The organism is Qipengyuania sp. SS22 (genome assembly GCF_025736935.1).
GTDB lineage: Bacteria > Pseudomonadota > Alphaproteobacteria > Sphingomonadales > Sphingomonadaceae > Qipengyuania.
Genome location: NZ_CP107048.1, coordinates 168,334 through 226,004 on the forward strand (window position 1 = coordinate 168,334; position 57,671 = coordinate 226,004).

At 64.3% G+C, this 57,671-nt stretch carries 48 protein-coding genes (2 of these 48 only partly in view); 29 read left to right on the forward strand and 19 right to left on the reverse strand.

From position 1 onward, the window contains the following. Positions 1-363: the 3' portion of a hypothetical protein gene (locus N6L26_RS00805; protein ID WP_263606168.1), read on the forward strand. 81 nt of this gene lie to the left of the window's left edge; the window shows 363 of its 444 coding nt (coding positions 82-444); the start codon falls outside the window, past its left edge; its stop codon occupies positions 361-363. On the opposite strand, the gene N6L26_RS00810 is transcribed toward N6L26_RS00805, so the two are convergent. Continuing rightward, positions 360-1,157 carry a metallophosphoesterase gene (locus tag N6L26_RS00810; RefSeq protein ID WP_263606169.1) on the reverse strand — a complete coding sequence of 266 codons (798 nt, stop codon included), beginning with the start codon at positions 1,155-1,157 and terminating at the stop codon, positions 360-362. The two genes, N6L26_RS00805 and N6L26_RS00810, sit on opposite strands and share 4 nt — an antisense overlap. A 272-nt stretch (positions 1,158-1,429) precedes the next feature. On the opposite strand from N6L26_RS00810, the gene N6L26_RS00815 reads away from it, so the two are divergent. Then, positions 1,430-2,176: a TorF family putative porin gene (locus tag N6L26_RS00815; RefSeq protein ID WP_263606170.1), complete on the forward strand. Its 747-nt coding sequence runs from the start codon at positions 1,430-1,432 to the stop codon at positions 2,174-2,176. Between the two features lie 62 nt (positions 2,177-2,238). Here the strand turns inward: N6L26_RS00815 and N6L26_RS00820 are convergent, their stop codons facing one another. After that, positions 2,239-2,991 carry an SIMPL domain-containing protein gene (locus tag N6L26_RS00820; protein ID WP_263606171.1) on the reverse strand — a complete coding sequence of 251 codons (753 nt, stop codon included), beginning with the start codon at positions 2,989-2,991 and terminating at the stop codon, positions 2,239-2,241. Between the two features lie 92 nt (positions 2,992-3,083). Between N6L26_RS00820 and N6L26_RS00825 the strand changes: the two genes are divergently transcribed. Further along, positions 3,084-3,521 carry a VOC family protein gene (locus tag N6L26_RS00825; RefSeq protein WP_263606172.1) on the forward strand — a complete coding sequence of 146 codons (438 nt, stop codon included), beginning with the start codon at positions 3,084-3,086 and terminating at the stop codon, positions 3,519-3,521. A 6-nt stretch (positions 3,522-3,527) separates the two neighbouring features. On the opposite strand, the gene nhaA is transcribed toward N6L26_RS00825, so the two are convergent. Then, the gene (gene nhaA / locus N6L26_RS00830) at positions 3,528-4,739 is read right to left on the reverse strand and encodes a Na+/H+ antiporter NhaA (RefSeq protein ID WP_253518619.1); all 1,212 of its coding nucleotides are present in this window, start codon (positions 4,737-4,739) and stop codon (positions 3,528-3,530) included. Positions 4,740-4,880: 141 nt separating this feature from the next. On the opposite strand from nhaA, the gene N6L26_RS00835 reads away from it, so the two are divergent. From N6L26_RS00835 to N6L26_RS00855, 5 genes are all read left to right on the forward strand, one after another. Then, positions 4,881-6,224 carry a glycosyl transferase family protein gene (locus tag N6L26_RS00835; RefSeq protein ID WP_412071334.1) on the forward strand — a complete coding sequence of 448 codons (1,344 nt, stop codon included), beginning with the start codon at positions 4,881-4,883 and terminating at the stop codon, positions 6,222-6,224. Next, positions 6,221-7,357 (forward strand): hypothetical protein, encoded by a 1,137-nt coding sequence (locus N6L26_RS00840; protein ID WP_263606174.1) that lies wholly within the window; start codon positions 6,221-6,223, stop codon positions 7,355-7,357. The genes N6L26_RS00835 and N6L26_RS00840 overlap by 4 nt, the downstream gene beginning before the upstream one ends. Positions 7,358-7,403: 46 nt before the next feature. Beyond that, positions 7,404-8,309, forward strand: coding sequence for a sulfite exporter TauE/SafE family protein (locus N6L26_RS00845; RefSeq protein ID WP_263606175.1), 906 nt, complete (start codon positions 7,404-7,406; stop codon positions 8,307-8,309). Next, positions 8,306-9,058 (forward strand): TIGR02186 family protein, encoded by a 753-nt coding sequence (locus tag N6L26_RS00850; protein WP_263606176.1) that lies wholly within the window; start codon positions 8,306-8,308, stop codon positions 9,056-9,058. The genes N6L26_RS00845 and N6L26_RS00850 overlap by 4 nt, the downstream gene beginning before the upstream one ends. Before the next feature lie 99 nt (positions 9,059-9,157). Further along, positions 9,158-11,134, forward strand: a complete 1,977-nt coding sequence (locus N6L26_RS00855) for an ATP-binding protein (RefSeq protein WP_263606177.1) — start codon at positions 9,158-9,160, stop codon at positions 11,132-11,134. Between the two features lie 116 nt (positions 11,135-11,250). Here the strand turns inward: N6L26_RS00855 and N6L26_RS00860 are convergent, their stop codons facing one another. Both N6L26_RS00860 and N6L26_RS00865 read right to left on the reverse strand, forming a co-directional pair. Then, positions 11,251-11,985 (reverse strand): 7-carboxy-7-deazaguanine synthase QueE, encoded by a 735-nt coding sequence (locus tag N6L26_RS00860; RefSeq protein ID WP_263606178.1) that lies wholly within the window; start codon positions 11,983-11,985, stop codon positions 11,251-11,253. 331 nt (positions 11,986-12,316) lie between these two features. Beyond that, positions 12,317-15,148 (reverse strand): valine--tRNA ligase, encoded by a 2,832-nt coding sequence (locus tag N6L26_RS00865; RefSeq protein ID WP_263606179.1) that lies wholly within the window; start codon positions 15,146-15,148, stop codon positions 12,317-12,319. Positions 15,149-15,251: 103 nt separating this feature from the next. Here N6L26_RS00865 and N6L26_RS00870 point away from each other — a divergent pair, with 103 nt between their 5' ends. The 4 genes from N6L26_RS00870 to N6L26_RS00885 are packed head-to-tail and all read left to right on the forward strand — an operon-like array spanning position 15,252 to position 18,823. Further along, complete coding sequence (locus N6L26_RS00870) at positions 15,252-16,364, forward strand: MlaE family ABC transporter permease (protein WP_263606180.1); 1,113 nt, start codon at positions 15,252-15,254, stop codon at positions 16,362-16,364. Then, on the forward strand, positions 16,364-17,266 hold the full coding sequence (locus N6L26_RS00875) for an ABC transporter ATP-binding protein (protein ID WP_263606181.1): 903 nt from the start codon (positions 16,364-16,366) through the stop codon (positions 17,264-17,266). Before N6L26_RS00870 ends, N6L26_RS00875 begins: the two co-directional genes overlap by 1 nt. 10 nt (positions 17,267-17,276) lie before the next feature. Next, positions 17,277-18,227, forward strand: a complete 951-nt coding sequence (locus N6L26_RS00880; protein WP_263606182.1) for an MlaD family protein — start codon at positions 17,277-17,279, stop codon at positions 18,225-18,227. Positions 18,228-18,238: 11 nt separating this feature from the next. Beyond that, positions 18,239-18,823: an ABC-type transport auxiliary lipoprotein family protein gene (locus N6L26_RS00885; protein WP_263606183.1), complete on the forward strand. Its 585-nt coding sequence runs from the start codon at positions 18,239-18,241 to the stop codon at positions 18,821-18,823. A 6-nt stretch (positions 18,824-18,829) separates the two neighbouring features. Here N6L26_RS00885 and N6L26_RS00890 read toward each other — a convergent pair whose 3' ends face one another. From N6L26_RS00890 to crcB, 6 genes are read right to left on the reverse strand one after another with little or no spacing between them, the layout of a single operon-like run. Then, positions 18,830-19,525 carry an ATP12 family protein gene (locus N6L26_RS00890; protein ID WP_263606184.1) on the reverse strand — a complete coding sequence of 232 codons (696 nt, stop codon included), beginning with the start codon at positions 19,523-19,525 and terminating at the stop codon, positions 18,830-18,832. Then, positions 19,522-19,731, reverse strand: coding sequence for a hypothetical protein (locus N6L26_RS00895; RefSeq protein ID WP_263606185.1), 210 nt, complete (start codon positions 19,729-19,731; stop codon positions 19,522-19,524). The genes N6L26_RS00890 and N6L26_RS00895 overlap by 4 nt, the downstream gene beginning before the upstream one ends. After that, a complete protein-coding gene (locus N6L26_RS00900; RefSeq protein WP_263606186.1) occupies positions 19,718-20,377 on the reverse strand; it encodes an HAD-IA family hydrolase in 660 nt (219 codons plus the stop codon). Before N6L26_RS00900 ends, N6L26_RS00895 begins: the two co-directional genes overlap by 14 nt. Then, positions 20,374-20,973, reverse strand: coding sequence for an FMN-binding negative transcriptional regulator (locus N6L26_RS00905; protein WP_263606187.1), 600 nt, complete (start codon positions 20,971-20,973; stop codon positions 20,374-20,376). The genes N6L26_RS00900 and N6L26_RS00905 overlap by 4 nt, the downstream gene beginning before the upstream one ends. Continuing rightward, a complete protein-coding gene (locus N6L26_RS00910) occupies positions 20,973-22,097 on the reverse strand; it encodes an RluA family pseudouridine synthase (protein ID WP_263606188.1) in 1,125 nt (374 codons plus the stop codon). The genes N6L26_RS00905 and N6L26_RS00910 overlap by 1 nt, the downstream gene beginning before the upstream one ends. Beyond that, complete coding sequence (gene crcB / locus N6L26_RS00915; protein ID WP_263606189.1) at positions 22,094-22,504, reverse strand: fluoride efflux transporter CrcB; 411 nt, start codon at positions 22,502-22,504, stop codon at positions 22,094-22,096. The genes N6L26_RS00910 and crcB overlap by 4 nt, the downstream gene beginning before the upstream one ends. Before the next feature lie 220 nt (positions 22,505-22,724). Between crcB and rpsU the strand changes: the two genes are divergently transcribed. The 8 genes from rpsU (at position 22,725) to N6L26_RS00955 (ending at position 31,279) form a co-directional block, all read left to right on the forward strand. After that, positions 22,725-22,931: a 30S ribosomal protein S21 gene (gene rpsU, locus N6L26_RS00920; protein WP_007011585.1), complete on the forward strand. Its 207-nt coding sequence runs from the start codon at positions 22,725-22,727 to the stop codon at positions 22,929-22,931. Between the two features lie 78 nt (positions 22,932-23,009). Then, positions 23,010-23,570 carry an FKBP-type peptidyl-prolyl cis-trans isomerase gene (locus N6L26_RS00925; RefSeq protein WP_263606190.1) on the forward strand — a complete coding sequence of 187 codons (561 nt, stop codon included), beginning with the start codon at positions 23,010-23,012 and terminating at the stop codon, positions 23,568-23,570. A 24-nt stretch (positions 23,571-23,594) separates the two neighbouring features. Next, positions 23,595-25,310 carry a DUF4153 domain-containing protein gene (locus N6L26_RS00930; RefSeq protein ID WP_263606191.1) on the forward strand — a complete coding sequence of 572 codons (1,716 nt, stop codon included), beginning with the start codon at positions 23,595-23,597 and terminating at the stop codon, positions 25,308-25,310. A gap of 56 nt (positions 25,311-25,366) precedes the next feature. Next, positions 25,367-25,669 (forward strand): Asp-tRNA(Asn)/Glu-tRNA(Gln) amidotransferase subunit GatC, encoded by a 303-nt coding sequence (gene gatC / locus N6L26_RS00935; protein ID WP_263606192.1) that lies wholly within the window; start codon positions 25,367-25,369, stop codon positions 25,667-25,669. A 118-nt stretch (positions 25,670-25,787) separates the two neighbouring features. After that, positions 25,788-27,269 carry an Asp-tRNA(Asn)/Glu-tRNA(Gln) amidotransferase subunit GatA gene (gene gatA, locus N6L26_RS00940; RefSeq protein ID WP_263606193.1) on the forward strand — a complete coding sequence of 494 codons (1,482 nt, stop codon included), beginning with the start codon at positions 25,788-25,790 and terminating at the stop codon, positions 27,267-27,269. Then, positions 27,269-27,469 (forward strand): hypothetical protein, encoded by a 201-nt coding sequence (locus N6L26_RS00945; protein ID WP_263606194.1) that lies wholly within the window; start codon positions 27,269-27,271, stop codon positions 27,467-27,469. Before gatA ends, N6L26_RS00945 begins: the two co-directional genes overlap by 1 nt. Beyond that, complete coding sequence (gene gatB / locus N6L26_RS00950; protein ID WP_263606195.1) at positions 27,462-28,961, forward strand: Asp-tRNA(Asn)/Glu-tRNA(Gln) amidotransferase subunit GatB; 1,500 nt, start codon at positions 27,462-27,464, stop codon at positions 28,959-28,961. Before N6L26_RS00945 ends, gatB begins: the two co-directional genes overlap by 8 nt. 155 nt (positions 28,962-29,116) lie before the next feature. After that, positions 29,117-31,279, forward strand: a complete 2,163-nt coding sequence (locus tag N6L26_RS00955) for a S46 family peptidase (RefSeq protein ID WP_263606196.1) — start codon at positions 29,117-29,119, stop codon at positions 31,277-31,279. Positions 31,280-31,356: 77 nt separating this feature from the next. Here the strand turns inward: N6L26_RS00955 and N6L26_RS00960 are convergent, their stop codons facing one another. The 3 genes from N6L26_RS00960 to N6L26_RS00970 all read right to left on the reverse strand — a co-directional run bounded on the left by N6L26_RS00960 (position 31,357) and on the right by N6L26_RS00970 (position 36,873). After that, complete coding sequence (locus tag N6L26_RS00960) at positions 31,357-31,662, reverse strand: hypothetical protein (RefSeq protein WP_263606197.1); 306 nt, start codon at positions 31,660-31,662, stop codon at positions 31,357-31,359. 68 nt (positions 31,663-31,730) lie between these two features. Then, positions 31,731-34,595: a M16 family metallopeptidase gene (locus N6L26_RS00965; protein ID WP_263606198.1), complete on the reverse strand. Its 2,865-nt coding sequence runs from the start codon at positions 34,593-34,595 to the stop codon at positions 31,731-31,733. A gap of 49 nt (positions 34,596-34,644) precedes the next feature. After that, positions 34,645-36,873, reverse strand: a complete 2,229-nt coding sequence (locus tag N6L26_RS00970) for a penicillin acylase family protein (protein ID WP_263606199.1) — start codon at positions 36,871-36,873, stop codon at positions 34,645-34,647. A gap of 119 nt (positions 36,874-36,992) precedes the next feature. Here N6L26_RS00970 and N6L26_RS00975 point away from each other — a divergent pair, with 119 nt between their 5' ends. The 3 genes from N6L26_RS00975 (at position 36,993) to clpB (ending at position 41,528) form a co-directional block, all read left to right on the forward strand. Next, positions 36,993-38,441, forward strand: a complete 1,449-nt coding sequence (locus N6L26_RS00975; RefSeq protein ID WP_263607222.1) for an ATP-binding protein — start codon at positions 36,993-36,995, stop codon at positions 38,439-38,441. Positions 38,442-38,472: 31 nt separating this feature from the next. Further along, the gene (locus N6L26_RS00980; protein ID WP_263606200.1) at positions 38,473-38,811 is read left to right on the forward strand and encodes a tRNA-binding protein; all 339 of its coding nucleotides are present in this window, start codon (positions 38,473-38,475) and stop codon (positions 38,809-38,811) included. 140 nt (positions 38,812-38,951) lie between these two features. Further along, positions 38,952-41,528, forward strand: a complete 2,577-nt coding sequence (gene clpB, locus N6L26_RS00985) for an ATP-dependent chaperone ClpB (RefSeq protein ID WP_263606201.1) — start codon at positions 38,952-38,954, stop codon at positions 41,526-41,528. An 83-nt stretch (positions 41,529-41,611) separates the two neighbouring features. Here clpB and N6L26_RS00990 read toward each other — a convergent pair whose 3' ends face one another. Further along, complete coding sequence (locus tag N6L26_RS00990) at positions 41,612-44,614, reverse strand: TonB-dependent receptor plug domain-containing protein (protein ID WP_263606202.1); 3,003 nt, start codon at positions 44,612-44,614, stop codon at positions 41,612-41,614. Between the two features lie 247 nt (positions 44,615-44,861). On the opposite strand from N6L26_RS00990, the gene N6L26_RS00995 reads away from it, so the two are divergent. After that, a complete protein-coding gene (locus N6L26_RS00995) occupies positions 44,862-45,335 on the forward strand; it encodes a hypothetical protein (RefSeq protein WP_263606203.1) in 474 nt (157 codons plus the stop codon). After that, complete coding sequence (locus tag N6L26_RS01000) at positions 45,335-47,119, forward strand: putative 2OG-Fe(II) oxygenase (RefSeq protein WP_263606204.1); 1,785 nt, start codon at positions 45,335-45,337, stop codon at positions 47,117-47,119. The genes N6L26_RS00995 and N6L26_RS01000 overlap by 1 nt, the downstream gene beginning before the upstream one ends. 137 nt (positions 47,120-47,256) lie before the next feature. Here N6L26_RS01000 and N6L26_RS01005 read toward each other — a convergent pair whose 3' ends face one another. Beyond that, positions 47,257-50,298, reverse strand: a complete 3,042-nt coding sequence (locus N6L26_RS01005; RefSeq protein ID WP_263606205.1) for a TonB-dependent receptor domain-containing protein — start codon at positions 50,296-50,298, stop codon at positions 47,257-47,259. 360 nt (positions 50,299-50,658) lie between these two features. Between N6L26_RS01005 and N6L26_RS01010 the strand changes: the two genes are divergently transcribed. Together N6L26_RS01010 and N6L26_RS01015 are read left to right on the forward strand one after the other, a co-directional pair. Beyond that, entirely contained in the window at positions 50,659-51,831 is a 1,173-nt protein-coding gene (locus tag N6L26_RS01010; RefSeq protein ID WP_263606206.1) for an acetyl-CoA C-acetyltransferase, read from the forward strand. Positions 51,832-51,858: 27 nt separating this feature from the next. Then, positions 51,859-52,644 (forward strand): SDR family NAD(P)-dependent oxidoreductase, encoded by a 786-nt coding sequence (locus N6L26_RS01015; RefSeq protein ID WP_263606207.1) that lies wholly within the window; start codon positions 51,859-51,861, stop codon positions 52,642-52,644. Between the two features lie 104 nt (positions 52,645-52,748). Here N6L26_RS01015 and N6L26_RS01020 read toward each other — a convergent pair whose 3' ends face one another. Both N6L26_RS01020 and N6L26_RS01025 read right to left on the reverse strand, forming a co-directional pair. Then, positions 52,749-54,440, reverse strand: a complete 1,692-nt coding sequence (locus N6L26_RS01020; protein WP_263606208.1) for a serine hydrolase domain-containing protein — start codon at positions 54,438-54,440, stop codon at positions 52,749-52,751. Positions 54,441-54,522: 82 nt separating this feature from the next. Continuing rightward, positions 54,523-55,548 carry a helix-turn-helix domain-containing protein gene (locus tag N6L26_RS01025; RefSeq protein WP_263606209.1) on the reverse strand — a complete coding sequence of 342 codons (1,026 nt, stop codon included), beginning with the start codon at positions 55,546-55,548 and terminating at the stop codon, positions 54,523-54,525. A 249-nt stretch (positions 55,549-55,797) separates the two neighbouring features. On the opposite strand from N6L26_RS01025, the gene N6L26_RS01030 reads away from it, so the two are divergent. Together N6L26_RS01030 and N6L26_RS01035 are read left to right on the forward strand one after the other, a co-directional pair. Then, complete coding sequence (locus N6L26_RS01030) at positions 55,798-56,667, forward strand: crotonase/enoyl-CoA hydratase family protein (protein ID WP_263606210.1); 870 nt, start codon at positions 55,798-55,800, stop codon at positions 56,665-56,667. Positions 56,668-56,733: 66 nt separating this feature from the next. Continuing rightward, positions 56,734-57,204, forward strand: coding sequence for a MarR family winged helix-turn-helix transcriptional regulator (locus N6L26_RS01035; protein ID WP_263606211.1), 471 nt, complete (start codon positions 56,734-56,736; stop codon positions 57,202-57,204). Between the two features lie 48 nt (positions 57,205-57,252). Here the strand turns inward: N6L26_RS01035 and N6L26_RS01040 are convergent, their stop codons facing one another. Beyond that, positions 57,253-57,671, reverse strand: partial view of a type II secretion system F family protein gene (locus N6L26_RS01040; protein WP_263606212.1) — the final stretch only. 580 nt of this gene lie beyond the right edge of the window; only the last 419 of its 999 coding nucleotides appear in the window; its start codon lies beyond the right edge, outside the window; it ends in the stop codon at positions 57,253-57,255.

Consider the following 57,671-nt stretch of genomic DNA (forward strand, 5'->3'; position numbering starts at 1 on the left):
CGGCAGCTCCTGCAATTGTTCGATGGTGGGCAATCCTTCGATCAGCACATCGCGTCCGGCATAGCGGGCCGTCGCATAGCCGACGAACTTGGTTTCCGTGCCGCGGATATGGATGCGGTTGGTGCCCTCGTCGATCCGGGCAAAGGTATCGAGCCGGATCGAGAACGCCGCCCAGATCGAAATTCCGATCAGCAGGACCAGCGCGACCATCGTGGCGACGATGGTCCACTTGGCGACGGGATTTTCCAGACCTTCGGGATGATCGATCGGCACGCGTGGAACTCCTTCAAGGCAGGATGCCGTCTTTCGGAACGGGAACGGCGCGCGCATGAAGCCGCGCCAATGGTTGAAACCTGTCGCTAAGCGAATTCGTTGTGCGTGACAGCGATCGTACCATCGATGTCCTGTGTCTGGATCAGCCGGCGCTGGTCGCCTTCGAGGACCAGGGCGGTCAGCTTGCCGGTTCGAAAGGCGCCGGTATCGATCCCGATCCGGTAATCGGTGTGCTTGATGTCCTCGAAGATCGTGTGCCCATGCACCACGACGTGGCTGAACGGCTCGCGATGTTTGAGGAATTGCTCGCGAATCCAGCGCAGGTCCGACTGCTTCTGCTTATCGAGGCTGTGCTTGGGATTGATCCCAGCATGGACGAACACATAGTCGCCCGCCACGATGATATCCTCCATCTCCGCGAGGAACTTGCGGTGCTTCTTAGGCACTAGGTCGTGAAGCTCGACCTGCAGATCCTTCATCGTCAGTTCGTTGAAGCGCTTTTTCTTGATGCCGTAGCTCAGCACGGTTTCGCGCCCGCCATGCTTGAGGAAATGCCGGAGCATTTCCTTGTCTTCGAAGCTCTCGAGGAACATTTCCTCGTGATTTCCGGCGATATAACGAACCTCGCGGTGGTCGCCCCATTGGCGGGCGGTTTCGATCACGCGCGCGCTTTCGGGACCGCGATCGATGAGATCACCCAGCATGACCACCGTACTGCGCGCATCGGCGGCCTTTATATCGTCGTTTTCTATCGCGAGGATCAGTTCGTCGAAGAGGTCGCAGCGGCCGTGGATATCGCCGATGACGTAGAAGCGCTCGCCCTCCGGAACTCTCGGGAGGGGCTTGGCCGACACGCCCTTGAACAGTTTTGCGAGTTTCAGCATGTCAGAATGGTGCGACTTCGAGCCTGGTTCTGGTTGGAAGCCGACCAGATAGGCGCAAGCTGCGGCGGGAGCAACAAATGCGCTTGCGCCGATATTGTTGCAGTTGCGAGAAAAGCACAGCTTTTGCTGCGTAAGCGAAAAACACACGGCGGTATCTTGCGTCGGTACGGCAAAGTGTGCAGGTTTATGACCGTATCCGGACGAGGAGCCTAACAAAATGGCCCCGACGGATTCGCAGGTGGGACGAAGCGACACTCGTACAGGAGTTTGTAATGCTCACGTCCTTTCGCGGCCTCATGGCCGTTTCGCTCGCTGCCGCGGGCCTTTCTCTCGCAACTCCCGCCATGGCTCAGTCGGAAGACGACAGCGGGTTCACCACCTCTGCCAATGTGGCACTGACCACCGACTACCGCTTCCGCGGCGTCTCGCTTTCGGACGGCGATCCCGCGATCCAGGGCGGATTCGACGTCGGGCATGAAAGCGGGTTCTACGTCGGCACCTGGGCGTCATCGATCAAGGGTGGCCCGGCGTATGGCGATCTCGAATTCGATGTCTATGCCGGCTGGGGCGGCAATCTGAGCGATGCGGTGAGCGTCGATATCGGCGTGCTGTATTATATCTATCCAACCGAGGATCTGGGGCTCGATACCGATTATATCGAACCCTATGCATCTATCAGCACCAGTTTCGGGCCGGCCGAAGCCACCTTCGGGGTCGCTTATGCGCCCGAGCAGGATTCGCTTGGCGGTGACGACAACCTCTATCTCTATACCGATGTCGGTTTCGGCATCGCCAACAGCCCGTTCAGCATCTCGGGTCACATCGGCTACACCGACGGTGCTCTGGCCCCGCCGCTGCTCGCCGGAGCCACCGACGATACCGGCCTCGACTGGTCGATCGGCGCGAGCGTTGCGCAGGGCAATTTCGAAGTGGGCGTCGCCTATATCGGTGTCGAGGGCCCCTCGATCGACGACTTCACCGACGATGCCATCGTGGGTACGATTTCCGCCAGCTTCTGAGAATTCATTGGCGGAAATTCTCCGGAGGGGGGGGCGCATGCCAGCGCGCCCCCCTTTTCGCGTCAGTCGAGCGCAAAATCGACCGTGGTTACCACGCGAACCTTCTTGAACGGCGTATCGCCGATACCCCATCCGCCCGCTTCGCCATCTCGGGCGTTGATCGAGAAATAGCCCTGCGTCGCCTTGTGGATGCCGCCGACTGCGGCGCCGCTGTCCTGTGCGAATTGCTCGGCCGCCGCGCGCGCATCTTTCGTCGCCTCGGCCACCATCTCGGGCTTGATTTCATTGAGCCCGGTGAAGGTGTAGCTGATCCCCGATCCGTCCTCGAGCACTACGCCATCGCGCACAAGTTCGGCCTGTCGGCGAACGGCGCGCTGCGCGCGGTCGATGTCGCGGGTACGCAGCACACTGCGTTGGCGCACGGTGTAGAACACGGTTCCGTCATTGGTGTAGCTGGAGACATTGATCCCTGCCGGGGTCAGCTCGCCTTCGGGAAAGCCTAGCTCGTCGAAGAATGCCCGCACCGCCTCGGCGTCGCGATCGGTATTGGCCTGCGCGGTTTGGAGGTTGGTTGCGGTGGAAGCGAACGACACCGTCCATGTGGCCAGATCCGCAGTCACCTCGCGCTCGGCCAGACCACGCACGGTTACGCTGCGCTCGGCCGCCTTCATGCGCACGAGCCCGTCGCCAAGGACAAAGCCGCCGACGATCAGGCCCAGCGCGACAATGCCCGCGCTCCCCAGCCAGCGCTTCAGCGTTGCATCGCTATGTCGCGGTGTGGCACCATTGTGCACGTTTTCGGTTTCTTCGGGCATGTTCGCTTTCCTCTCTGACCTGTGTCTCCCAAGAACGGGCTTAGATTTCGAGCGATGAACCGTGTTTGAATAGCGATGAATGGAGTTTTCGTTTGACCAAATATCTGCACACGATGATCCGCGTGAGCGACCCCGACGCGACGGTGGCGTTCTTCAAGTTGATCGGTCTTGAGGAAGTGCGCCGCTTCGATGTGGAGGCCGGGCGCTTCACGCTCATCTTTCTCGCCGCGCCGGGGCAGGAAGATGTGGCCGAGGTCGAGCTGACCTATAACTGGCCTGCCGAAGATGGCAGCGCGCCCGAGGAATATGACGGCGGGCGCAATTTCGGCCACCTCGCCTACCGGGTCGAGAATATCTACGAGACTTGCCAGGCGATCCTCGATGCGGGGCATACGGTCCATCGCCCGCCGCGCGACGGGCACATGGCCTTCGTCAAGACGCCCGACGGGATCTCGGTCGAACTGCTGCAGGACGGCAATCTCGAGCCGCAGGAACCCTGGGCCAGCATGCCGAACAGCGGCAGTTGGTAAGCCGCGTCAGTCGATATAGGGCGAGCGCGCATCATCCGGATGCGTCGCCGACAGTCGCAGGATGACATAGCCAGCGATGGCGGAGATCAGCGATCCGAGCAGGATGCCGATCTTCGCCTCGTTGATCAGCAATTGCTGCCCGGCAAAGGCCAGCCCGCTGATGAACAGCGACATGGTGAAGCCGATCCCGCACAGGATCGAGACGCCCCAGATCTCGGGCCAGGTGGCCTGGTCCGGGCGGGGCGCGAAACCGAGCTTGTCGGCAGCCACGATAGCGGCGAAAATGCCCACCTGCTTGCCGATGACAAGGCCCGCGGCAATCGCCAGCGGCAGCGGAGCGAGCAGGTGCTCGAGCCCCATCCCGGCCAGCGGCACACCGGCATTGGCAAAGCCGAAGACGGGCACCACTAGATAGGCGCTCCACGGGGCTAGCCCATGCTCCATGCGTTCGACCATCGTCTGGTCGTCGGGGCCGACCATCGGGATGCACAGCGCGGCAACCACGCCTGCGATCGTCGCGTGGATGCCCGAATTGAGCACGAAGTACCACAGCGCCAGCGCCAGCAGGATGTAGGGCCAGTAACGCGCCACGCGCATCCGGTTGAGCACCATCATCGCGACCACCACGCCCGCCGAGGCGGCGAGCCAGCCGAGCTTGATATTCGCCGTGTAAAACAGCGCAATCACCATGACCGCGCCGATATCGTCGACGATCGCCACGGTCAGCAGGAACAGCCGCAGCGATGCGGGGCAGCGATTGCCGAGCAGACCGAGCACGCCCATCGCGAAGGCAATGTCGGTCGCCGCCGGGATCGCCCAGCCGCGCAGCAGTTCGGCATCGCCGCCGACTACACCGACATAGACCAGCGCGGGGATCGCCATGCCCGCCGCCGCCGCCAAGATCGGCAGGCGGCGCGATTGCGCGGTGGATAGCTGCCCTTCGATCCATTCGCGCTTCACCTCGAGCCCGACGACGAAGAAGAACACCGCCATCAACCCGTCGTTGATCCACAGGTGCAGATCGTCAAGCTTGGGGATCGGGGTCCAGGGCAATTCGCCGTAGAACAATTGTTCGTATTCGCCCGCCAGTGGCGAATTGGCGGCCAGCATCGCCGCCGCCGCGACCAGGATGAGCAGAATGCCTGCCGAGGCGTCGCTGACGAAGAGCGCGCGGACGGGGGCAAACACGAGGCGAAATGCTGAAGGGCGTTCGGTCATCTTGGACACGCTCTCTTTCGCAAAGCGGTCCGCGTTGCAAGTCTTGAAACACGCGGTTATCCAGAAAGGCAGGGGGTACGCTTGGTATCTGGGGCATTCACGGTCGCTGAATGGTTTTTGGTCGTACAGCACGAGTTGCTGTTGTTCGCGGCAGTCTTCTTCACGCTCGGCATAATCGACGAATTCGCGCTCGACTGCACCTATCTCTGGTGTCGGCTGACCGGGCGCATTCGCACCGCGTGTGTCGATGAGACCAAATTCGCCGAAATCGATGGCTTGGCGGGGCGCGCCGCAGTGTTCATTCCCGCGTGGGAGGAAGCCGATGTCATCGGACCCACGCTGGTGCATATGCTCGATGCCTGGCCTCAGGACGAACTCACGGTCTATGTTGGCTGTTATCGCAACGATGTTTCGACCATGGCCTCGGTGGTCGCTGCAGTGCGCGGCGATCCGCGCGTCCGACTGGTGGTGCATGGCAAGAACGGTCCGACCTCCAAGGCCGATTGCCTCAACCGCCTCTATGTCGCTCTGGCCGAGGACGAGCAGCGTTCTAGCGTGGGAACACGGATGGTCGTGCTGCATGATGCGGAAGACATGGTCGATCCCGCCGCGCTCGACCTGCTCGACCAGGCACTGTGGCATGCGCATTTCGTCCAGCTTCCGGTGCTCGCGCTGCCGCAGCGCCATTCGCCGTGGATCGGGTCGCATTATTCGGACGAATTTGCCGAAGCGCATGGCAAGACGCTGGTGGTGCGCGATGCGCTGGGTGCGGCGATCCCGGGGGCAGGTGTGGGTTGTGCGATCGCGCGCGGATCGCTCGGCCAGCTCGCGCATCGGCAGGGGGGCAAACCCTTTGCCGAGGAATCGCTGACCGAGGATTACGAGCTTGGCCTGAAGATCGCGCAGGCGGGCGGGCAGGGGCGTTTCCTGCGCGTGCGAGGTGCGGACGGGCGGCTGATCGCGACGCGCGCCTTCTTCCCCTCACGGCTAGACCAGGCGATCCGGCAGAAGACCCGCTGGATGCATGGCATCGCCTTGCAGGGATGGGATCGGCTGGGTTGGGATAGCGAACCGGTCGAGCTGTGGATGCAATTGCGCGACCGGCGCGGCCCGCTGGCGGCGATCCTGCTGGTCGCGGCCTATCTGCTCGTGTGCCTCGTCGCCGTGGGGCTGGTCCTCGAGCAATTGGGGCTTGTCGAACCGCCCCCGACCACGCCGCTGCTAAGCGTGCTGTTCTGGATCAATTTCGTCGGACTGGCGGGACGGTTTGCGGCGCGGGCCTGTTTCACCGCGCGCGAATATGGCTGGCGACAGGGCCTGCTCGCGATCCCGCGGACCCTGGTGTCGAACATCGTCTCGATCATGGCCGGGCGGCGTGCTCTCGCCGCCTATGTCGGCACCTTGCGCGGCGCGCCGATAGTCTGGGACAAGACGGAACACCGCGATCACCCTGCGCTTCTCCAGCCGGACAGGGGCGCAGCGTGACCCACGCGGTTACCCGGCGGCAGGGTCAGCCTGTGCTGTTCCTGGGCCTTCTTCTGGCGGGCTGGTGCCTCCTGCGGGTGCTCACCTGGGAAAGCCCGTGGCCGCAGGCGCTGGGCCTGCCCGAGCCGCTCCACTTCGCCAGCGCCGATCTGCGCCAGCCCGACACCACAATCGAGCTGAATGATGGTATCATCGCTCTCCTTGCGAGCAATGATCGTCTAGCGAATAAAGCCGCAGGGCGTTCCGCAACGGTGCCCGTCTTCCGCAGCCCGATGGCAAGTATTGCCGAGCGGCCGCCTTTCGAGCGACCCGATCCCATCGAGCATTTCGACACGCACCGGCGCGCCGCAGGCCACAATCTGTTGTTCGCTGCCGGGATGGCTCGCCTGCCGCTACCGCGCAGTGTTGCCGCCGTGCTCGACCGCGAGCAGAACATCCTGCAGCCTGTAACCCGGGCGATCCCACGCCGGGCATCATCCCCGTGGCGCATGGATGGCTGGGTTGTGATGCGCGGGGACGGTCTTCAACCTTCCGAGAGCGGTTCGCGTCCAGCCAGCTATGGCGCAAGCCAGCTTGGCGCGGTCCTTTCTTATCGCCTCGCGCCCAGTACGCCGCATGTCCCCGCTGCCTATATCCGCGCCAGCCGCGCGCTCGTCGATGGCGGCGAAACCGAAGGCGCGCTGGGTCTCCGCGCGCGGCCGTTTGCCGGCATCCCGCTCACCATCCATGCCGAGGGCAGACTGACCGCCCGTCCGGGACACAGCCCTGAAATACGCCCCGCAGCCTTCGTTGCGGGAGGTTTCGATCGGCTCGACCTGCCCGCACAGGTGGTGGCGCGGGGATACGGCCAGGCCGGCTATGTCGGCGGCGAATTCGCCACCCCGTTTGCCGATGGCGCTTTCGTGGCCGAGCGTGAGGTTGCGCGGTTCGATCTTGGCCGTGTCGCGCTAGGCGGCGGTATCTGGGGCGGCGTGCAGCAGGGCGCGGCGCGGCTCGACATCGGACCGAGCCTCACCGTCGACCTGCGCCTCGGCGACGCGCCCGCGCGGATCGAAGCCGACTATCGCTGGCGTGTGGCGGGCAATGCCGAGCCTGGCAATGGCGGGGTCGTGACGCTTTCGACCGGCTTCTGACACAGTTCAGCTTTTATCCGTCCCCCGGCTGCGATAGGGCGCAGGCATGGACGTCTATCTCCCCATCGCGAACCTGTCCGTCAACGGACTATGGATCGTCGCGCTGGGAGGGCTGACCGGGATCCTTTCGGGCCTGTTCGGCGTCGGTGGCGGCTTCCTGACTACGCCGCTGTTGATCTTCTACGGCATCCCGCCGACCGTGGCTGCGGCCTCGGCCTCGACCCAGGTTACCGGCGCCAGCGTTACCGGCGTGCTGGCGCATGGCGGACGCGGCGGGGTCGATTATCGCATGGGTGCGGTAATGGTGGCAGGCGGGGTCATCGGTTCGGGTTTCGGCGCGCTGTTGTTCCGGTTCTTCCGCGCGATCGGCCAGATCGACGTGGTGATCAGCGCGCTTTACGTCGTCCTGCTCGGCACCATCGGCCTCCTGATGGCGCGCGAAGCGGTCCAGACGATCTGGGGAACCGGCAGTTCGCAAGCCGCGCGGCGGCGGCACCACCCGCTCGTCGCCAGCCTGCCGATGCGCTGGAGGTTCTACCGCTCGGGTCTCTATATCTCCCCGATCGCCCCGCTGCTGGTGGGCGTTGTGGTGGGTGTGCTGACCATGCTCATGGGCGTGGGCGGCGGGTTCATTCTCGTGCCCGCGATGCTCTATATCCTCGGGATGAGCGCCAATGTCGTTGTCGGTACCTCGCTCTACAACATCCTGTTCGTGACCATGGCGACCACGATCATGCACTCGCTGACCACCAAGGCGGTCGATATCGTGCTGGTCTTCCTGCTGCTGGTCGGCTCGGTCACCGGCGCGCAGATCGGCTCGCAGATCGCGGTCAAGGCGAAGCCCGAAGTGCTCCGTCTGATCCTGGCCGCGACCGTTCTGGCGGTCGCCTTCCGCATGTTCCTCGGCCTGTTCTACCAGCCCGAGGAAATTTACACGTTGTATCCGCTATGAGGGCGCTGCTGCTCTTGGTGTTCGCCTTTGCGCTGATGGGCCAGCGCGATCCGATTCTCGTGCCCGAAGTCAGTCAGCACGAGGTGCAAGTGCGGCAGGGGTTTACCGGCACCGAATTGCTGCTGTTCGGCGCGGTGCTCGATCCGCAGGGCCGCGCGGCTGGCAGCGATTACGATATCGTGGTCGTGCTGAAGGGGCCGTCCGAACCCGTGCGGCTGCGCGAGAAGGAACGCTTTGTCGGCGTATGGGTCAATGCCGCGACCAGCGACTTCCGCTCGGTCCCGTCCTATTTTGCGGTCGCGTCCTCGCAGCCGATCGACGCGATCGTCGACGAGAAAACTGCTGCGATCTACGAATTCGGGACCGATTACATCCAGCTGTCACCCAGCGGGGTGATCGACCCCGAGGAACAGGCACGGTTCAAATCCGGGCTGGTCGATCTCAAGACCCGCCAGCAGCTCTACAAGCAGGACTTCGGCGGGGTCCAGATCAGCGAACAGGTGCTCTACCAGTCGCGCATCTCGTTGCCGTCCAATGTCTCTACCGGCACCTATACGGCAGAGACTTTCGCGGTGCGCGATGGCCGGGTGATCGCTTCGGCGCTGGCAGAGGTCGAGGTCAAGAAAGTCGGCTTCGAACGGATCGTCGCGGTCTACTCGCAGGAATGGGCGCTGGTTTACGGTCTTCTGGCGGTTGCGCTGTCGGTCGGGATGGGCTGGGCGGCAGGGCGATTATTCGCGCTGATCTGACCTTTCCCGGGCACTATCGTTGACCACATCTTAAGCAGTTTCGGTCAGGCAGGCTGCCAGCGCAATGGGCGCGTTTGACGTTGGGGCACAGCCAGATCGATGAACGACACAGGCAATCCGGATTACCGTAGTTTCGACCCCGCGCAGGAAGACGGGGCGGAGCCGCCCCAGCCGCGCAGCAATTCGCTGCGCGACCGCATCCGCCGCAGCGCCGAACAGTCCTCCGCTCCGGCGGTGTCGCCTTCGGGCTATGTCCACCAGCCGCAGCAGCCTGTTGCCGAGATGAGCCAGCCGGAACCGGAGGCACAGTCGCGGCCCGCGCCGATCGAGGTACCCCGCAGCGAAGACCCTGCGGAACGTCCCGCGCCGCCCGCTGCCGCGACGCAGGGTGAAGCACCGCCGCGCCCGCCCGAACCTGCCGCCGCGCCCGAACCCGAAGAAACGCCCGCGCCAGCCCAAGAACCCGAGGCAGTGGGCGAGAACGCCGGCAAGCCGATCGGCGTCGTGCTCGAAATCGCCGGGTCCAGCTCGCAAATCGCGATCGACCTTCAGCGCCTCAACGAATGCGCGGAGGACAGCGATCCGTCGGTCGCCATGGCGGGCCAGGTCGGCTCGCAGATCAAGATCCGCGTGGGCAACAGCTGGCTGCTCGCCAGCGTGCGCAACCAGCGCCAGGACCGCAAGGCGGGGTCGATCCTCGCCAATATCGACTTCCTCGGCGAAGGCACCGAAGAGAAACTGACCGGCAAGCTCCACCGCTTCCGCCGCGGCGTGACGCGCTATCCGGTGCCCGGCGCGATGGTCTATCCCGCGACGACGGCGGATTTGAAACAGGTCTATGCCAGCGATGGGCGCAGTGCGATCACCATCGGCAAGGTCTATCCGACCAAGGACATTCGCGCGGGCATCTATGTCGATGCCATGCTGGGCAAGCACTTCGCGCTGCTCGGGTCGACGGGTACGGGTAAATCGACCAGCGCCGCACTGATCCTGCACCGCATTTGCGAGGCCGCGCCCGAAGGTCATATCGTGATGATCGATCCGCATGGCGAATATGCCTCGGCGTTTCGCAACACGGGCGTGATCCTCGACGTCTCGAACCTGCAGATGCCCTATTGGATCATGAACTTCGAGGAACATTGCGAGGTGCTGATTACCAGCACCGGCAATGACCACCAGGTCGATGCCGACATCCTCGCCAAGTGCCTGCTCAAGGCGCGGCAGAAGAGCCGGCTGGCCGAGCATATGGGCAAGATCACCGTGGATTCGCCGATCCCCTACCTGCTCTCGGACCTCTCGAACGAGATCCAGGACGCGATGGGCAAGCTCGACAAATCGACCAATTCCGCGCCCTATATGCGGATCAAGAACAAGCTCGACGAGATCAAGGCCGACCCGCGCTACCAGTTCATGTTCTCGGGCATGCTGGTGGCCGACACGATGGCCGATTTCATCGCCAAGATTTTCCGCATGCCGTCGAATGGCAAGCCGATTTCGATCATCGATGTGTCGGGCGTGCCGTCGGACATCACCTCCACCGTGGTTGCCGTGCTCAGCCGGCTGGTGTTCGATTTCGCCATCTGGGGCCGCGACGAGCGGACTTCGCCGATCCTGCTGGTCTGCGAAGAAGCCCACCGCTACGTGCCCAACGAGAAGAATGCCGATGGCAATTCGGTCGGCACCATCCTCTCGCGGATCGCCAAGGAAGGCCGTAAATACGGCATCAGCCTGGGCCTGATCACGCAGCGTCCCTCCGACCTTGCCGAAGGCGTGCTGTCGCAGTGCGGTACGATCCTCTCGATGCGCCTCAACAACGACCGCGACCAGGAATTCGTCCGCGCGGCGATGCCCGAAGGCGCGCGCGGCTTCCTTGATGCGATCCCCGCGCTGCGCAACCGCGAGTGCATCATCTGCGGCGAGGGTGTCGCCGTTCCGATCCGAATGAGCTTCGACAATCTCGAAGAATCGAAGCGTCCGGCGTCGGAAGACCCCAGCTTCGTCGAATTGTGGAACAACGCGGGCGGTGAAGAGGACATGGTCCAGCGCACCGTCCAGCGCTGGCGCTCGCAGGGCTGATCCGCCCATATAAGTCATTGCGAGGAGCCGCAGGCGACGCGGTAATCCAGAGTGCTCGGCATTGGCCAGAACGCTTGGAACTGGATTGCTTCGCTACGCTCGCAATGACTTACGTCTCAAGTGCCCCGCGTGTCGCCGAACAGGTGGATATGCAGCCGGTCGCTCATCCGGAAGCCGTGCTCGACGCATAGCGGCGCGAGCCATTGTTCGCGGGCGCGCAGAGTCTCGCTGTCGGTGCCTTCGGGCATCAGGAAGACGTGGTCGGGTTTGAACCGATAGCGATCGCGCAGCGCCAGCACCTCGTCGATATCCGCAGGCGCGGCGATCACGAACTTGAACCATGCACGCGGATCGGTGGCATAGGCGTCGAGCCGCTCGGGGATCAGCGCCAGGTCTGCCGGATTACCGCTATGCGCGAGCTTGGGGCTGACGTTGAACTGGTCGATGCGGATGTCGAGCGCGGTCGGGGCCCTCGTCGTGCCGTTGGTTTCTATCTCCACTGTGACGTCGGGCAGATGGCCTAGCAACCGTAAAAGCGCCGGGGCCTGCAGCAGCGGTTCACCGCCGGTGATGACCAAGCGCTTCTGGCCCAGCGCGGTGATGCGCGCGGCGACCTCCTCCTCGTCCAGCGTGAGCTGGTTTGCCGTGCGGTCGAATTCCACCCCGTCGCGGTGCGGCCGTTCGTCGCCCGCGAAGTGCCAGGTGTAGGCGGTGTCGCACCACACGCAGGCGAGATTGCAGCGCGACAGCCGCAGGAAGGTGCAGGGCATGCCCGCACTCGGCCCTTCGCCCTGCACGCTGGCGAAGATCTCGGGCTCGCCGGGAGCCTGCGTGGCGAGGACTAGCGGCATCAGGCAGGCTCACTCGGTTGGTCGTGCGTAGCGCACACATGGACCGCATGGACCACAGTCCAGGCGCGAAAAACGAACCGATGAGTCATGCGGGGTTTGATCGATCTGCTCGATTGAAAATACGCGTCGCAGGAAGGGGTAGGGGCGTGGGCCATCGTCGCGCTCATGACACAAACGGGCCGAGTAGGAAATCGCCGCCCTCGTTCACCCCATCCGTCACCCCGGCCTCTGAGCCGGGGTCGGGCTGTTCTCCGTGGCAGGCACTAGGCCGAGCGAAGAAGCCTGACCCCGGATCAAGTCCGGGGTGACGGGGAGCGGGTAGCGCGCGAAGTCAGCCCAGCCGCGCCAGTGCCGCTTCGAGCCGGGCGACTTCGGCCACGTGGTGCGCATGGTCGGCGCGCGCCTTCTCGACCGCTTCGGGCTTGGCGCGGTCGACGAAGTTGGCGTTCGATAGCCGCCCGTCGAGCGACTTGGCTTCCTTGGCCGAGGCTTCGAGCGCTTTCGACAGGCGGGCCTTTTCCGCTGCGATGTCGATCACCCCTTCGAGCGGAATGATCAGCGCATCCTCGCCCGCCGCGATCTGCATTGCCGCGCCAGCGGGTGCTTCGGCAAAGTGGATCGCGGTCAGCCGTGCCAGTCGCTCGATCGCAGGGGCATTCGCCTCGACCACCGATTTTGCGAGCGCGCTGGGGGCGGGGCAGAAGGCTTCCAGCTTCGCGCCCGGCGCAATGCCCAGCTCGTTCTTGGCGGTGCGGATGGCGCTGGTGAGCGCGATCAGCCAGTCGATTTCCGCCTTGGCCTCGGTATCGACGTCGGCTTGCGGATCGACCCAGCTTGCAGTGATCAGCGGATAGTTCGCGCGGTCGCCCTGCTTGGACCACAGCTCTTCGGTGATGAAGGGCATGAAGGGGTGCAGCATGACGAGGATCTGGTCGAGCGCCCAGCCGGCGACCGCCTTGGTTTCCTCGTCGAAATTGCCTTTGACCAGTTCGATATACCAGTCGCAGAAGCGGTCCCACACGAAATGGTAGATCGTGTTGGCCGCGGCATCGAAGCGCAGATCGGCCAGAGCCGCGTCGAGCGCCTGCCTGGTTTCGACCACTTCGCCGATGATCCAGCGGTTGACCGTATGGGTCGCCCCTGGCGCGGCGATGCTGGTGGCCGCGCCGATGCCGTTCGACTGGCAGAAGCGCGTCGCGTTCCACAGCTTGGTCGCGAAATTGCGGTATCCCTCGATCCGCTTGTCATCCATCTTGATGTCGCGGCCCTGGCTTTCCATCGCCGCCATGAAGAAGCGCAGCGCATCGGCACCATATTGGTCGATCAGCCCCAGCGGATCGACGACATTGCCCTTGGACTTGGACATCTTCTGCCCATCCGCCGCGCGGACGAGACCGTGCAGATAGAGCTTGGGCCACGGGTTCTGCCCGGTGGTGTACTGCCCCATCATCATCATCCGCGCATCCCAGAAGAACAGGATGTCGAAACCGGAGATCAGCAGGTTGTTGGGGTAGTGCTTGGCGAGCAGCGAAGCCCTCTCCCCTTGTGGCAGAGGGTTGGGAGAGGGGTTCGCCGTGTCAGCGGCGACCATGGTCGCCGCCCCCTCACCCTCCGCGCCTGTTGGCGCTCCTCCCTCTCCCGCAGGGGGAGAGGGATTCTCCGGCCAGCCGAGAGTGGCGAAGGGCCACAGCGCGGAGGAGAACCAGGTGTCGAGCACGTCCTCGTCGCGGGTCAGCACCGCGCCTTCGCCGGCCTGAGCCTGCGCTTCCTCCTCGGTCAGTGCGACATAGGCCTTGCCGTCGCCATCGTACCAAGCCGGAATGCGGTGGCCCCACCACAGCTGGCGGCTCACGCACCACGGTTGGATGTTTTCCATCCAGTTGAAGAAGGTCTTCTCCCAGATCTTGGGGACGATCTCGACGTCGCCGTTCTTGACCGCCTCGATCGGCTTTACGGCCAGCTTCTCGGCATCGACATACCACTGGTCGGTCAGCCAGGGTTCGATCACCACGCCGCCGCGGTCGCCGAAAGGCGTCGCGATGGTGCGCGGTTCGGCGTCGAGTTGCTGCTCCTCGCCCTTCTTGGTCTTGGCGATATGCGGGATCAGATGGCCACTGTCCTTGAGCCGCTGGACGACCAGTTCGCGCGCGCCATCCATGCCGTCACGCTTGAAGCGGTGCAGGCCGAGGAATTCGTCGGGAATCTTGGCGTCGTCGTTCACCTGGCAGACGTTCGCTTCGCCATCGAGCATGTTGAGCATCTCGGCAGGTTTGAATCCGGCGCGCTTGCCCACCTCGAAGTCGTTGAAATCGTGCCCGGGGGTGATCTTCACCGCGCCGCTACCCAGTTCGGGATCGGCATGTTCGTCGGCCACGATCGGCACCCGGCGGCCGGTGATCGGCAGCACGACATGCTTGCCGACCACGCTGGCATAGCGCTCGTCTTCGGGATGCACCGCCACCGCCATGTCGGCCAGCATGGTCTCGGGGCGCGTGGTCGCGACCTCGATATAGTCGCGTCCGTCGGCCAGCGTGACGCCGTCTTCGAGCGGGTAGCGGAAGTGCCAGAACGAGCCCTTCACATCCTGCGTCTCGACCTCGAGATCGGAAATCGCGGTCTTGAGCTTGGGGTCCCAATTGACCAGCCGCTTGTCGCGGTAGATCAGCCCGTCATTATAAAGATCGACGAAAGTCTTGGTCACCGCCGCGCTGAAATGCGGGTCCATCGTGAACTGTTCGCGTGACCAGTCCATCGAACAGCCCAGCCGGCGCAGCTGGCGCGTGATCGTGCCGCCGCTTTCTTCTTTCCATTCCCATACCTTGTCGACGAAGTCCTCGCGCGAATAATTGGTGCGCTTGTCCTGCTTCGCCTCGAGCTGGCGTTCGACGACCATCTGCGTGGCGATGCCCGCATGGTCGGTGCCCACCACCCACAGCGCGTCCTTGCCGCGCAGCCGCTCGTAGCGGATCATGATGTCCTGCAGCGTGTTGTCGAGCGCGTGGCCAATATGCAGGCTGCCGGTGACGTTGGGCGGCGGATTGACGATGGTGTAAGGCTCGGCATCGGGACGGTCGGGCCGGAACAGGCCTTCCTGTTCCCAATGCGCGTACCAGCGCTTCTCGATTTCGGCCGGGTCGAAGGTCGTGGGTAGCTCGGTGCTCATGCGACTGGCCTTTGCCAGCGCCCTTGGTGCGATGCAACGCTGCAGGTGAAGTCGCGCGATAGCCGCTTGGCAAGTGGAGGATTTGCTCGCATACGACGCCGCAATGGGTAGTTTCGCCGAATACGAACTGATCGAGGATGATGACGGGGCTACGGTCCTCGTGCTCTCCGGGCCCTATCTGGTCTCGACCATTGGTGCGATCGACCAGGATTTGCGGGTCCTCGATGGGCCCATCGACACCATCGACCTGTCTGCCATCAGCGAAATCGATACGGTCGGCGCATGGGTGGCCTGCAGCCTGTCGAAGACGCACGATGCCGAGATCGTCGGTGCGAGCGATCGCGCCAAGCGGCTGGTCGGCGCGCTCGAGGGCATGAGCGTCGAGGAAGACATTACCGCGCCGCGCCTGCCCGTGTGGGAGCGCGTGCCGCAGGCGGTGGGCGACAAGCTGTTCAACGCCCGCCACGGTGCATACGGCGTGATCGGCTTCCTGGGCGCGCTGCTGATCTCCATCGGCAGCCTGATCCGCCATCCGCGCCGCTTCCGCGTGCTCGCGCTGGTCCGCCAGCTTGAACTGGTGGGGGTGTCGGCGCTGCCGATCATCGGCTTGATGAGCTTCCTGATCGGCGTGGTCATCGCGCAGCAGGGCGCGGTCCAGCTGGCGCAATTCGGGGCGGAGACGCTGACCGTCAATCTGGTCGGCCGGATCACCTTGCGCGAACTGGGTGTGCTGATGACCGCGATCATGGTCGCGGGCCGATCGGGCAGTGCCTTCGCCGCGCAGATCGGGACGATGCGGCTAACCGAGGAAGTTGATGCGATGCAGACCATTGGCATCTCGCCAATGGAAGCGCTGGTCGTTCCGCGCATCCTTGCCGCGGTGCTGATGATGCCGCTGCTCGGCTTCTATGCCTCCGGGGTTGCGATAATCGGCGGCGCGTTCGTCGGGCAGTTCATGCTGGGCATTCCGTTCTGGACCTTCCTCACCCGGATCCAGGACGTGGTTCCGATCTACGATTTGTGGGTCGGGCTGGTCAAAGCGCCGGTGTTCGGGCTGATCGTCGCGCTGGCGGGCTGCTATCACGGCATGCAGGTCAAGGGGAATTCGGAAGACGTCGGCCTGCGCACCACCATGGCGGTGGTGACGGGGATCTTCGCCGTGATCGTGATCGATGCCTTCTTCGCCGTGTTCTTTACCGAAATCGGGTGGGGCTGATGGCGCAGGACGAAACCGGGCGCGAACTGGGCCGCCACGAACGCTATCGCGGCGATTACCCGATCGTCGTCGAAGGGCTGACCAATGCTTTCGGCCCGCAGGTCGTTCACGAGAACCTCGATCTCAAGGTCAGGCGCGGCGAAATCCTCGGCGTGGTTGGCGGATCGGGCACCGGCAAGAGCGTGCTGATGCGCTCGATCATCGGGCTGCAACGCCCGACCGAAGGTGACATCCGCGTGTTCGGCAAGTCGATCATCGACACCGATCCCAATGTGAATATCGGCATTCGCAACCGCTGGGGCGTGCTGTTTCAGGGCGGGGCGCTGTTCTCGACGCTGACCGTGGGCGAGAATGTCGAAGTGCCGCTCAAGCAGTTCTACCCCGATATCGAACCCGATCTGCGCCACGAGATCGCGCGCTACAAGGTGGTGCTGTCGGGGCTCGCCGAAGAGGCAGTGGCCAAGTTTCCCTCCGAACTGTCGGGCGGGATGAAGAAACGCGCCGGGCTCGCCCGCGCATTGGCGCTCGATCCCGAATTGTTGTTCCTCGACGAGCCGACCGCGGGGCTCGACCCGGTCGGCGCGGCCGCGTTCGACCGGCTGACGCTGGAACTGAAGGAAACGCTCGGGCTGACCGTATTCCTGATCACCCACGATCTCGATACGCTGCACGAGATCTGCGACCGCGTGGCGGTGCTGGCGGACAAGCAGGTGATCGCGGTCGACACCGTGCCCAATCTGATGGAACTGGACCATCCGTGGATCCAGCAATATTTCAACGGTCCGCGCGGGCGCGCGGCGCTGACCGCACAGGCGCTCGACGAATTGCGCCGGCACATGGACAAACCGGTCGCCGCGCATGCGGTCAAAGCGTTGGACAAACCGCCTGCGGGCAAGGCATAGGGCGAAACCAATGGAAACGCGGGCAAATCACGTTTGGGTCGGTGCGGTAACGCTGCTGATCCTCGGCGCGCTCGCGCTGTTCATCGTCTGGCTCGCGCGCCTCGGCGGCGGTGACCAGAACGAATACGATATCTTCTTCAAGCAGTCGGTCGCGGGTCTCGCCAATGGCAGCTCGGTCGATTTCGCCGGCGTGCCCGTGGGGCAGGTCAATGAAATCGTGCTGTGGGACAAGGATCCCGAATTTGTCCGCGTGCGGATCAAGGTGAAGGAAAGCGTGCCCATCCTGGTCGGCACCACCGCGACGATCCAGGGCAGTTTTACCGGCGTGTCGACGATCACGCTCGATGGCGCGCGCAGCGGTGCCCCGCCGATTTCGTGCGAGACCACCGCCTGCACCGAAGGCGTGCCGATCATTCCGCCCACTACCGGCGGCGGCTTCGGCGCCGTGCTGGCCAGCGCGCCGCTCCTGCTCGAACGGCTGGCCACGCTGACCGAGCGGTTGACCGTGTTGCTGAGCGATCGCAACCAGGAAGAAATCTCGCAGATCCTCGCCAACACCAACGCCGCGAGCGCGGGCTTCGCCGCCGCAGCGCCGCAGCTTGAGCGGACCATGGCCGAACTGCAGGTGACCCTGCGCGAAGCGAGCGAGGCGCTGGACCAGTTCGAAAAGGTCACTGCCTCGACCGATCGCATCCTCAACCAGGAAGGCGAGGCGATCGCGCGCGACCTGCGCTCGACGCTCGAATCCGCCAGCGGCGCGGCCAAGGCGCTCGAAGACACGCTAAACGAAGCGCGCCCGGCGACCCGGCAGCTGACCGAAAGCACGCTGCCCGCCGCCGAAGCCACGCTGAAGGACCTGCGCGCCACCAGCAAGGCGCTGCGCGACGTGACCGAGAAGATCGACGAAAAGGGCGCGGGCGCGCTGCTTTCGAGCCAGCCGCTGCCCGACTACAAGCCGTAAGGGGCCAGAGCATGACACGCACCATCACACTTGCCGCGTTGGCCCCGGTCCTGCTGCTCGGTGGCTGCCTCAGCTTCGGCGGCGAAGCACCCGACAGCCTGCTGACGCTGACGCCCACCACCACCGCGCCCGCGGGCGCCGGTGCGGCAGCCGCGCAGGGCACCGCGCTGGCCATCGTCGAGTTCGAAGCGACCCGCGCGCTCGATGTCACCCGCGTGCCGGTACAGGTCACCGATACGCAGCTCGCCTATCTGCAGGACGCCGTCTGGGTCGATCGGCCCGCGCGCCTGTTCGGCCAGCTGGTCGCCGAAACAATCCGTTCGCGCACCGGCCGCGTGGTCATCGATGGTGCCGATCCGGGCGTGAACGCGACCGATCGCCTGCACGGCTCGCTGCGCGCCTTCGGTTACGACGCGCGCACCCTCGAAGCCGTCGTGACCTTCGATGCAGTGCGCAACACCAATGACGCGGAACCCATGACGCGCCGCTTCGAAGCGCGCGTACCCGTGGCCGCGCCCGAAACCGCCTTCGTCGGCCCGGCGCTCAACCAGGCTGCCAACGATGTCGCAGGACAGGTCGCCGACTGGGTCGGCTGAGCCGGTCTAAGCGCGCGCCAGCCGCACGAAGGCCATTGCCTTGAGGAATGCCTCCAGCCGCTTCGCGCGGCGCGCGGCGGCTTCTTCATCGGCGCCCCATTGCTCGATCTGCCAGTCTTCCTCGAGATTGGCGGCGGCCCATAGCGCTTCTCCGTCGGCATCATCATCCAGCGCAGCAAGGCCGATGCACAGGGATGCCGCGAGCGCGGTCGTTTGCTCCAGCGCGGCGAGCGTGAAGTCGTCGTGGGTTTCGATGCGCGCCTTGAGCGTTTCCATCGTTTCCGCCGGATGCGGGCGGGCGACCACGCCGCTGACGCGTTCTAGTGTCACGCCCTCGCGCGCTTCGAGCGCATCGACCAGCGGGTCCCACAGATCGCGCTGGCGGTGCCACAGCGGCTCGTCCGGCTCGGCGCGATAGCAAAGCGTGTCGGTCTCCACATAGCGCAGCAGCTTGGCGACCACGCCCGCGCGGTCCGCGGGCACGACGTCGAGCGCATAATCCGCCATGTCGCGAAAGGCGAAGCGCGCGGGATCGATCGTCTCGCCCTGGGCCGCCCATTCGGCGGCCAGTTCTTCGGCCAGCGCCTTGGAATCGACCACCTGGCTCCCGCCGCCCTGCGTCTTGACCGGACGGCCATCGAGCGCGACGTGATAGCCCGCTGCGACCTGCTCGACACTGACGTCCTTGTAGAACCGCTTCACTCGCCGCTTCTCCAGCGCTTGGCGAGGAAGATCGGGAGGATGAACACGTCGACCGCGCCCAGCGCGAGGAAGAGATAGCCGACGATTTCGGGCAGCGGCAGGATCTGGCTCAGGACCAGCGCGCCGAATACCGCCAGCGCCACGCCCGACAGGCGGACGGCCTGGATTGTCAGGAAGCGCGCCTTGGCCGGATCATGCTGGTCCACGGATCAAGTCTCCCAATTGCTGTGCGGTGTCGGCGACCGCGCTGGCGCCCGTATCGAACAATTCCTGCGGTTCGTGATAGCCCCACGACACGCCGATCGCGCGCACGCCGGCCGCGACTGCCATCTCCATATCGAAACTGGTGTCGCCGATCATTACCGCGTCGTTCGGGGACACGCCTGCATCGTCCAGCGCGGCTTCCAGCATGGCGGGATGCGGCTTGGACGGATGGCGGTCGGCGGTTTGCAGGGACACGAATCGGTGCTTGATGCCATGCGTATCGAGACAGGCGTGCAGGCCGCGGTCGCTCTTGCCCGTGGCGACACCCAGCAGCCGTCCCTCGGTGTCGAGTTCGTCAATCAGCGCGCCGATACCTTCGAACAGCGGTTCGCGCAGCGCACCGGACAGGCGCAAATCCCGATATCCCGACTTATAGGCTTCGACCACCGCGTGACGCTCGTCGTCGCTGGCCTCGGGCGCCAGTTCGCGCAAGGCAAAGGGCAGGCTGAGCCCGACGATGCGGCGCACCTTGTTGCGTTCGGGGGCGACCAGCCCGACATTTGTAAAGGCGAGTTCCATCGTCTCGCAAATGGCCGCCTGCCCATCGACCAGCGTGCCGTCGCAATCGAAGACGACAAAGCGGCTCATGCGGGCAAACCGCGCATCGCACCCGCCAGATCGCCATTGCCCGCGCGTTCCACGCCTGCCGCGATGGCTTCGCGAACGGGGGCGGGCTTGTCCTGCGACAGCTTGATCGTCGGACGGTATTCCTCGACGGCAAGCTCGAAACCGCCAATCCCGCCGAACAGCCGCTGCCACACGGCCTCGCTCGCTTCATCGGCGGACCAGCGGTCCCCGCCCAGTCGGGCTTCCTGCATCGCGATCAGGCGGTGAAGGAAGGTTTCGAGTTCGTCATCGGCCATGCGGCGGACGATTCCGACCGCTTCAACCGCGACATAGTTCCACGTCGGGACGGTGTCGCGATTGGCGTACCAGCGCGGCGAGATATAGCCGCCGGGTCCGTCCACGGTGACCAGCGTACTTGCCCCGTCCAGATGATCGAACAACGCGTTGGCTTTGGCCAGATGGAACTGGATACGGTTTTTCCCGCCCATGACCAGCGGGGTTCGCGCGGCGCGGGGGGCTGCGGGCGTCTGCAGGAACACGGTCCCCACGCCGACCTGCGCAATCATCGCTTCGATGGCTTGCCGATCGTCACTGCGGAAGAGCGGGTTGGGATGCATCAGGGTTTGCCCCGGGGCTTTTTCGGCTTGCCCGGTGCCGCACCGCGCGCACGGCGCGGCGAGCGCTGCGACTTGCGATAGTTCTTCGCATGCTGGCGTGCCTGCTGCTTCTTCTCCTCGCGCGTCCTGGGCGGCGGATCATCGCGCATGGGGGTGGCATCGGACAGGTTCACGTCGAACCCGAGCTGCTCCATCGAAGCGGCAAAGTGTTCGGGCAGATCGGCGGTCACGTCGAGCTTGCCGCCGTCGGGGCTGTCGATGATCAACCGCCGCGCATGAAGGTGCATCTTGCGGCTGATCGAGCCGGTCAGGAAGGCTTCCTTGCCGCCATATTTGCCATCGCCCACGATCGGGTGGTCCATCGCCGCGCAATGCACGCGGAGCTGGTGCGTGCGGCCGGTCAGCGGCTGCAGTTCGAGCCAGGCGGCCTTCTTGCCCACCGCATCGACGACCCGGTACTTGGTCTTGGCCGGCTGGCCGCCCTCGTGGTCGACATGCATTTTCTCGCCGCCTGAACCGGGCTGCTTGGCGAGCGGCGCTTCGATCACGCCTTCCTTCACATCAGGCACGCCGATCACCAGCGCCCAGTAGATTTTCTTGGCCGAACGCCCCGAAAAGCGCCTGGAGAAATAGGCTGCGCTGCCGGGCGTACGCGCCACCAGCAGGACGCCGCTGGTATCCTTGTCGAGCCGGTGGACGAGGCGCGGACGCGGTTCGTCCTCGCCGCTGATGTAAGCGTCGAGCAGGCCGTCCACATGGTTGAACGTGTTCGTCCCGCCCTGTGTCGCCAGGCCCGGCGGCTTGTTGATTACCAGCGCGCTCTTGGTCTGCTCGATCAGCATGGCCTCGGCCTGTTCGATCTCGGCCGGCTTGAGCTCGCGCTTGGTCTTGGGCTGCTTGTGCGGCGCATCGCCGCCCGGGGGCACGCGGATCTGCTGTCCCTGTGCGAGCCGGTCGTCGGGCTTCACCCGCTTGCCATCGACCCGGACCTGCCCGGTGCGCGCCCATTTGCTGACCGTGCCGAAGCCGACCTGCGGCAGGTGCCGCTTGAACCAGCGGTCGACGCGAATCCCGTCATCGTCGGGGTCGACGGTAAAGCTGCGTACTTCGTCGGAGGTTTTCATCCTGCCATCCTCATCACGCCAAGTCCGACCATCAGCCCGGTGATGCCCATGGCGATCGACAGGACCCCGTAGAGCAGGGCGAAGAGATAATTGCCGCGTTCGAGCAGCAGCACCATTTCGAGGCTGAAGGCGCTGAAGGTGGTGAACCCGCCGAGCAGGCCGACCCCCAGCAGCAGCCGCAACTGTTCGCCGCCCCCGCCGCCGTGGCGCGCCAGCCAGCCGGCGAGCAGGCCCATGGCCAGGCTACCCGCGGCATTGACCGCGAGAGTGGCGAAAGGGAAGGCGGTGACGATGGGCGCGCCAAGCCAGCCGGTCATAGCGCGACCCAGCTGCCAGCGCAGCACTGCGCCGAACCCGCCGCCGACAAAGACGTGCAGCGCGGCGACGAAAGGAGTAAAGGTGGACATTGCCGCTGCCCTTAGCCGCCAATTGCGCGTTCGTCATCCCGATGCTGCAGCGAGCGAGTAAGACTTGCTTTCAGTCGCGAGAATCCGTATGTGCGCCCCCGTTCGAGCCGGTCCGGAACGGATTCGGCGCGCTTTTCGTTGAACAAGCGAAACCCTATTCAAGGAGGCATACCCCGCTTTTGCGCGGGCTCTGGCCCGCAAAGTCGAGGTATTGAAGTTTATGCAGATCATGGTTCGCGATAACAATGTCGACCAGGCCCTCCGCGCGCTCAAGAAGAAGCTGCAGCGTGAAGGTGTGTATCGCGAAATGAAGCTGCGCCGTCACTACGAGAAGCCGAGCGAAAAGCGCGCCCGCGAAAAGGCCGCTGCCGTGCGCCGTGCGCGCAAGCTCGAGCGCAAGCGGATGGAGCGTGACGGCGTCAAATAAGCCGTTGATGCAATATCGAAGCTAAGCCATGAGGGCGCGGAGCAATCCGCGCCCTTTGCGTATCCGGAAGAATTACCCATGACCGAGATTACCCGCGTTCCCCTCCAGCCCGTCGCCAAGGGCTCGTTGACCAAGCTGTGGCTCGGTGTGATCCTCGCCATCCTGATCGGCGGTGGCCTGGCCTGGGCTGCCATGCCCAAGGGGCTCGATGTCGAGACCGTGACCGCGGGTGCGGGCGAATCGCCCCAGGTGGGCGATGTGGTGTTCGTCAATTACGTCGGCAAGCTGGCCGACGGGACCGAATTCGACCGGTCGCAGCCGCTGCCGGTCCCGCCGGGCCTGTTCCCCGAAGGCAATCCGCTGCTGCTCGAAGAAGGCGCGATCATCGACGGCTTTATCGATGGCCTGCAGCAGATGCAGAAGGGCGGCAGCTACGTGCTGACGATCCCCGCCGACCAGGCCTATGGCGCCGAACCGCCCCCGGGCTCGCCGATCCCGCCCAATGCCGATCTGGTATTCGAAGTCGAAGTGGTCGATTTCATGAGCCGCGACGATTTCCAGGCCCGCGCCGCTGCACTCCAGCAGATGATGGGCGAACAGGGTGCGGACGGTCCGGCAGCGCCGCCACCGGGCCAGTAATCGAGCCGCAGGGGGGAGAGGCGCATGAGTGAGATGACCCAGGCCCACGCGCCCGCCACCCATGCCGACTGGCCGCTGCGCCCGTGGCTTCTTGCGGCACTGCTCGGCATCGCCGGGCTCTGTGTCCATCTGTTCTCCGACTGGAATGCGGACAACATGCCGCCGTGGCGCGCCGCGCTGGTCGCCGCATCTGCCTTCGGTCCGCTGGCGCTTGCCTTCACCGTCGATCGCGCCCGCTGGAAGGAGCCGCTGGTCTTTGCCGTACTGGTAGCGTTGGTCATGGCGGGGATCGCCTGGCGTGCCTCGGCTGCGGGCGACCGCTATGCCGACGAAGTTTTCTGGATTGCGGCCGGACTGGTCGCGATCACGCTGGCACTGCCGCTGTTCCAGGCGGGCTTCCATCGGCTGCGCTGGGGCACAGCTTACGAGCAGACTCACTTCCATGTCTGGACCGATGCCATCAGCGGCGCGGGGGCGCTTGTCTTCACCGGTATCTCGTGGCTGCTGGTGGTGCTGCTGGCGGCGCTGTTCTCCGCTATCGATATCGATATCGTCGAGAACGTGGTCAGCGAACCTTGGTTCGGCTGGACCTTCTCGGGCGCGGCATTTGGCGCCGCCTTGGGCGTGCTGCGCAACCAGTTGAAGATCATCGGAACGCTGCAATCGGTGGTGATGCTGGTGTTCTCGATCATCGCGGTGCCCCTGGCGATTGCACTGGTCATCTTCCTGCTGGCCGTACTGGCGAGCGGCCTTTCGGTGCTGTGGAACGCAACCGAAAGCCCGACGCCGCTGTTGCTCTCGGTTGCGGTCGCCAGCTTCGTCATGGTCAATGCGGTGGTCCGCAATGGCGAGGAGGAGGCGAGCGGCAACCGTGTGCTGCGCTGGGCCGCGCTGGCGCTGGCGCTGGCGATCTTCCCCCTCGCGCTGCTTGCCGCGATCTCGACCGGTACGCGGATTGCCGAATATGGCCTCAGCCCCGAACGGCTGTGGGGCATCGTCGCGGTCGCAGTCGCCGTGGCGTATGGCCTCGCCTATTTTGTGGCACCGATCCGCGGGCGCATGGCAGGGTGGATGGAGCGCGTGCGCAGCGCGAACATGCATCTCGCGGTGGCGACCTGCGTGCTGGCCTTCATCCTCGCGCTGCCGCTGTTCGACTTCGGCGCGATCTCCGCGCGCAACCAAGTCGCGCGGCTTGAGGCAGGCAAGGTGACGGTGGACGAATTCGATTTCGACGCCCTGCGCTGGGAATTCGGCGATGCCGGGCGCGAGGTACTGGCGCGGCTTGCCAAGAGCGACGATGCTGACGTGGCCGATCTCGCCGACAGCGCTCTCACGCAGGAAACGCGCACTTATCGGGACGTCGAAAGAGGCACTGAGCGCAACAAACGCCTCGCGAACTTGCGTATGCAGTTCGAGGATGAGGCGCTGCGGGCATATGTCGAAAGCCACGTGCGTGATTCACCGTGGCGGTGTGACGATCCCTGTGTTGCGCTGGATATGGGCAGCGACGAGGACGGGCGGCGCACTGTTGCGCTGGTCGAGAACGGGCGGGTTATCCGGGAAAAGTTCGATCTCGCCAAACCCGCCGACGAGGAGGCCGTGGCAGCTGCCCGTGAAGCGGCGCTCAAAGAGCCACTCGCGGCCCCCGATCAGGATGCGGACTCGACGGTCGAAATCCGCGAATGGTCGGGGCGGCGGGTCTATATCGACGGCCAGCCTGCGGGCGATCCCTTCGAATAACGTTGCGCTGCAGCATCGTGCTTGAAGCGCAGCCCCCGCGCGGCTAGTGCGCGAGCATGTCAGTAACACGCGAAGAAGTGGCCAAGATCGCCTCGCTCGCCCGCATCAAGATGGGCGATGACGAGCTCGATACGATGGTCCCCGAACTCAACAACATCCTCGACTGGGTCGAACAGCTGGGCGAGGTCGATTGCAGCGGCGTCGAGCCGATGACCGCGGTCATTCCCAACACGCTGCGGCTGCGCGACGATGTGGTCGATGCCGATCCCAAGACCGGCGGCGGTCGGCGCGATGATGTGCTCGCCAATGCCCCGGCGGCCGAACACGGCTTCTTCGGCGTGCCCAAGGTGATCGAATAATGCTGCGTCGTGAGTGTCCTTCGACAGGCTCAGGACGAGCGGATCTGATCGCTTCATACCATAAACCCGCTCAGCCTGAGCTTGTCGAAGGCCATGCGCTGACGGAAGAGACGAGACCATGACCGAACTGACCAATCTCGGCGTCAAGGCGATCCGCGACGGCGTAGCCGGCGGTGAATTCACCGCGCGCGAAGTGGCCGAAGCCTTCAACAGCGCCGTGGCCGAGGCCGCCGACCTCAACGCCTTCATCGTCACTACGCCCGACCATGCGCTCGCCGCAGCGGATGCCGCCGATGCCAAGCGCGCCAAGGGCGAGGATCTGGGGACCATGGGCGGCGTGCCGATCGGCATGAAGGATCTGTTCGCGACCAAGGGCGTGCAGACCACTGCCGCGAGCCACATCCTCGAAGGTTTCACGCCGCAGTATGAAAGCACCGTGTCGCAGAACCTGTGGAACGCAGGCGCTGGCATGCTCGGCAAGCTCAATCTCGACCAGTTCGCGATGGGTTCGTCGAACGAGACCAGCTATTTCGGTAATGTCTCGTCGCCGTGGAAGAAGGACGGCACCAATGCCGCGATGAGCCCGGGCGGTTCGTCGGGTGGCTCGTCCACCGCCGTGGCCGCACGGCTCGCGCCGGCCGCAACGGGCACCGACACCGGCGGTTCGATCCGCCAGCCCGCCGCCTTCACCGGCATCTGCGGGATCAAGCCGACCTATGGCCGCTGCAGCCGCTGGGGCGTCGTCGCCTTCGCCTCCAGCCTCGACCAGGCGGGCCCGATGGCACGCAGTGTCGAAGACTGCGCGATCATGCTCGAAGCCATGGCGGGCTTCGATCCCAAGGATTCGACCAGCCTGCAGATGGATGTTCCCGCGTGGGAAGCCGGGCTGGACGCCGACCTCAAGGGCAAGACGATCGGTATCCCGAAGGAATACCGGATGGATGGCACCGACGAGGAAATCCTCAACAGCTGGGAGCAGGGCAAGGAATGGCTGCGTGATGCGGGCGCCAAGATCGTCGATGTCAGCCTGCCGCACACCAAATATGCGCTGCCTGCCTATTACATCGTCGCCCCCGCCGAAGCCTCGAGCAACCTCGCGCGCTATGACGGCGTGCGTTACGGCCTGCGCGACCTGCCCGACGGGGCGGGGCTGCAGGACATGTATGCCGCCACCCGCGCCGCCGGTTTCGGCGACGAGGTCAAGCGTCGCATCCTGATCGGTACCTATGTGCTGAGCGCGGGCTTCTACGATGCCTATTACACGCAGGCGCAGAAGATCCGCACGCTGGTGAGCCAGGACTTCGAGAAGGGATTCGCCGGGTGCGACGCGATCCTCGCGCCGACCACGCCGACCGCCAGCTTCCCGCTCGGCTCGCTCAACGAAGACCCGCTGACGATGTATCTCAACGACGTCTTCGCGGTCCCGGCCAGCCTTGCGGGCCTGCCCGCGATGAGCGTGCCCGCAATGGTCAATGCCGACGGCCTGCCGCTTGGCCTGCAGATCGTGGGCAAACCGTTCGACGAACAGGGCGTGCTCAACACCGGCCTCGCGATCCAGCAGCGCGCCGGGTTCGACGCGCAGCCGGAGAAGTGGTGGTAATGCCCGGAGTCGGAATGCTTCTGGTCATTGTCGGGACCATCTTCCTGACGGGTGCAGTTGCGTTCTACATTTCGCGCAACGTCGAGCACGGCGAAGCGCGGTTCGGTCCCGACGGCGAACAGCTTCCCACGCATCCGCCAGCCCCCGAGAAGAAAGACATGAGCGTGACCCTCACGCAGAGCGAGAAGATCGATGAGTAGTTACCGCATCCAGGGCGCAACGGGCGAATGGGAGGTCGTGATCGGCCTCGAGGTCCATGCGCAGGTCACTTCCAACGCCAAGCTGTTCAGCGGCGCGAGTACGGAATTCGGTGCCGAGCCGAACACGCAGGTCAGCCTCGTCGATGCGGCGATGCCCGGCATGCTGCCCGTGCCCAATCGCGAATGCATCCGGCAGGCGGTGCGCACCGGCATGGCGATCGAGGCGCAGATCAACAAATACAGCCGGTTCGATCGCAAGAACTACTTCTACGCCGACCTGCCGCAGGGCTATCAGATCAGCCAGCTTTACCACCCCATTGTGGGCGAGGGGCAGCTGCTGATCGAGGCCGACGAGAAGGCCGGTATCCCCGAAGACAAGGTCATCGGGATCGAGCGCATCCATGTCGAACAGGATGCGGGCAAGCTGATGCACGACCAGCACCCGACCATGTCCTATGTCGATCTCAACCGCTGCGGTGTCGCGCTGATGGAAATCGTTTCCATGCCGCATATGACCTCGCCCGCAGAGGCCGGCGCCTATGTCCGCAAGTTGCGCAGCATCCTGCGCTATGTCGGATCGTGCGACGGCAATATGGAGCAGGGCTCGATGCGCGCCGACGTCAACGTTTCGGTCCGCAAGGTCGGTGACAGCGAGCTCGGCACCCGCACCGAGACCAAGAACGTGAATTCGGTCCGCTTCGTCATGGCGGTGATCGAACAGGAAGCGCGGCGCCAGGTAGATTTGATCGAGGATGGCGGTACGGTGGTCCAGGAAACCCGGCTTTACGATCCCGACCGCAACGAAACCCGGTCGATGCGCAGCAAGGAAGACGCGCATGACTACCGCTATTTCCCCGATCCCGACCTGCTCCCGCTCGAGCTGGAGGACAGCTTCCTCGACGAATGCCGCGCCTCGCTGCCCGAGCTGCCCGACCCCAAGCGTGCGCGCTACGAGAACGAGCTGGGCCTGACGCCCTACAATGCGCGCGAACTGACCGCCGAGGTCGAGACCTTCGCGCGCTTCGAAACGCTGCTCAAAGTCGCGGCGGAAAAGATCGGCAAGCCCGAAGCCAAGGTCGCGACGCAGGTCGCCAACTGGGCGCTGTCGGTTGCCCCCGGCGTGGTCAAATCGCTTGGCGACGACGCCAAGATGACCAATGCCACCGCCGAAGCGCAGGCCAGCATCCTCGCGATGCAGGACAAGGGCGAAATTTCGGGCAGCCAGGCCAAGGAAATCTACGAAATCGTCCTGCGCGAAGGCGGTACGCCCGAAACGATCGCCGATGAAAAGGGCCTCAAGCAGGTCAACGACACCGGCGCGATCGAGGTCGCTATCGACGAAATCCTCGCCAATAACGAGGACAAGGTCGAACAGTATCGCGGCGGCAAGGACAAGCTGTTCGGCTTCTTCGTCGGCCAGACGATGAAGGCGATGCAGGGCAAGGCCAATCCCGCGGTGGTCAACCAGATCCTCAAGGACAAGCTGGGCTAAGCGCTGGGCTGAACACCGGGCAGGGGCCGCTCGAGGCGGCCCTTGTCGAGCCCAGATGAAGCTCGCCGAGCGCGCGCTTGCTCCGCAGTCGGGGAAGGCTTAGCCTTCCCGCCATTCGCGCGTCTTTCGCGCATCTCGAAGAGGACTGTGTCTCGATGAAGAATACTGCTGTGGTCGCAGCGCTGATGGCCTGCGTCGCATCCGCCCCGCTGGCTGCCAAGGAGGGAATGTTCACCCCCGGCCAGCTGCCCGAAATCGCCGACGATCTGCGCGCCATGGGGCTCGAAGTTTCGCCCGAGAAGCTGTCCGACCTCACCGGTTTCCCGATGGGCGCGATCGTCCAGTTGCAGGGCTGTTCGGCGAGCTTCGTTTCGCCCGAAGGGCTGGTGGTTACCAATCACCACTGCGCGCGCGGATCGGTGCAATACAACTCAACTGCCGAGAACAATTATCTCGAGAACGGTTTTCTCGCGCAGGCCAAGGCCGACGAACTGCCCGCCGCCCCCGGATCGCGCGTCTATGTCACCACTGAAATCAGCGACGTTACCGCGCGCGTGCGCGACGGGATCGACGGTCTGTCGCCGACCGATCGTTACGACACGGTCGACCAGCGGGTGAAGAACATTACCGCCGAATGCGAGCAGGAAGTCGGCTATCGCTGTCTCGTCGCGGGTTTCTACGGCGGTAAGGAATACACGCTGATCAAGCGGCTCGAGGTCAAGGACGTGCGGCTGGTCTATGCCCCCGCCGATGCGGTCGGGAAATATGGCGGCGATATCGATAACTGGATGTGGCCGCGCCACACGGGCGATTTCGCCTTCTACCGCGCCTATGTCGCGCCCGACGGCTCCTCCGCCGAATATGCCGAAGACAATGTCCCCTACCGGCCCAAGCATCATCTCAAGGTGAGCGCGGCGGGGCTCGATGATGGCGATTTCGTGATGGCGGCCGGTTATCCCGGCTCGACCCAGCGCTACACTCGGTTGGGCGAAGTCGAGAACACGTTCGAATGGACCTATCCGACCTTCGTCACGCTGCTCAACGACTGGATCGACACGATCGAGGAGGCGGCACCGGTCGGTTCGGATGCGCGGGTGAAATACGAATCGCGTCTTGCTGGGCTGAACAATTACGAAAAGAACCTGCGCGGCCAGATCGATGGCGCGCGCCGCGTGGGCCTCGTCGAGCGTCGCCGCCAGCGTGAAGCCGCGCTCGATGCGTGGATCGCCGCCGATGCTGCGCGCAGCCCTTATGGCGAGGCGCTCGCTTCGCTCGATACGCTGACCGGGGAAAGCGCTACCGCCGCGCGGACCAATTTCTGGTATGGCAATGTCACGCGGGCGCAGCTGCTGTCGGCTGCGCAGCGGCTCTACCGGCTGGCCAAGGAACGCGAACTGCCCGATGCGCAGCGCGAAAGCGGCTATCAGGAACGCGACATGGCGTTCTTCCGCCAGGGTTTGCAGGCGCTCGACCGGCGGTACGACCCGGCAGTCGACAAGGCCGAATGGCTGCTGTTCCTCGAGGGCTATCTTGCGCAGCCTCAGGGCGAACGCGTGGCGGTGTTCGATGACGCTTTGGGTCTGACCGGCGTCGATGATGCGAAACAGCTCGATGCGATCGTCGATCGCTATTACGCGGACACCGTGCTCGACGAGAGCGAGACGAGGCTTGCGCTGATAGAAGCCAGCGCTGCCGATCTGGAGGCGAGCGACGATCCGTTCATGCAGCTCGCCATCGCGCTGTACGATTACGAGCGCGAGCTGGAAGCGCAGGGCGAGCAGCGCGAAGGCCGCGCGCTGGCGCTACGTCCTGCCTATATGGATGCGATCACGCAGTGGCAACGCAGCCAGGGCGAGGCGACCTATCCCGATGCCAACAGCACGCTGCGGGTGACCTATGGGAAGGTGCTGGGCGGCAGTCCGCGTGACGGCATGGCCTATCTGCCGTTCACCACGCTCGAAGGCATCCTCGAGAAGGATACGGGCGAAGAACCGTTCAACGCGCCCGAAGGCCAGCTCGCCAGCATCCGTGCGGGCGATTACGGCCCCTATGCGCTCGACAGCATCGGCTCGGTGCCGGTCAACTTCCTGTCGGACCTCGACAGCACCGGCGGCAACAGCGGTTCGGCCACGCTCAATGCGCGCGCCGAACTGGTGGGCCTGCTGTTCGACGGCACCTTCGAAAGCGTCAATTCGGACTGGGATTTCGACCCGCGCACCACGCGTACGATCCATGTCGATACGCGCTACATGCTGTGGGTGATGGACAAAGTCGACGGCGCACAGGGCCTGATCGAGGAGATGGACGTAGTCCGCTAGGGCCCGTTCTCCCCTCCACAAACAGAAAGGGCCGCCGGATCGCTCCGGCGGCCCTTTGTGTTGGGTAGCTGCGAGGCTTAGCCCTGGCGTTCGCCGGTCAGCGGCATGTCGCCGAAAGCGCCCGCATTGACGGTGCCGGTCATCTGTTCGCCGGTCACCGTGGCGGTGCAGTTGAGCGTCATGGGCATCGGGACGGTCATGTCCATCTTCCACTTGAGGGTATCGCCTTCGATCGTGCCGTCGGTGATGTCCATCGAGCCCATGCCGCCCGCCATCGAGCCGGTGAAGCTGTTGCCATCGTCGCCCGGCACCACGGTCAGCGTGCCCTTCTGGTCGCCCATCGGGCTCTTTACGACGGTGTCATAGGTACCTGCTACGGACATGGGTATTCCTCTCTTCACTTGAAGGTTCAAAGTCTCTTTTCAATCGGGCCTGCTGACAGGAATGTCAATTAGTCGGTTCCCGCCATTTCGATGCGTTCGACCGCCAGGCCGAGCTGTTCGAGCTGCGGTTCGACCACTGCCGCATCGCCCACCAAGACCCAGACGAACCGGTCGGTATCGATTGCTGCGCGGGCCGCGGCATCGAGGCTGGCGGTGGTCTGTTCGCGGTAATGGTCGGCGATGACCTCGTAGTAATCGTCGGGCCGCCCATAGAGCGCATTGCTCTGCATCGCGCCGAGGATTGCACTCGAGGTTTCGAACTGGCCGGGCAGTTCGCCGATTTCGGCGGTGACGATCCGGGTCAGTTCGGCTTCGGTCACGCCGCGCGTATCGAGGAATTCGCCGGTTTCGCGGATCAGCTCGGCCAATGCATCGCCGGTGCGGTCGGCCTGGACGGGCGCGCGCACGGTGTAGGCGACCGCGTTCTCATTGGTCAGCGGCGCGCCGCGCACGCCATAGCTCCAGCCCTTGGTCTCGCGCAGGTTCATGTTGAGCCGGGCGAGGAAATTGCCGCCCAGCGCGTTGTTGGCGTTGAGGAAGTCGACATAGGTTTCGCCGCGCGGATCGACCGAGGTCAGCTGGCCGCCGTAGATGTAGCTCTGCGGCGAATTAGGCCGGTTGACCAGCACGATGCGGCTTTCGGCGGGCGCTGCGGGGGCTGCGCCGAAGCTCTTCTCGCCCTTCGCGGTCGCGGGGGCTTCCCAATCGGCCAGCACGGCATCGAGCGCTGTGACGATTTCATCCAGCGGACGATCCGAGACGACGAAGATTTCGCCATTGTCGGGCCGGATCCAGCGGTCCTTGAAGCCGGTGATGTCGGCGCGGGTGATCGCCTCGAGCGATTCCACCGTGCCGCTATCGGGCCCGGCATAGGGGCTGCCTGCACCATAGATCAGCGGGGCGGCAGTGCGCTGCGCAATCGAGGCCGGGGTGCGCAGTTCCTGCTCGACGCTGGTGATCCGCTGCGCGCGGACGCGGTCGATCTCGGACTGCGCGAAAGCGGGATTGCGGACGATGTCGGACAGGAGTTCGAGCGAGGGCACGAGATTGGCGGACAGCGCGGACAGCGTGAAGCTCGACCGGTCGGCACCGCCGCCGAGCGAGATATTTGCGCCCAGCCGTTCGCTGGTCTCGGCAATCTCGCGCGAGTTCATGCTGGTGGTGCCTTCCTCGAACAGGCCGAGCGCGAGGCTTTCAAGCCCGCGCTTGTCCGCCGGATCGGCACTGCTGCCCGCATCGAAGGCCAGCGTGACATAGGTCGCGGGGATCGCGTCGCGCTGCGCGTAATGCAGCGCCATTCCGTTCGCCAGCGTGGTGTGCTGGACGTCGGGGAAGTCGAGCTGCGCGATCGAGTCGATCGGCGGGGCGGGGCGTACTTGGGTAACGGTCAGCTCTTCGGCCGCACCCTCTTCCGCCTGCACATCGGTTTCGGCGACACTGGCCGCTTCTTCATAAGCGTCGCCGCGTTCACCGGGTTCGAGGATCAATGTCATCGAGGGGCGGGTCATCCAGCGCTGCATTGCCGCCTGGACTTCACTCGGGGTGAGCGTCGCGAGGATTTCGAATTCGCGGGCATAGAAGCCCGGATCGTCCGCCAGCACTTCGCCCGATGCCAGGGTCACGGCCTTGCCGCCGAAGCCGCCGACCTGTTCGAGGCCGCGGATCGTACTGGCGACCGAGCTGGTCGCCGCGCGGCGGACCTCGTCTTCGGTCGGGCCTTCGGCGATGAACTCGGCAATCAGCGCGTCGAGACGGCGCTCGACCTCGGCCTCGTCAACTCCGGGACGGGCCGTGGCGGCGACGTTCAGGATGCCCACGCGCTGCCAGGCGTAGTTTCCGGCCGAAACGCTCACCGCCAGCTGCTCGTCACGCACCAGCGCATTGTCGAGCCGGCTCGAAGACAGCCCGCCCAGGATCCGTGCGCCCACGGTCAGTGCAGTGAGTTCGCGGTCGGTGATGCCCGGTGCGGTCCAGTATTTGTCGATGCTGACTGCGGCGACCTGGTCGCGCATGACCGTGCGGACGTCTTCGGTAAGCTCGGGAACGGCGGCTTCGGCGGGGTTGTTGACCGGGCCGCGCGCAATCGGTCCGAAGTGTTTCTCCACCAGCGGGCGGGCCTCTGCGGGCGAGATGTCGCCGGCCAGCACCACGGTGGCATTGTTGGGGCCATATTTGTCGCGGAACCAGTCGCGCACATCGGCCATCTCCGCACTGTCGAGATCAGCCATCGAGCCGATCGGCGTGTGATCGTAGGGATGCGGCGCGGGGAACAGCGTGTTGACGATCTCGTAAAAGACCAGTCCGCCGGGCTGGTTGTCGCCCTGGCGCTTCTCGTTCTGGACCACGCCGCGCTGGTTATCGAGCTTCTGCTGCGTGACCGCCCCGAGCAGATAGCCCATGCGGTCGCTTTCGAGCCACAGCGCCCGTTCGAGTGCGGGCCGGGGCACGGTCTGGAAATAGTTCGTGCGGTCGAAATTGGTCGTGCCGTTGTAATCGGTCGCGCCCATTTCCTGCAGATACTGGAAATAGTCCTGCGGTGCGTTTTCGCTGCCGTTGAACATCAGGTGCTCGAACAGATGCGCAAAGCCCGACTTGCCCTTGGGCTCGTCCTTCGAACCGACATTGTACCACACCGCCACCGCGACGATGGGGGCCTTGCGGTCGGTATGCACGATCACGTCGAGCCCGTTGTCGAGCGTGAATTTCTCGAACGGAATATCGACCTGTTCGACCAGCGCGGCGAGCTCTGCCGGGGCAGCATCGTCGGCCACGGCGGCGGGCGCGGGTGCAGGCGCGCTGGCGGTCATGGCGGGCGCGCAGGCCCCGAGAGCGAGGGCCAGCACGCTGGCGGTCAGGAGGGGCTTGATACGCATGATACCTCGATGGTGTGTTCGAAATCCGGGTTTGGGCGATGCTAACGCGTCAGCGGCGATTGGTCACGGTCTTGCGCGACTTTGCATTGGCCAGCACGTCCTCGCGCCAGAAATGCACCGGCTTCAAGCGATGCTTGACGAACAGCGCAGCCTGGTCGGTGTAATGCGGGGAACCGGGCCGCGTCGTGGCGGCGCCGAAGGGCTGGATCGAGCGCGAGGAGACGCGTTCGCCGGGCAGCCATTCAACCCACTGGATGAAGCTGTCGCCATGCCGAACCGACAGGCGGCCGTCGTCATCGACATCCCACAGCGTGGAGGCGCGCAGCGTGTCCGATCCGCCATCGAGCGGCAAGTCGACCTTGCCCTGCCGCAGGCGCAGCAAATCGCCCATCGGCGGGTCGATCCGCCCGAAGTGGGTTTCGAGATGGGCGACCTGCTTATCCAGCTCGGCGCGGACATCGGGCCACGGCTTGTTCTGGTAGCTTGACGACATGAATTCGCGGATCATCAGCAGCGCCAGCGCATCGGCTTCGCCGATATTGTCGGCGGTGAAGTCCCAGCCCAGCAACATGTCGCGGGCCTGCGCGAGCGCGCCATCGTCCGCCAGGTCGAGCGCTTCGAGTTCGTCCCAGAGCTTTGCGACATACCCACTGCGGTCGTAGCCAGTGTCGTATTTGATCGCTTCGAGCGTGGCCCGGTCGAGCTGCTCCGCCTCGCTCAGCAATTTCCACGCACGACGCGAGCGGTTGGTCTGCTTGAGCTCGACGCCGAGTTCTGGGGCGAAGTCCTCGGGCGCAAGGTCGCTTCCGGCGCCCGCGGCGGTATAAGGCGTGTTGTTGGCGTTGTAGAGCCAGCCGCTCGCCGGGTTCACGTATCGCGGCAGTTCCTCATAGGCGACCGGGCCGGACCAGATCGCGCGCGGGTCGTCGCCCGGCAGGACCGTGCGCCAGTCATATCCCGTGGCGCGGTCGGGGATGGCGGCGTTGTAGACATAGGCGATGTTGCCCGTCTCGTCGCCATAGATGAAGTTGGTCGAGGGGATGTCCATCCGCGCGAGGATTTGCTCGAACTCCTCGAGGCTGGTCGCCTTGTTGAGCCGGTAATAGGCATCGAGCTGGCCGAGATTGCCGATCCCCCCATAGCGCACCGCGAAGAAGCCCTCGTCGTTCTTGATCACCGGACCGTGGACGCTGCGATAGACGGTGCGGCGGATCGGCAAGGTCACCGGGCCGAGCTTGACCGGCAGGGTGACCGTCTCAGCTTCGAGCTCGCGCCACTGGTCGCCGATGCGGTATTGCGTCTCGTCCTCGTTCATTTCGAGCTGGTAGATATCGGTCATGTCGGGCGTGTTGACCGTATTGGTCCAGCCGAGATGTTCGTTATGCCCGAGGAAGGGGAACGGGCTGCCGGGGAAATTCGCCCCCGCATAGTGCCAGCCTTCCTCGCTTTCGACGACAAGTTCGTACCACGCCACGCCGCCGCGCCAGGGCTGGTGGCTGTTCGACACGAGGATCGTCGGCCCGCCCGATTTTTCGGGCGTCACCGCAAACGCGTTGGACCCGGCCAGCGCGGCCTCTTCGCCCCGGGGGAGCGGCCCGGCGCGCGCCAGATCGGGCGCGGGTGCGCCCTCCGTGCGGATAACTTCGGCCGGTTCGACGGTCGGCGCTGCCTCGCCGTTTTCACGCGGGATGGCGGGGCCGTATTCGGGCCGCAGCGGCTCGCCCGATACCAGCGGTTCGATAATCCCGCCGAGGCCGAAGAAGAACGGCTGGCGCAGCGCGAAACCCGCGGCCACATCGACCCCGTCGACGGGGAAGAGGTTGCCCAGCTTGACCTCGCCGGGATGCGCTTCCGCAAAATCGTTGAGTCCCGCGGCATAGGCATCGAACAGCGCGCGCGTGTCTTCGGGGAGCTGCGGATATTCGCGCTCCGCCGTGCCGCGCGCGTCGAGCAGGTGATAGGCATAGTCGAATGCAGCGCCGTCCTGGCCCGCGATCGCGCCATAGCGCCCGCGACTCATCGCGATCACGTCCTGCAGCGTGAAGAAATCGTCCTCCGAATGCGCGATGGCGACGCCATAGGCGACATCGGCATCGGTGGCGGCGTAGATATGCGGCACGCCGAATTCGTCGCGGCTGATTTCAGCGGTGTAGGTCCGGTCGGGCAGGGCGACATCGCCGCGTTTGGCCCAGAAGGGTTCCCACGTCGCCAGCGCGATAAATGCAACCAGCACGAGCAGAAGCAGCGCAAAACCAATGCGCCCCAGCGATTTCTTCATAGATTTCGGTCCTCTCTTGCAACCCGACTAGCGAGCGGAGCGGGGTGACGCAATGCGATTGGGCAAAACCGCCGCGGCGCTGTTCCCCCTTGCGGATTCGACTGGCTAATCCCTTGTCCGTGACAGCGCAGATCACCATCGGCCACGAATCATCCGGCAAGCCGGTCGAGTTCGATATCGAGGAACTCCTCGCGACCCGTCTGCTCGTCCAAGGCAATTCGGGCAGTGGCAAGTCGCACCTGCTGCGCCGCCTGCTCGAAGAAAGTGCGGGGATGGTGCAGCAGGTGGTCATCGACCCCGAAGGCGATTTCCCCTCGCTGGCGGACGAGTTCGGCCATGTGGTCATCGACGGCGCAGCCTATTCGCCGGGCGAGATCGAGGCGCTCGCGCGACGTATCCGCGAACACCGCGCCAGTGTGGTGCTTGATCTCGACGGGCTCGAGGTCGAACAACAGATTCGCTGTGCCGCGCAGTTCCTGACCGCGCTGTTCGATGCCCCGCGCGAACATTGGTATCCCGCGCTGGTGGTGGTCGACGAAGCGCAGATGTTCGCCCCCGCCGCCGCTGGCGAGATGGCCGAGGACACGCGGCGGATGACGCTGGCGGCGATGACCAACCTCATGTGCCGCGGGCGCAAGCGTGGGCTGGCGGGTGTCGTCGCCACGCAGCGCTTGGCGAAGCTGGCGAAAAACGTCGCCGCGGAAGCGTCGAACTTCCTCATGGGGCGGACCTTCCTCGATATCGACATGATCCGCGCGGCCGACCTGCTCGGGATGGAGCGGCGACAGGCGGAGCGTATCCGCGAGCTCGAACGCGGGCATTTCCTCGCGCTTGGCCCGGCGATCACGCGGCTGCCGCTGGCAGTGAAGATCGGCCCGGTGAAGACCGGTCACCAGGCGCGCAGCGAAGGGCTGATGGCGCTACCCGATACCGCGCCTGCCGATATGGCGGCGCTGCTCACCACCGATCTGGCGGCCGACGTGGCCAAGGCCCCGCCGCCGCCTGCGCCGCCACCTGCACCGCCGGTCGACGAGATCGAGGACAGCATCGCGCGAGCGGATGAGCGCCAGGTCGAGCCCCGTTCGGAGCCGGTCGATACCACCGCCGTCGCCACGCGGATCGCGCAGATCATTGGCGAACTGGCGCAGGAGGAGGGCATTTCCTTCCAGTCGGCCAGCGCGCAATACCAGACCTTCCTCACCCGCTGTCGGCGCGAACGGCTGATCGGTCCGATGCCCGACATGCGCACCTTCCGCCGCCGGTTCGCGGTCGCCGGGGCCGGTCTGGAAGACCTCGACGAGGGTCTGCAAGCACGTATCATGCAATTGGCGGGCGCGGTCGAAGAGGATCTGCTCGGCCCCTTCCTCGTCATCGCCAAAGCGGCGCATGCGGGCGAAACGCAGGTCGACGAGGCCGAACTGGCGCGTGCCTATGGCACCAGTTCGCCCGGCCGTATCCGCCGCCTGCTCGATCATCTCGAACGGCAGGGGCTGGTCGTGGTGCGCGAGGATTTCGGCGGCGACCGCACGATCATGGTTCCGGGGCTTGAGCCGCTGACCGAGGGTTGATGGGCACCGACGCTAGGCATAGACCGGGGCGATGGACCATGCAGATTTCGCGCATTTCGCCGCTCTCGACATTCGCGCCGGCACGGTAACCCGCGCCGAACCCTTCCCCGAGGCCCGCCGCCCGGCAATCAAGCTATGGGTCGATTGCGGACCCGAGATCGGCGAGCGCAAAAGCTCGGCGCAGATCACCGGCCACTACACGCCTGAAGCGCTGGTGGGGCAGCGGGTGATGGCGGTGGTCAATTTCGCCCCGCGCCAGATTGGCCCCTTCATGTCCGAGATACTGGTGCTCGGCTTTCCCGATGGCGACGGCGAGATCCTGCTTGCGCGTCCCGAACCGGGTGTCGCGAACGGCGCGCGGCTCGCGTGAATTGCGCCCGGGCTGGCTTCACAAGCTTATCGCGACCCCTATATGTAGGTAACACACCTCGTGAAAATTTGCGGGGGAGGGGTTGTGTTGCATAATCGCAACACCATATCCGGGCGACAATTCACGAATGGGGTGTTTGCATGAATCTCGAGAAATTCACCGACCGCGCCAAGGGTTTCCTGCAGGCTGCACAGACCGTTGCGATCCGTCTGAACCACCAGCGGATTTCGCCCGCGCATCTGCTCAAGGCGCTGCTCGACGACGAGGAGGGCATGGCTGCGCAGCTGATCCAGCGTGCCGGCGGCAACCCCGGCGTCGCGATCACCGAAGTCGATAACGCGCTGGCGAAACTGCCCGCAGTGTCGGGCGGGGGCGCGCAGCAGACGCCGGGGCTCGACAATGACGCGGTGCGCACGCTCGACCAGGCTGAACAGCTCGCCGAAAAGGCGGGCGACAGCTTCGTCCCGGTCCAGCGGCTGTTGCAGGCGCTCGCGCTGGCCGACAATTCGGCGGGCAAGGCGCTGACCGCAGCGGGTATCGATGCCAAGGCGCTCGAAGCCGCGATCCAGGAGGTCACGGGTGGACGCACGGCCGATTCCGCAGGGGCCGAAGAAAGCTACGACGCGATGAAGAAATATGCCCGCGACCTGACGCAGGCAGCACGCGACGGCAAGCTCGACCCGGTAATCGGGCGCGACGAGGAAATCCGCCGCACAGTGCAGATCCTCGCCCGGCGGACCAAGAACAATCCCGCCCTGATCGGCGAACCCGGCACCGGCAAGACGGCGATCGCCGAAGGGCTCGCGCTGCGGATCGCCAATGGCGACGTGCCCGATAGCCTCAAGGGCCGCACGCTCATGTCGCTCGACATGGGCGCGCTGATCGCAGGCGCGAAATATCGCGGCGAGTTCGAGGAACGGCTCAAGGCCGTACTCGACGAGGTGAAAGGCGCCGAGGGGCAGATCATCCTGTTCATCGACGAGATGCACACGCTGATCGGCGCGGGCGCGAGCGAGGGCAGCATGGATGCGAGCAATCTGCTCAAGCCTGCGCTCAGCCGCGGCGAGCTGCATTGCATCGGCGCCACCACGCTCGACGAATACCAGAAATATGTCGAGAAGGACCCCGCGCTGCAGCGGCGTTTCCAGCCGGTCTTCATCGAAGAGCCCAGCGTCGAGGATACCATCTCGATCCTGCGCGGCATCAAGGATAAATACGAGCTGCACCACGGTGTGCGCATCACCGATGGCGCGATCGTGGCATCGGCGCAGCTGTCGAACCGCTACATCCAGAACCGCTTCCTGCCCGACAAGGCGATCGACCTGATGGACGAGGCCGCCAGCCGCATCCGCATGGAAGTGGAATCGAAGCCCGAGGAAATCGAGAACCTCGACCGGCGCATCATCCAGCTGCGGATCGAGGAGCAGGCGCTGCAGAAGGAAACCGACAGCGCGTCGAAGGACCGGCTCGAGACGCTGCGCAAGGAGCTGTCCGAACTCGAACAGCAGTCGAGCGAACTGACCACGCGGTGGCAGAACGAACGCGACAAGATCCACGCCGAAGCGCGGATCAAGGAAGACCTCGACCAGGCGCGGATCGAACTGGAACAGGCGCAGCGCGGCGGTGACCTCCAGAAGGCGGGCGAGCTGCAATATGGCCGGATTCCCGACCTCGAGAAGAAGCTCGCCGAAGCGTCGGGCCACACCGACAACGCGCTGCTCAGGGAAGAGGTCACCGAGGACGACATCGCCGGTGTCGTCAGCCGCTGGACCGGCATCCCGGTCGACCGGATGTTGGAAGGCGAGCGCGAGAAACTGCTCGATATGGAGAATATCCTCGCCAAGCGGGTGATTGGCCAGAACCAGGCGATCGACGCGGTCTCCAAGGCGGTGCGCCGCGCGCGCGCGGGACTGCAGGATCCAAATCGGCCGCTGGGCAGCTTCCTGTTCCTCGGCCCGACCGGGGTGGGCAAGACCGAACTGACCAAGGCGCTTGCCGGCTTCCTGTTCGACGACGACCAGGCAATGGTGCGTATCGACATGAGCGAATTCATGGAGAAGCACGCGGTCGCTCGGCTGATCGGCGCACCCCCGGGCTATGTCGGTTACGAGGAAGGCGGCGTGCTGACCGAAGCGGTCCGCCGGCGCCCCTATCAGGTGGTGCTGTTCGACGAGGTCGAGAAGGCGCATAGCGACGTGTTCAACGTGCTGCTGCAGGTGCTCGACGACGGGCGGCTGACCGACGGGCAGGGCCGCGTGGTCGATTTCAGCAACACGCTGATCATCCTGACCTCGAACCTCGGCAGCCAGTACCTCGCAAATATGGACGACGACCAGAAGGTCGAGGATGTCGAGCCGCAGGTGATGGATGTGGTGCGCGGGCATTTCCGCCCCGAGTTCCTCAACCGGCTGGACGAGATCATCCTGTTCCATCGCCTGGCGCAGGAACACATGGCGCCGATCGTCGAGATCCAGGTCGCGCGGGTGCAGAAGCTGCTTAGCGATCGCAAGATCGTGCTCGATCTGACAGATGCCGCGAAGAAGTGGCTCGGGCGGGTCGGCTACGACCCGGTCTATGGCGCACGCCCTCTGAAACGCGCGGTGCAGCGCTATGTGCAGGACCCGCTTGCCGACATGATCCTGTCGGGCAAGGTCCCCGACGGCTCCAAGGTCGCGATCGACGAAGGCGATGGCGAACTGGCGATGACGATCACCTGATTGCGCCGCTTTCGCTACAACCCAACGAAAAAGGGCCCCGGTTTCCCGGGGCCCTTTCTTTTGTGTCGTTAGGTGTTGAAGCCTTAGAAACGAAGGCGGACACCAGTGTAGTAGCGACGACCGAAGACGTCGTAGACGTCTGCGGCAGTGTCCGACCCGGTAACGTTGCCGGTCACACCGCTGAGGATGTTCGGGGCATCGTTGTCGAGCAGGTTGTCGACGCCGAGATAGAATTCGTACCGGTCACCAGCAAAGAACGTCGTCTGCATATCGAGGTAGAATTCAGCCGGGATTTCATAGACGCGCGAGCCATCGAACTGATCGTCGATGTAGGCGCTGCCGATGAAGGTACCGGTGAACGTCGTGCGGAAATCGCCCGTTCCATATGCAACGTTTGCAGTGAAACGATCCTTCGAGGTGCCAACTTCACCATCGGCCCGGTCGGCGTCGCCACCCGGAAGCGAGAAGAAGTCATACTCGAGGATGTGCGTGTATGCACCACGGACCGTCAGACGGTCGTTGTCCATCAGGCCAAGACCGGTGAACCAGCTCGCGGTCACGTCGATGCCCGAGGTCTTGAGGACCGAAGCATTGACCGACAGCGAGTTGATCAGATCGATCGAGCCAGCGCTATTGACCGCGGTTCCGGTCGGACGACGGGTGATCAGGTCACAGAACGTAGCATTGCCCTGGCCGTAGCACTGGTCGAGGCTGAACTGACGCGGGAAGCCCGAGATCACGTCTTCTACCTTGATGTTGTAGTAGTCGCCGGTGATCGTGAGGTTGCGCAGAGCGTCGAACGAGCGCGGGTTGATGATCACACCCGCAGTCCACGACGTTGCAGTTTCTTCCTGCAGGTCCGGGTTGCCGCCGTTGAAGCCGGAAATACCCTGGATGTCCGACTGGTTCAGCGTGAACGTACCGTTTGCAGCGATATTTGCCGCTACGCCCGGAGCTGCACGACAATTGTCGCCCAGTGCGCCGCCGCCGGTTGCACCGATGCCTTCACAGGGATCGGTCAGGCCGCTCGGGAAGGTCTGCGACAGACCCGAGAACAGTTCGCCCACGTTAGGTGCACGAACCGCCTTGGCGTAGGTGCCGCGGAAGCGGATGTCGTCGATCGGTGCCCAGGTGCCGGTCACGTTCCAGCTGAACGTCGTACCGACGGTCGAGTAATCCGACACGCGTGCCGCTGCACCGACTTCGAGAATTTCGAAGAACGGAGTATCGGCAAGGATCGGAACGCGAATTTCGCCGTAGGCTTCCTTCACGTCGAACGAACCGCTGGTGTCGGGCAGAACGTTACCGGCGTTGAGGCCGGCATTGGTCAGCGCATCGTTGTCGGAGAACGAGCTTTCCTTGCGGTATTCCGCGCCGACGGCGATGCCGACCGAACCTGCGGGAAGCTCGAAGAGCGAGCCCGAAAGGTTGGCCTGCACGACCTGCTGGGTGATCCCGGTCTGGTAGGTACCCTGCGCCTGGATGTAGTTCACGGCATCCTGCGAGAGGCTGCCGAACCCGAAGATGTTGGCCGGAGCACAACCGTTTGCACGCGCTTCGGCATCGATACAGAGCGCTTCGCCAGCGACACCGTTGCCGTTTTCGTCACCGACTTCCGAACGCACGGCGAGTGCATCGCGGAAGTTGATCACATTGACCTGACCCGACGAGACCTGGTTTTCGCTGACGTCGCCGTAGTTGTAGCTGATGTCCCAGCTGAACTTGTCGTCGAACAGGCCACCTTCGAGACCGACCACGAAACGATAGAAATCGCGCGACGTCGAGCCGGTACGGCCGCCGAATTCGGACAGACGACGGGCAAAGCCGATGTCCCGCAGTCCGTCGCCATTCGAATCGGTCGCGGCAGCGAGAATTTCCGCCGGAACGAACGGGTTGGCTACGATCGTGCTGGTGCCCGGGAGGTAGTTCTCGATGTTGTAACCACCGTCGGTCGGGTAGATCCCGTTGGCGCCGCCCGATTCAAGCGGGAACGGCTCGATGATGCGCGACGAGGTGGTCTTGTTGAAGGTACCTTCAGCGAAAACGCTGATGTTGTCCGACAGCGCGTAATTGGCGCGGGCGGCGAACAGGTAACGCTCGACCGGAACGGCCAGCGTACGGAAGTCCTGGCGGTTGAAGCCGTTCGGACCGGTGCCCGAGCCGATGGTCGACTCACAGGTCGGGCCATTGGTCGTGAAGCAATCCTGCAGGTTTCCGTCCGGATCGTAGGTGAACGTTCCGCCGGGGGTGATGAAGCGGCCCTGCGGAGGGAAGCTGGAGAGATACGGTTCGGTCGGAACGCCGAATTCGCCGCCGAAGTAGATCGAGTCGAGATCGTCGACGCGGGTGTTGGCACGCTTGCTCGACAGCAGGCCTTCTTCGTTCGAATAGCCGAAGTGGACCATGATGTTGCCGTCGCCGCCGGCGAGGTTGGTACCCGCGGTGAGGTTGGCCTGGTACCGTGCGTCGTCACCTTCTTCGGTGATGCCATACTGGGCGTTGGCTTCGACGCCTTCAAAATCGGTCTTGTAAACGAAGTTCACAACACCGGCGATCGCGTCCGAACCGTAAAGCGACGAAGCGCCACCGGTAAGGATGTCGACCCGGTCGATGAACTGGGTCGGGATCACGTTGAGGTCGACCGTGGCCGAGCCTGCAAGGCTGCCAACGACGCGACGGCCGTTGATCAGAACCAGCGTACGGTCGGAGCCGAGGTCGCGAAGATCGACTGTGGCAACACCGGTACCCGAGGTAAGGAACGCCGAGTTGGTGCGGCTGAGAGCGGGCGTGCCGAAAACGGGGTTTTCGAGCAGCACTTCCTGGATGTTGGTGACGCCGGCATCATTGATAACTTGGCTATCGACGATCTGGAGCGGAGCGGGGGATTCGACTGTGGGCGAAGCGATACGCGAACCGGTGACGATGATTGCGTTGCCGGGGGTGGGAGCGGCTTCGACCTGCTCGTTGACGATGCTGTCATCAGCATCCTGAGCAAAAACGGGGGTGGAAATGGCGAGGGCTGCGATCCCTGCGCTTGTGAAGAGCGCAAGACGCCGGCCCCGCAGAGGCGGGGTTGTATGGGTCATCTGGATTCCCTGATTTGCGACCGTGCATTAGTGCACAGCGCCCATTGAACTTGAGACCCGCACGCTAGCAATGGTCGTTCGTCGAATTTCGAACCAAAAAGTAATCGCGTTTGAAACTGTCTCAAATCTGCAACAATCATGCTGGCGTAAAGATCGCTCCCGGCTACGCATCACCTTGTGACCGAAGGGCAATCTGTTAGGTTCGCGTGCGATGTCACGAACCAATTTCGCGAGAGGAAACTCCCAGATGCTGCGTCTCTTCGGCCTTGCGGCCATTCTCGTAGCCACACCCGTCGGCCTCAGCGCGCAGGAAACGGGTAACGACGCCTTGCTGCTCGAATGCCGCGCGATGGAGAAGAACGCGCGTCGTCTCGAGTGTTTCGATGATGCGATGGACACCATTTTCGGTGTCGACGAGGTCGCCGAAGCCGAGCGTGAAGAACTGCGTCGCGACAATTTCGGCAACCCCGTTGCGGACGAACAGGACAGGGCTGACCGCTATGACGGCACGATTACCCATGTCGATTTCAACCAGACTTACAACATCCTGCGGTTCCAGCTCGACAATGGCAGCGTGTGGGAGGCCATGTCTTCAGGCTCGCTGCGGTACGGCTTCTTCCAGCCGGGCGAGAAGGTGACGATCGAGAAGGGCGCTCTGGGCAGGCTCAAGCTGTCGATTGCCGGCAAGCGCGGCTGGCGCGGCGTCAAGCGTATCGACTGATGGACGCCGCAGCCGCGCAGCGGGCGCTTCGGGCGGCGCAGCAGGCACTGCAGCGGGGGCAACTGGCCGAAGCCAAGGCGCTTCTTGCCCCTTTACGCAAGGCGCTGCCACGCGAGAAGGCGGTGCTTTACCTGTCGTCGCGGCTAGCGCGCGCCGAAGGCGATGCTCGCGGGGCCGCCAAATTGCTCGAGAAGGCGCTGCGGGTATCCCCGCGCGAGGCACCTCTATGGGCCGAATATGCCAGCACGCTGGATGATGCGGGGCGCCCCGACGAAGCGGTCAAGGCCTACGATCGCGCGCTGCAGCTGGAACCGCGGCTGGTCGATGCCGCGGTGGATCGGGCGGTGTTGCAGGCGCAAAAGCTCGACAACGCAGCGGCGCTGGAGGACCTGCGGCAGATTGCCCGCGACAATCCCGCGCATTTGCGCGGCTGGCGCAACCTTGCCATGCTCGAGCGCGACGCGCTCGAAACCGGACGCGCGATTGCGGCCAGCGAGCACGTTCTGGCAACGGCGCCGGCCGATCCTTCTGCCCTGCGGATACGCGCGCTGGCGCAGTTCGATACGGGCGAGCCGAGCGTGGCGCATTTCGCGCGCGCCAGCGCTGCCGATCCGGGTGATGCCGCGTTGGCGATCAAGCACGCCGCTGCGCTGCATGCCGAACGCCGCAGCGCGGACGGGGATCGCCTGCTGGGCGAAGTCATCGCCGCGCAGCCCTTCCAGCTCGATGCGCTGCGGACCCGCGCGCAGCTGCGCTGGGAGGCGGCCACGGGCGAGGACCCGATGGAGGGGTTCGAACAGGCGGTGGCACGGCGCAACTGTCCGCCAGAGGTCTGGATGGAATATGCGCGCTTGGCCGAGCGTCACTCGGGCGCGCAGGCCGCGTTGGCGATCGTCGATCGCGCGCGGACTGCCCTGGGCGATACGCGCGAGGTGGCATTCATGGCCGCGCAGGCCGCGTGCGAGGCAGAGGATTTTGCCGAGCGTGCGGATGACCTTGCCGTTGTGGCGACATGGAAAGATCCCCAGGCGGATATGCTACGCGCTCGCTGGCTGGCGCGGATGCATCGCTGGGACGAGTTGGCCAAACTTGGCAAGCGGCTGTTGCGTGCGGGCTATGCCCGCGATGTGCTGCCCTATCTCTCGCTGGCATGGCGCGGGAGCGACCCCGACCGCTGGCACTGGCTGGAGCGCGATGGCGAGCTGGTCGGAACGGCCGATATCGCTTCGCGGATCAGGGACATCGACGCGCTGGCGGATCATTTGCGCAGCATCCACACGTCGCAGCGCCAACCGCTGGAACAATCCTTGCGGGGCGGCACGCAAACCGATGGCATGCTGTTTGCGCGGACCGCGCCCGAAATTGCGGAACTCAAGGCCGCGATCGTCGATGCCGTGAGCGAATATCTTGCGGCACTGCCGCCGCGCGATGCTGCTCATCCCTGGTTGTCGCTGCCGCGCGAAGTCCGCCGGTTCACCGGGGCCTGGTCGGTCCGGCTGCAGGATGCCGGCTTTCACGTCGCGCATTTCCACAACCGCGGGGATATCAGTTCGGCGTGTTATCTCGCCCTGCCCGATACGTTGGGGGCAGGCGAGACGGGCCAGGATGGCTGGCTGGCGCTGGGCGAACCGCCGCGCGAGTTCGGGCTCGACTGGGCACCCCTGCGGCTGATCGAGCCCACAAAGGGCAAGCTGGCGCTGTTTCCGTCATGGACATGGCACGGGACCCGGCCGTTTTCGGCGGGGGAACGGCTGACCATCGCCTTCGACGCCGCGCTGCGCTGATTCCGGACCCGGTCTGACACGGCTTTCGCTTCGGTCCGCGGGCATATGCCCGTGCCCGCAGCCGGGACACATCCCGATCAGGCAAAAAGAAAGGCGGGCCGAAGCCCGCCTTTCCTGTTTTCTCAGAGCGCTAAGTTCTAGAACTGAAGCGTGGCGCTCATGAAGATGCGGCGACCGACCGGGTCGTAGGTTTCGACATAGGTGTTGCCGTTCGAGCCACCGAAGCCGGAAGCGATGATCGGCGGTTCCTTGTCGAACAGGTTGTTGACGCCGACGCGCAACATCACCGGATCGAGGTCATACGACATGGTCAGATCGAAGTAGTTCTGATCGCCGATGTCGCCGATCGAGGCGTCTTCACCTGTACCGAGGTCGGTATCCGTGCTGCGCTGGTCCCAATCAACCGCGCCGAAGTGACGCCAGCGGATCGAGGCACCGAAGCCCGAGTCGAAGGTGTAACCCAGACGCATCTGGTGACGCCATTCAGGCAGCGGCGTGCCACAGCTGTTGCCGTGATAGCCGGCGCATTCGAACGCACCATCGGTATCGAGCGTCGGAACGCCCGTATCGAAGAAGTACGAGTCGAGCCACGAACCGTTGAACGACAGGTTCAGACGACCAGCGCCGATCGTACGGTTGTACGATGCCGAGATATCGACACCGCTGGTATCAACGCCACCGATGTTGCGGGTGGTGTTGGTAACCGAGCTACCCGGCGTCCAGAGCGTCAGGCTTCCCGGGTTACGATTGACGAAACCGCAAAGGGTTGCGTCACCGGTCTGGCCACACTGGTTGATGATGGTCTGAGCACCGATCGTGCTGATCGCGTTCTCGATTTGGATGTTGTAGTAGTCAACAGCCACAACGAAGCCCGGGATAACCATATCCGGTTCGATAACCACACCGACGGTGTAGGTATCGGCCTTTTCCGGGGTCAGGTTTTCGTTACCGCCGATGAACTGATTGTACTGCGCAGCAGGGCTGGCAGCAATCGAGCCGTAACGAGCGTCGGGAACACCCAGGTTGTTACACTGAGCCATCGTGAACGTGGGGGTTGCACCCGCGCACGGATCGCTACCCTGGAACAATGCAACCCGGTTCGGTGCGAACAGGTTGAGGATGTTCGGGGCGCGGACCGCACGGTTGTAACCGCCGCGGAAACGCATCCAGTCGACCGGAGCAAATTCACCGATGATCTTGTACGTATCGGTGGAGTTACCGGTGCTGTAGTCCGAATAACGATAGCCGAGTTCGAGAGCCAGAAGGTCCACGAAGCCGTTTTCGATGATCGGGATGCGAAGTTCGCCGAAGACTTCCTTCACGTCGAAACGACCGTCGACATCGAGCTGCGGGCTGCCCTGGCCGGCACCGTCCTGCGTCTGGAACGCGAGATCGTTGCGGGTCGAGAGCAGCTCTTCACGATATTCGGCGCCGAGCACGAAGCCGATCGGGCTTGCATTGCCGAACGAAACCAGATCGCCCGAAATGTAGGCGTTGGCCACGACTTCTTCGACTTCACCCTTCGAAAGCAGCGGGATGTTGACGTAGTCGATCCCTGCCTGGGTGATGCCGTCACGCGGATCGTCGCCTGCAATGATGCCCGGACCCTGGAACGGGTTGTACACCTGGCAGGAGGGATCCGAACCGTCGACAACCGACTGACACACGACGTTGCCGTCTCCGTCAACGGTCGCCTGGAGGGCGTTACGCAGACGCGAGCGCGAGAAGTCGTTGTTGTAGACCTGGCTGAAGATGGTCGTACCGTACTGGATCGACGCGTCGTAGCGGATCGAATCCGTGATCGGACCACGAAGACCACCGACCATGCGGTATGCAGTGTGACGGAGGTCGTCGAAACGCGGACCGCCTTCGATGTTACGCTTACCGATGTAAAGCGGAACAACGCCTGCGCCGGTCGGATCGGTGTCGGCCACATCGTCACCGTCGGTGTCGATGAAGTCACCGAATCCTTCGACGCCGTCGTAGTTGCTGCACAGGAAATTGCCCTGCGCCGCGGTGAACAGCGGGCTGTCGCAAGCGATGTTGTACTGGTCGGCGAAGAACGTACCCGACTGGGCGATCTGGGCCTGCGAGCGGTCGTCCATGAACATGAACTCGGCATAGGCCGTTACTGCCGGCGAGATTTCGTAATCACCGAAGAAGCCTGCGGTGTAACGCGTATCCGGACGCTGGAAGTAGTTGATCGGGTTGTAGTTGTACGCTTCGAACGGACGGCTGAAGTCGTCCGAACCGTCGGCGACCAGGCTGCCGAACTCGGCGAATGCCGGGTTGGTGACCGTGGCATACGGTGCAGTCGACGAACCGCCGCACGAGATGTTGCCCGACGCGCTGGTGGTCAGTGCGCAGAACGAATAGTCGCGGTCGCCAAGGAACAGCGCATCGACTTCACGATAGCCGACATAGCCGGTCACGTGGCCGCGGCCGTCGTCGAACGACGCACCGACGGTGAGTTCGACATTGTACTGCGAACCACCAACGTCATTGCCCTTGGGCGGGCTGAAGCCGCGCTGGTCGTTCAGGTCGTCGATCGACGAACCGTCCTGCTTGACGATCTGGCTGGTGTCGTTGTCGTGCTGGTAGAAGCCATAGGTGGCATCGAGGCGGACGCCTTCGAAGTCAGTGTCCATGACGAAGTTGACAACACCGGCCACAGCGTCGGCACCGTAGGTAGCCGAAGCACCACCGGTCAGAACTTCGACACGCTCGATGAGCGATGCCGGGATCTGGTTAAGATCGGCTGCGGGCACTGCCGGGTCACCCGGCTGCAGGCGACGGCCATTGACGAGAACGAGCGTACGCGCCGTGCCGAGACCGCGAAGGTCGACCGTGGCGGTACCCGATGCACCGTTGGTGATGAAGGCGTTCTGGCCACCGACAACCTGCGGCAGCGCGTTGACCAGGTCTTCGACCCGGACCGTGCCGGTGTCGGCGACTTCACCGGCACCGATAACGGTAACCGGGCTGGCGCTGTCGACGTCGGGACGTGCGATACGCGAACCGGTAACGACGATCGCGCCGGTGGGAGTCGCCGTTTCACCGACGTCGCCAACCGTGCTTTCGTCGGCCGGGCCGACTTGTGCCATCGCCGGCTGCGCAAGAAGCGCAAGACCGAGAGCGGCGGGTGCCGCGCTGGCTTTGAAGTAGGTTTGAAGTTTCACTCTGATAATCCCTCTATTGATCGACCGACCCCTGAGGTCGGATCTCCAAGGAACCCCTGGGAGGAACTAGAGAATTCGCATGGCCTAAACAGCCATACGTATGCACAATCCCTCCAGTGGAAGCTGGCATGTGCCTTTAGGGACGCGCCCAATGCAAAGCATTTGTTACATTCGTGGGGGATTGGCGTAACGGGTGTGACGTCGATGTCACACCGCGGTATGCGAAAGTTTCACCATGTATGGGCGGCTCGGCAATAGTCGGAAATAGGCCCATTTTTGAGCTTGCTTGACGTTTACGTAAGGCGGGACTAGGCAAACGGTCCCGTTTCAAAACCTATAACAACCGATAAGAGGATGCCGATGCCCGAAGCCTATATAGTCGAAGCCGTCCGGACCGCCGGTGGACGGCGCGGTGGCCGCCTTGCCGGTGTGCACCCGGTCGATCTCGCCGCCAGGTCGCTCGATGCGATCATGGAGCGCAGCGGTCTCGAGGCGAAGGCGGTCGACGATGTGGTGATGGGCTGTGTCAGCCAGGGCGGCGAACAGGCCATGCAGGTCGGGCGCCACGCGGTGCTCGCCAGCAAGCATCTGGGCGAGGGCGTTCCCGCGGTCACCATCGACCGCCAGTGCGGCTCCAGCCAGCAGGCGATCCAGTTTGCCGCGCAGGCTGTGATGAGCGGTACGCAGGATGTTGTCATTGCAGCGGGTGTCGAAAGCATGAGCCGAGTCCCGATGGGCTCGACCGCGATGTTCCACATGAAGGAAGGTCTCGGGAACTACAAATCGCCCGGGCTCGAAGAAAAATATCCCGGCATCCAGTGGAGCCAGTTCATGGGCGCGGAAATGATCGCGCAGAAGCATGGCTTCTCCAAGGACGACCTCGACCGCTTCGCGCTGGCGAGCCACCAGAAGGCGATCGAGGCGACCAAGTCGGGCGCCTTCGAGAACGAAATCGTCGGCGTGGATATCGAAACGCCCGAGGGCGAGGAATGCCACACGGTCGACGAGGGCATTCGCTTCGACGCCACGCTGGACAGCATCGCCGGCGTCAAGCTGCTCAGCCCCGAAGGCAAGATCACCGCTGCGAGCAGCAGTCAGATCTGCGACGGGTCAAGCGCGGTGCTGGTGGTCAGCGAGCAGGCGCTCAAGGATTACGGCCTCACCCCGCTGGCGCGGATCCACAATCTGACGGTGACCGCAGGCGATCCGGTCATCATGCTCGAAGAGCCGCTGTTCGCTACCGACCGTGCGCTCCAGCGCGCGGGCATGAATATCGGCGATATCGACCTTTACGAGGTCAACGAGGCGTTCGCGCCGGTGCCGCTGGCCTGGCTCAAGCATCTCGGGGCCGATCCCGACAAGCTCAACGTCAATGGCGGCGCGATCGCGCTGGGCCACCCGCTCGGCGCGTCGGGCACCAAGTTGATGGCCACGCTGGTCCATGCGCTCAAGGCGCGCGGCAAGAAATACGGCCTGCAGACGATGTGCGAAGGCGGCGGCGTCGCTAACGTCACCATCGTCGAGGCGCTTTAAGTCACTTGAAATCTGAGAGGACAATCCATGGAAGTAAGTAGCAACACTCCCGCCGTCGTCACCGGCGGCGCTTCGGGTCTCGGCGAAGCCACTGCGCGCGCGCTGGCCGCCAAGGGCGCCAAGGTCGCCATCTTCGACATGAACGAAGAGAAGGGCGAAGCGGTCGCCAAGGACATCGGCGGCATCTTCTGCAAGGTCAATGTGACCAGCGACGAAGACGTCGATGCCGGTTTCGCCAAGGCGCGCGAAGCGCATGGCCAGGAACGCATCCTCGTCAATTGTGCGGGCATCGGCAATGCGATCAAGACCGCCAGCCGCGACAAGCAGAGCGGCGACATCAAGCATTTCCCGCTCTCGGCCTTCGATTTCGTGATCCAGGTCAACCTGATCGGCACCTTCCGCTGCATCGCCAAGTCGGCTGCGGGCATGATGACGCTCGACGCGCTGAGCGACGACGGTGATCGCGGTGCGATCGTTAACACCGCTTCCGTCGCTGCCGAAGACGGCCAGATGGGCCAGGCGGCCTATTCGGCATCCAAGGGCGGTGTCGTCGGCATGACCCTGCCGATCGCGCGCGATCTGATGCGCGAAGGCATCCGTGTTAACACCATCCTGCCGGGCATTTTCGAAACCCCGCTGATGAACGCCGCGCCGCCGCAGGTAAAGGAAGCGCTCGCCGCATCGGTGCCGTTCCCCAAGCGTCTCGGCCTGCCGGGCGAATATGCCAAGCTTGCCATGTGCATGATCGAAACCGGCTATTTCAACGGCGAGGACGTGCGTCTCGACGGTGCGATCCGCATGGCGCCGCGCTGAGACGCTGCGTTAGAATATGACGCCGTCATCGACGGCCAAGGGCGCCCGCTCCGGACTATCCGGGGCGGGCGTCCCGCTTTTCATGTGGCGCGCGTCACGCGGACTTACTGCGGTGCAGGGGGCGGCGTGTCGATCCGGCGATAGGGGATATCGTCCGCCAGCGCCGTCGACACCAGCAGCGATGCGATGTCCCCCGAAGGCTCGCCCGGGATCCGCAATCGCTGGATGGCGAAGTGCTCGATCGGGCGGAGCAGGTCGGGCTGATAGCGTTCGAGCGGTGTGCTGGCGCCATTGCCCATCCGCAGCCACAGCGCGCCATCCTTGTCCGAGAGCTCGATTACCTGCTGTAATTCATCGCTGTAATAGGTGCCTGAGAGATCGGCGGGGTCGAGGCTATCGGCCGGCACGGGCTGCATCGCCACGCGGGGCGCGCGCAGGAAGCCGTCCTCGCTCACCACCCAGCGCATCTCGCTCGCACGGCCGGCTTCGAAATCGGTGAACTGCAGGCGCAGGTCGCGTCGCGGATCGAGCATAAATTCGCCGGGACCGATCTGCCGCACAGGGAAAGCATCGTCCTTGCCAAAGGTCGCAAAGGTGAGGCTGTCTCCATCGCGCTGCAGCGAAAACACGTTTCCGGCAAACAGGCGGTAGTCGCCCGTATAGCGATCGAGCGCCGGTCCCGTCTCAGGTTCGAACGGCGGGACCTGCAGGGTCTCCTCAGGCAGGGACAGCAGCGCGCGTGCAACGTCGAAGGCGAAGCGCGCCTTCTGGAAGTCGGCCCGATTGCCCATCACCGCAATGACCATCCGCCGTCCGGGGATGCGCAGCAGAAAACTGCGAAATCCGCCCTGGCTGCCACCATGCGACCAGGTGTCGAAACCGCGCAGGCGCCGAAACTCCTGCCCGTTCGCGCCAACCAGGTTCTGGCCATCGGTCAGCGACGACCGATCATCCAGCAGCGCGATTGCAGCCTCGCTGCCGGTAGAGCGAACATTCAAGGCATGGCCCCAGCGCACCAGGTCCAGCGGGGTGGAGACCATCCCGGTGGAGCCGTACGTCGTTGCAAGGATCGGCTGCTCGACGAAACCGCCTCCGCGCGGGTCATAGCTCGCCGCCAATCCTGCAATTATCGCATAGGGCTCGGTCCGTACCAGGCTGTGCGTCATTCCCAGCGGCTCGAGCATCCTGCGCTGGACGAATTCGGCGAAGGGCATTCCCGACACCTGCGCAACGATCCGGGCGAGCAATTGATAGCCGGTATTGCTGTATTCCTGCCGCTCGCCGGCAGTGAAGTTCCCGCCGCGCTGGCGATAGACCAGATCGAGCGAGCGCGTGGCCGATACCGGTGCGACCTCGGACTGGCCGGTCAGCAGGAGAAGGCTGTTCGCCTCGCGCAACCCGCTGGTGTGATCGAGCAGGTGCCGGACAGTCACCACGGGACTGCGCGGCTGCATGCCCGGCAGGTATTGGCGGATATCCTTGTCGAGCGCGATTGTCCCCTCATCGACCAGCAGCATGATGGCGTAGGCGGTAAACTGCTTGCTGACCGATGCGATCTGGAACCGCGTATCGGCTGCGATCGGCACGCCGCGTGCGAGATCGGCTTGACCCGCCCAGCGGTGGTAAACTGTCTGCCCGTCGACCGAGACCGCCAGGCTGATGCCGGGTTCGTCGGGCTTGTCATAGGCGTCGACCAGCACATCGACTGCGCCCCAGTCGGCGCTGGTGGCCCGAAGGTCGCCGGCGGGAAACCATGCGACCATCAGGACGGCGAGAAGCAAAAACGGACGGGTCATAGAAGCGGCTCTCCAAGCTGGATATCGCCTGCTGCCAGACCCCCGTTTCGCAGTGAAATCGTCCGAAAACGCGTAGTCGAACCTAATACCCGCGGTTCGTGCGCCGATAAGCCGACGGTGTCGTTCCGGAATGCTTGCGAAAGGCGGTATTGAACGAGGATTTGGAATTGAAGCCCGACGCATGAAGGATATCGGTCACGCTGCGATCGGTCTGCGTCAGCAGTGCCTGCGCATGTTCGATGCGATAGCGGTTCACGAAATCGAAGAAGTGCGTCCCGTCGCGCCGGTTGATGGCTTCGGACAGGGCCTTGGCAGAGACACGGCACCGTCGGGCGAGACGCTGGAGCGACAGTTCGGGGTCGAGGTAGGGCTGCTCCGCCTCCATCAAGGCGGTTAGGCCGCGGTGGACTTGGCCGCCATCGTCGGGGCCGCTGGTGGTTGCCTTGACGAACAGCCTGTCACCCCCGCGGAACAGGTCGGGCCGCAGCAGCGCCTGCAACGCGATACCCACGATAATGATGAGGACAAGCGTTGCCGCGCCCGTTTGCATCGCATCCTGCACGCTGGCGGGAAGCGCGGCCCCGGCGAAGACGCGCACGAGGAATAATCCATGCGCGATCAGCGATGAGCCGAGGAGGAAGGCAAGCCCCCACCAGGTCGACGAAACACCGGCGAAGCGGCTCTGCATGTCGCTCCGGACCCGGGCCAGCGCATAGATCGCGATGCCGATGTAGACCGCATATTGGACCTCCAGCAGCACTTGCAGGAACGGCATGCGCGCCCGGGCGAGGACGAAGCCGAGAACGAGCGCCGGGATCATCAGATGGAGCGCGTCGCGGGGCTTCAGCCGGTCGCGTTCGAAGCATGCGAACCAGATGAAACCGGTGAACAGCGGCATGTTCAGCGCGGCGGTCACCGGACGCAGCGCAGCGAGGCCGGGTACCGAAGCCCACCAGCGACCACCGAACCAGCCGCTGATGTCGATGACCGTCACTATCAGGAACAGCGCCAGCAGGCCATTCGCCAAGCGGGTGCGCGAGGGGACCAGCGCGAGAAAGACAGCCAGGACGAGCGCCAGGAACGAAGCCAGCATTGCGGCCGTGGGCACGACGGAATCCATCGACAATTCCTGTCCGCTCGATCCAGTCTGTGCAAGACCTGCCATGATGCGCGGGCGATCAAACCCCGGCTTTCCTACCATACCGCTGCCGGGTTAGCGTCACGCGATGCGCAACCGTCCCATTTTGCCGTTTGATCTGCCTGCCCGGAGGATGATTGCGGACCGTACCCTTTCTCTTGCCAGGACCGTGTTCCATGTGTTCCATCCGGACGGAGAGACCGGAGGGGAATCCAAGTAATGTCCTACACGCAGATCAAGCTCGACATCGCCGACGGCGTTGCCACCATCACGTTGCACCGCCCCGAGAAAATGAACGCCTTCACCCGCGTCATGATGGATGAAGTCATCGACGCGATCGACACTACCGATGCCGATGACAGCGTCCGCGCAGTGATCGTGACCGGGGATGGCGACCGGGCTTTCTGCGCCGGTGCCGACCTCACGCCGGAGGGCGGGGGACACGTCTTCTCCGATCCCAATCCGGTCGATGACCTGTCCGACGAACGCGTGCGCGATGGCGGCGGGCGGCTGACGCTGCGACTGTTCAATTCGAAGAAGCCGCTGATCGGCGCGTGTAACGGCGTGGCCGTGGGTGTGGGCGCGACCATGCAACTGCCGTTCGATATCCGGCTGGCGAGCGACAATGCGCGCTTCGGCTTCGTCTTCGCGCGGCGCGGAATCACGCCGGAAGCCGCGTCGAGCTGGTTCCTGCCGCGGCTGGTCGGCATGCAGACCGCGCTCGAATGGTGCATGACGGGGCGGATCTTCGATGCCGGCGAGGCGCTCGATCGGGGACTTGTCCGGTCGGTCCATCCGCGGGGTGAGCTGATGGACGCGGCCCGGGGCATTGCGCGCGAGATTGCCGACAACACTTCTGCGGTTTCGGTCGCCATGACCCGCGCAATGCTCTGGCGGCTTGGCGCGAGCGGTCATCCGATGGACGCGCATCGCATCGACAGCCGCGCGATCTATCGTCTCAGCCGCAGCGACGACGCCAAGGAAGGCATCGCCAGCTTCCTTGAAAAGCGCGCGCCCGAATACCCCGATACGGTGAGCGGCAACATGCCCGATTTCTACCCCTGGTGGGACGAGCCGGGTTACGAGTGAGTCCCGGCAAAAGGTTACAATCGCAACGGCCTTGCCAAGTCGGGGGCGTCATCTAAATGTAACCGCATGTCCAGACGCCAGCTTGCCCAACGCCTTGCAGAATTCCTGCCCTATCAACTGTCGATCGCCTCGAATGCGGTCTCGACCCGGATTGCCGAACAGTATCGCAAGCGGTTTGCGCTCAAGACCACCGAATGGCGGATCATGGCGGTGCTGGGCGATCACGGTGCGCTGACCCAGCGGCAATTGTCGCAGCAGACGCTGATGGACAAGGTGCCCGTCAACCGCGCGTGCAAGCGGCTCGAGGAACGCGGCCTGGCGCAGCGTTCGCCCAATGCGAGCGATGGCCGCTCGCATCTGCTCGAACTGACTCCGGAAGGGCGGGCGGTGCATGCGGGCATCATGCCGCTGGCGCTCAAGATCGAGCGGCAGCTGTTCTCCGTGCTGAGCGAGGACGAGCGGGCCAGCCTGCTCGACATGCTGGCGCGGGTGCGCGATCAGGCGGGGGACTTCGACGCGGAAAGCCTGGCCGACTAGGCAGTCGGCCAGGCTCCCGGGTTTGCGACAGGTCGCAGGAGTCGTGGGCTAGCCGATACCGCCGCTGAAGGCGTCGGCGATCGAACAGGCTGCCGGGCCGAGAATGACGATGAACAGCACCGGCAGGATGAACATGATCAGCGGCACGGTCATGATCGCAGGCAGACGCGCGGCCTTTTCCTCGGCGCGCATCATGCGCTCGTTACGGAATTCGGCCGACAGCACACGTAGCGCGGAAGCCAGCGGCGTACCATAGCGTTCGGTCTGGACCATGGTGGTGACCACACCCTTTACCGCATCGAGATTGACGCGATAGGCGAGGTTGTTGAACGCATGGCGCCGTTCGTTGAGGAAGGACAGCTCGATCGCGGTCAGGGTGAACTCGTCGCCCAGTTCGGGATAGGCGCGGCCCAGTTCCTTGGCGACGCGGTTGAAGGCGGCATCGACGGTCAGGCCGGCCTCGGCGC

What these genes read in the sequence shown, in the direction of transcription:
- N6L26_RS00980 (WP_263606200.1), top strand. Translation starts at nt 38,473, where the DNA reads ATGGACCATGCAGATTTCGCGCATTTCGCCGCTCTCGACATTCGCGCC.
- N6L26_RS00960 (WP_263606197.1), bottom strand. Translation starts at nt 31,662, where the DNA reads ATGTCCGTAGCAGGTACCTATGACACCGTCGTAAAGAGCCCGATGGGC.
- gatA (WP_263606193.1), top strand. Translation starts at nt 25,788, where the DNA reads ATGACCGAACTGACCAATCTCGGCGTCAAGGCGATCCGCGACGGCGTA.
- N6L26_RS00930 (WP_263606191.1), top strand. Translation starts at nt 23,595, where the DNA reads ATGAGTGAGATGACCCAGGCCCACGCGCCCGCCACCCATGCCGACTGG.
- N6L26_RS00885 (WP_263606183.1), top strand. Translation starts at nt 18,239, where the DNA reads ATGACACGCACCATCACACTTGCCGCGTTGGCCCCGGTCCTGCTGCTC.
- N6L26_RS00945 (WP_263606194.1), top strand. Translation starts at nt 27,269, where the DNA reads ATGCCCGGAGTCGGAATGCTTCTGGTCATTGTCGGGACCATCTTCCTG.
- N6L26_RS01035 (WP_263606211.1), top strand. Translation starts at nt 56,734, where the DNA reads ATGTCCAGACGCCAGCTTGCCCAACGCCTTGCAGAATTCCTGCCCTAT.
- N6L26_RS00815 (WP_263606170.1), top strand. Translation starts at nt 1,430, where the DNA reads ATGCTCACGTCCTTTCGCGGCCTCATGGCCGTTTCGCTCGCTGCCGCG.
- N6L26_RS01010 (WP_263606206.1), top strand. Translation starts at nt 50,659, where the DNA reads ATGCCCGAAGCCTATATAGTCGAAGCCGTCCGGACCGCCGGTGGACGG.
- crcB (WP_263606189.1), bottom strand. Translation starts at nt 22,504, where the DNA reads ATGTCCACCTTTACTCCTTTCGTCGCCGCGCTGCACGTCTTTGTCGGC.
- N6L26_RS00850 (WP_263606176.1), top strand. Translation starts at nt 8,306, where the DNA reads ATGAGGGCGCTGCTGCTCTTGGTGTTCGCCTTTGCGCTGATGGGCCAG.
- N6L26_RS01020 (WP_263606208.1), bottom strand. Translation starts at nt 54,440, where the DNA reads ATGACCCGTCCGTTTTTGCTTCTCGCCGTCCTGATGGTCGCATGGTTT.
- N6L26_RS00860 (WP_263606178.1), bottom strand. Translation starts at nt 11,985, where the DNA reads ATGCCGCTAGTCCTCGCCACGCAGGCTCCCGGCGAGCCCGAGATCTTC.
- N6L26_RS01015 (WP_263606207.1), top strand. Translation starts at nt 51,859, where the DNA reads ATGGAAGTAAGTAGCAACACTCCCGCCGTCGTCACCGGCGGCGCTTCG.
- nhaA (WP_253518619.1), bottom strand. Translation starts at nt 4,739, where the DNA reads ATGACCGAACGCCCTTCAGCATTTCGCCTCGTGTTTGCCCCCGTCCGC.
- N6L26_RS00955 (WP_263606196.1), top strand. Translation starts at nt 29,117, where the DNA reads ATGAAGAATACTGCTGTGGTCGCAGCGCTGATGGCCTGCGTCGCATCC.
- N6L26_RS00965 (WP_263606198.1), bottom strand. Translation starts at nt 34,595, where the DNA reads ATGCGTATCAAGCCCCTCCTGACCGCCAGCGTGCTGGCCCTCGCTCTC.
- rpsU (WP_007011585.1), top strand. Translation starts at nt 22,725, where the DNA reads ATGCAGATCATGGTTCGCGATAACAATGTCGACCAGGCCCTCCGCGCG.
- N6L26_RS00900 (WP_263606186.1), bottom strand. Translation starts at nt 20,377, where the DNA reads ATGAGCCGCTTTGTCGTCTTCGATTGCGACGGCACGCTGGTCGATGGG.
- N6L26_RS00865 (WP_263606179.1), bottom strand. Translation starts at nt 15,148, where the DNA reads ATGAGCACCGAGCTACCCACGACCTTCGACCCGGCCGAAATCGAGAAG.
- N6L26_RS00970 (WP_263606199.1), bottom strand. Translation starts at nt 36,873, where the DNA reads ATGAAGAAATCGCTGGGGCGCATTGGTTTTGCGCTGCTTCTGCTCGTG.
- N6L26_RS01000 (WP_263606204.1), top strand. Translation starts at nt 45,335, where the DNA reads ATGGACGCCGCAGCCGCGCAGCGGGCGCTTCGGGCGGCGCAGCAGGCA.
- N6L26_RS00905 (WP_263606187.1), bottom strand. Translation starts at nt 20,973, where the DNA reads ATGCATCCCAACCCGCTCTTCCGCAGTGACGATCGGCAAGCCATCGAA.
- N6L26_RS00855 (WP_263606177.1), top strand. Translation starts at nt 9,158, where the DNA reads ATGAACGACACAGGCAATCCGGATTACCGTAGTTTCGACCCCGCGCAG.
- clpB (WP_263606201.1), top strand. Translation starts at nt 38,952, where the DNA reads ATGAATCTCGAGAAATTCACCGACCGCGCCAAGGGTTTCCTGCAGGCT.
- gatB (WP_263606195.1), top strand. Translation starts at nt 27,462, where the DNA reads ATGAGTAGTTACCGCATCCAGGGCGCAACGGGCGAATGGGAGGTCGTG.
- N6L26_RS00990 (WP_263606202.1), bottom strand. Translation starts at nt 44,614, where the DNA reads ATGACCCATACAACCCCGCCTCTGCGGGGCCGGCGTCTTGCGCTCTTC.
- N6L26_RS00875 (WP_263606181.1), top strand. Translation starts at nt 16,364, where the DNA reads ATGGCGCAGGACGAAACCGGGCGCGAACTGGGCCGCCACGAACGCTAT.
- N6L26_RS00810 (WP_263606169.1), bottom strand. Translation starts at nt 1,157, where the DNA reads ATGCTGAAACTCGCAAAACTGTTCAAGGGCGTGTCGGCCAAGCCCCTC.
- N6L26_RS00995 (WP_263606203.1), top strand. Translation starts at nt 44,862, where the DNA reads ATGCTGCGTCTCTTCGGCCTTGCGGCCATTCTCGTAGCCACACCCGTC.
- N6L26_RS00845 (WP_263606175.1), top strand. Translation starts at nt 7,404, where the DNA reads ATGGACGTCTATCTCCCCATCGCGAACCTGTCCGTCAACGGACTATGG.
- N6L26_RS00880 (WP_263606182.1), top strand. Translation starts at nt 17,277, where the DNA reads ATGGAAACGCGGGCAAATCACGTTTGGGTCGGTGCGGTAACGCTGCTG.
- N6L26_RS00870 (WP_263606180.1), top strand. Translation starts at nt 15,252, where the DNA reads ATGGGTAGTTTCGCCGAATACGAACTGATCGAGGATGATGACGGGGCT.
- N6L26_RS00910 (WP_263606188.1), bottom strand. Translation starts at nt 22,097, where the DNA reads ATGAAAACCTCCGACGAAGTACGCAGCTTTACCGTCGACCCCGACGAT.
- gatC (WP_263606192.1), top strand. Translation starts at nt 25,367, where the DNA reads ATGTCAGTAACACGCGAAGAAGTGGCCAAGATCGCCTCGCTCGCCCGC.
- N6L26_RS00820 (WP_263606171.1), bottom strand. Translation starts at nt 2,991, where the DNA reads ATGCCCGAAGAAACCGAAAACGTGCACAATGGTGCCACACCGCGACAT.
- N6L26_RS00925 (WP_263606190.1), top strand. Translation starts at nt 23,010, where the DNA reads ATGACCGAGATTACCCGCGTTCCCCTCCAGCCCGTCGCCAAGGGCTCG.
- N6L26_RS01030 (WP_263606210.1), top strand. Translation starts at nt 55,798, where the DNA reads ATGTCCTACACGCAGATCAAGCTCGACATCGCCGACGGCGTTGCCACC.